The organism is Streptomyces scabichelini (genome assembly GCF_011045015.1).
GTDB classification, from domain to species: domain Bacteria; phylum Actinomycetota; class Actinomycetes; order Streptomycetales; family Streptomycetaceae; genus Streptomyces; species Streptomyces scabichelini.
On the sequence record NZ_JAAKZY010000007.1, the window covers coordinates 56982 to 107959 of the forward strand.

Annotated in this window: 52 protein-coding genes and 2 pseudogenes; 27 read left to right on the forward strand and 27 right to left on the reverse strand. The window is 70.4% G+C overall.

Annotated features, from left to right (window positions below; translation table 11 throughout):
* Window positions 1-32 precede the first annotated feature (32 nt).
* Window positions 33-983 (forward strand): NADP-dependent oxidoreductase, encoded by a 951-nt coding sequence (locus G5C60_RS03865; RefSeq protein ID WP_165254741.1) that lies wholly within the window; start codon window positions 33-35, stop codon window positions 981-983.
* 83 nt (window positions 984-1066) lie between these two features.
* Here the strand turns inward: G5C60_RS03865 and G5C60_RS03870 are convergent, their stop codons facing one another.
* Window positions 1067-2179 (reverse strand): alcohol dehydrogenase catalytic domain-containing protein, encoded by a 1113-nt coding sequence (locus G5C60_RS03870; RefSeq protein ID WP_165254795.1) that lies wholly within the window; start codon window positions 2177-2179, stop codon window positions 1067-1069.
* 22 nt (window positions 2180-2201) lie between these two features.
* On the reverse strand, window positions 2202-3659 hold the full coding sequence (locus G5C60_RS03875) for an aldehyde dehydrogenase family protein (RefSeq protein ID WP_165254742.1): 1458 nt from the start codon (window positions 3657-3659) through the stop codon (window positions 2202-2204).
* 106 nt (window positions 3660-3765) lie between these two features.
* Between G5C60_RS03875 and G5C60_RS03880 the strand changes: the two genes are divergently transcribed.
* Entirely contained in the window at window positions 3766-4194 is a 429-nt protein-coding gene (locus G5C60_RS03880; RefSeq protein ID WP_165254743.1) for a MarR family winged helix-turn-helix transcriptional regulator, read from the forward strand.
* 211 nt (window positions 4195-4405) lie between these two features.
* Window positions 4406-4786 carry an anti-sigma factor antagonist gene (locus G5C60_RS03885; RefSeq protein ID WP_165254744.1) on the forward strand — a complete coding sequence of 127 codons (381 nt, stop codon included), beginning with the start codon at window positions 4406-4408 and terminating at the stop codon, window positions 4784-4786.
* A 48-nt stretch (window positions 4787-4834) separates the two neighbouring features.
* Here G5C60_RS03885 and tuf read toward each other — a convergent pair whose 3' ends face one another.
* A complete protein-coding gene (tuf, locus tag G5C60_RS03890) occupies window positions 4835-6028 on the reverse strand; it encodes an elongation factor Tu (RefSeq protein WP_165254745.1) in 1194 nt (397 codons plus the stop codon).
* Between the two features lie 275 nt (window positions 6029-6303).
* On the opposite strand from tuf, the pseudogene G5C60_RS51515 reads away from it, so the two are divergent.
* Window positions 6304-6536: pseudogene (locus G5C60_RS51515) on the forward strand (GTP-binding protein); the annotation flags it as partial.
* Between the two features lie 11 nt (window positions 6537-6547).
* Here the strand turns inward: G5C60_RS51515 and G5C60_RS03895 are convergent.
* On the reverse strand, window positions 6548-7741 hold the full coding sequence (locus G5C60_RS03895; RefSeq protein ID WP_165254746.1) for a cytochrome P450: 1194 nt from the start codon (window positions 7739-7741) through the stop codon (window positions 6548-6550).
* 140 nt (window positions 7742-7881) lie between these two features.
* Here G5C60_RS03895 and G5C60_RS03900 point away from each other — a divergent pair, with 140 nt between their 5' ends.
* Window positions 7882-8532 (forward strand): DUF4230 domain-containing protein, encoded by a 651-nt coding sequence (locus tag G5C60_RS03900; RefSeq protein WP_165254747.1) that lies wholly within the window; start codon window positions 7882-7884, stop codon window positions 8530-8532.
* Between the two features lie 18 nt (window positions 8533-8550).
* Here G5C60_RS03900 and G5C60_RS03905 read toward each other — a convergent pair whose 3' ends face one another.
* From G5C60_RS03905 to G5C60_RS03930, 6 genes are read right to left on the reverse strand one after another with little or no spacing between them, the layout of a single operon-like run.
* A complete protein-coding gene (locus tag G5C60_RS03905; protein WP_165254748.1) occupies window positions 8551-10320 on the reverse strand; it encodes a complex I subunit 5 family protein in 1770 nt (589 codons plus the stop codon).
* The gene (locus G5C60_RS03910; RefSeq protein ID WP_165254796.1) at window positions 10320-10667 is read right to left on the reverse strand and encodes an NADH-quinone oxidoreductase subunit K; all 348 of its coding nucleotides are present in this window, start codon (window positions 10665-10667) and stop codon (window positions 10320-10322) included. The genes G5C60_RS03905 and G5C60_RS03910 overlap by 1 nt, the downstream gene beginning before the upstream one ends.
* A 10-nt stretch (window positions 10668-10677) precedes the next feature.
* A complete protein-coding gene (gene mbhE / locus G5C60_RS03915; RefSeq protein WP_165254749.1) occupies window positions 10678-11442 on the reverse strand; it encodes a hydrogen gas-evolving membrane-bound hydrogenase subunit E in 765 nt (254 codons plus the stop codon).
* Window positions 11439-11699 (reverse strand): Na(+)/H(+) antiporter subunit B, encoded by a 261-nt coding sequence (locus G5C60_RS03920; protein WP_165254750.1) that lies wholly within the window; start codon window positions 11697-11699, stop codon window positions 11439-11441. The genes mbhE and G5C60_RS03920 overlap by 4 nt, the downstream gene beginning before the upstream one ends.
* On the reverse strand, window positions 11692-12150 hold the full coding sequence (locus G5C60_RS03925; RefSeq protein WP_165254751.1) for an MrpF/PhaF family protein: 459 nt from the start codon (window positions 12148-12150) through the stop codon (window positions 11692-11694). Before G5C60_RS03925 ends, G5C60_RS03920 begins: the two co-directional genes overlap by 8 nt.
* The gene (locus tag G5C60_RS03930; protein WP_165254752.1) at window positions 12147-12332 is read right to left on the reverse strand and encodes a hypothetical protein; all 186 of its coding nucleotides are present in this window, start codon (window positions 12330-12332) and stop codon (window positions 12147-12149) included. The genes G5C60_RS03925 and G5C60_RS03930 overlap by 4 nt, the downstream gene beginning before the upstream one ends.
* A gap of 224 nt (window positions 12333-12556) precedes the next feature.
* On the opposite strand from G5C60_RS03930, the gene G5C60_RS03935 reads away from it, so the two are divergent.
* Entirely contained in the window at window positions 12557-13150 is a 594-nt protein-coding gene (locus G5C60_RS03935; protein ID WP_165254753.1) for a VanZ family protein, read from the forward strand.
* 77 nt (window positions 13151-13227) lie between these two features.
* On the opposite strand, the gene G5C60_RS03940 is transcribed toward G5C60_RS03935, so the two are convergent.
* On the reverse strand, window positions 13228-13464 hold the full coding sequence (locus tag G5C60_RS03940; protein WP_165254754.1) for a hypothetical protein: 237 nt from the start codon (window positions 13462-13464) through the stop codon (window positions 13228-13230).
* Window positions 13465-13644: 180 nt separating this feature from the next.
* Between G5C60_RS03940 and G5C60_RS03945 the strand changes: the two genes are divergently transcribed.
* The 3 genes from G5C60_RS03945 to G5C60_RS03955 all read left to right on the forward strand — a co-directional run bounded on the left by G5C60_RS03945 (window position 13645) and on the right by G5C60_RS03955 (window position 17145).
* Window positions 13645-14673: a PHP domain-containing protein gene (locus tag G5C60_RS03945; protein WP_165254755.1), complete on the forward strand. Its 1029-nt coding sequence runs from the start codon at window positions 13645-13647 to the stop codon at window positions 14671-14673.
* 105 nt (window positions 14674-14778) lie between these two features.
* Window positions 14779-15957, forward strand: coding sequence for an FUSC family protein (locus G5C60_RS03950; protein WP_165254756.1), 1179 nt, complete (start codon window positions 14779-14781; stop codon window positions 15955-15957).
* Between the two features lie 228 nt (window positions 15958-16185).
* Window positions 16186-17145 (forward strand): SDR family NAD(P)-dependent oxidoreductase, encoded by a 960-nt coding sequence (locus G5C60_RS03955; RefSeq protein WP_165254757.1) that lies wholly within the window; start codon window positions 16186-16188, stop codon window positions 17143-17145.
* Between the two features lie 68 nt (window positions 17146-17213).
* Here the strand turns inward: G5C60_RS03955 and G5C60_RS03960 are convergent, their stop codons facing one another.
* Complete coding sequence (locus G5C60_RS03960; protein WP_338145680.1) at window positions 17214-18197, reverse strand: phosphotransferase family protein; 984 nt, start codon at window positions 18195-18197, stop codon at window positions 17214-17216.
* Window positions 18198-18371: 174 nt separating this feature from the next.
* On the opposite strand from G5C60_RS03960, the gene G5C60_RS03965 reads away from it, so the two are divergent.
* Window positions 18372-18731: a hypothetical protein gene (locus tag G5C60_RS03965; protein ID WP_165254759.1), complete on the forward strand. Its 360-nt coding sequence runs from the start codon at window positions 18372-18374 to the stop codon at window positions 18729-18731.
* Window positions 18732-18755: 24 nt separating this feature from the next.
* Here the strand turns inward: G5C60_RS03965 and G5C60_RS03970 are convergent, their stop codons facing one another.
* Window positions 18756-19634, reverse strand: a complete 879-nt coding sequence (locus G5C60_RS03970; protein WP_165254760.1) for a DUF3626 domain-containing protein — start codon at window positions 19632-19634, stop codon at window positions 18756-18758.
* Between the two features lie 77 nt (window positions 19635-19711).
* On the opposite strand from G5C60_RS03970, the pseudogene G5C60_RS03975 reads away from it, so the two are divergent.
* From G5C60_RS03975 to G5C60_RS03990, 4 genes and pseudogenes are all read left to right on the forward strand, one after another.
* Window positions 19712-19801 (forward strand): annotated as a pseudogene (locus tag G5C60_RS03975) (FBP domain-containing protein); the annotation flags it as partial.
* Window positions 19802-19991: 190 nt separating this feature from the next.
* Window positions 19992-21239, forward strand: coding sequence for an FUSC family protein (locus tag G5C60_RS03980; protein WP_165254761.1), 1248 nt, complete (start codon window positions 19992-19994; stop codon window positions 21237-21239).
* A gap of 40 nt (window positions 21240-21279) precedes the next feature.
* Window positions 21280-22338 carry a hypothetical protein gene (locus tag G5C60_RS03985; RefSeq protein WP_165254762.1) on the forward strand — a complete coding sequence of 353 codons (1059 nt, stop codon included), beginning with the start codon at window positions 21280-21282 and terminating at the stop codon, window positions 22336-22338.
* A 126-nt stretch (window positions 22339-22464) separates the two neighbouring features.
* Window positions 22465-23688 carry a lactonase family protein gene (locus G5C60_RS03990; RefSeq protein WP_165254763.1) on the forward strand — a complete coding sequence of 408 codons (1224 nt, stop codon included), beginning with the start codon at window positions 22465-22467 and terminating at the stop codon, window positions 23686-23688.
* Here G5C60_RS03990 and G5C60_RS03995 read toward each other — a convergent pair.
* Window positions 23656-24381: a DUF2470 domain-containing protein gene (locus G5C60_RS03995; RefSeq protein ID WP_165254764.1), complete on the reverse strand. Its 726-nt coding sequence runs from the start codon at window positions 24379-24381 to the stop codon at window positions 23656-23658. The genes G5C60_RS03990 and G5C60_RS03995 overlap by 33 nt on opposite strands.
* 89 nt (window positions 24382-24470) lie before the next feature.
* The gene (locus G5C60_RS52980) at window positions 24471-25328 is read right to left on the reverse strand and encodes a pentapeptide repeat-containing protein (protein WP_165254765.1); all 858 of its coding nucleotides are present in this window, start codon (window positions 25326-25328) and stop codon (window positions 24471-24473) included.
* A 195-nt stretch (window positions 25329-25523) separates the two neighbouring features.
* On the opposite strand from G5C60_RS52980, the gene G5C60_RS04005 reads away from it, so the two are divergent.
* The gene (locus G5C60_RS04005; protein ID WP_165254766.1) at window positions 25524-25724 is read left to right on the forward strand and encodes a DUF5999 family protein; all 201 of its coding nucleotides are present in this window, start codon (window positions 25524-25526) and stop codon (window positions 25722-25724) included.
* A gap of 7 nt (window positions 25725-25731) precedes the next feature.
* Here G5C60_RS04005 and sigJ read toward each other — a convergent pair whose 3' ends face one another.
* The 10 genes from sigJ to G5C60_RS04055 form a co-directional block, all read right to left on the reverse strand.
* A complete protein-coding gene (gene sigJ / locus G5C60_RS04010; protein ID WP_165254767.1) occupies window positions 25732-26640 on the reverse strand; it encodes an RNA polymerase sigma factor SigJ in 909 nt (302 codons plus the stop codon).
* A 43-nt stretch (window positions 26641-26683) separates the two neighbouring features.
* Window positions 26684-27427 carry a PIG-L deacetylase family protein gene (locus G5C60_RS04015; RefSeq protein WP_165254768.1) on the reverse strand — a complete coding sequence of 248 codons (744 nt, stop codon included), beginning with the start codon at window positions 27425-27427 and terminating at the stop codon, window positions 26684-26686.
* Between the two features lie 16 nt (window positions 27428-27443).
* On the reverse strand, window positions 27444-28754 hold the full coding sequence (locus G5C60_RS04020; RefSeq protein ID WP_165254769.1) for an alpha/beta fold hydrolase: 1311 nt from the start codon (window positions 28752-28754) through the stop codon (window positions 27444-27446).
* A 52-nt stretch (window positions 28755-28806) separates the two neighbouring features.
* Window positions 28807-29832, reverse strand: coding sequence for a LacI family DNA-binding transcriptional regulator (locus tag G5C60_RS04025; protein ID WP_165254770.1), 1026 nt, complete (start codon window positions 29830-29832; stop codon window positions 28807-28809).
* 79 nt (window positions 29833-29911) lie between these two features.
* Complete coding sequence (locus G5C60_RS04030) at window positions 29912-31345, reverse strand: BNR repeat-containing protein (RefSeq protein WP_165254771.1); 1434 nt, start codon at window positions 31343-31345, stop codon at window positions 29912-29914.
* A 56-nt stretch (window positions 31346-31401) separates the two neighbouring features.
* Window positions 31402-31722, reverse strand: a complete 321-nt coding sequence (locus tag G5C60_RS04035) for an L-rhamnose mutarotase (protein WP_165254772.1) — start codon at window positions 31720-31722, stop codon at window positions 31402-31404.
* Between the two features lie 16 nt (window positions 31723-31738).
* Complete coding sequence (rhaS, locus tag G5C60_RS04040) at window positions 31739-32824, reverse strand: rhamnose ABC transporter substrate-binding protein (RefSeq protein ID WP_165254773.1); 1086 nt, start codon at window positions 32822-32824, stop codon at window positions 31739-31741.
* 100 nt (window positions 32825-32924) lie between these two features.
* Window positions 32925-33911, reverse strand: a complete 987-nt coding sequence (locus G5C60_RS04045; protein WP_165254774.1) for an ABC transporter permease — start codon at window positions 33909-33911, stop codon at window positions 32925-32927.
* Window positions 33904-34941 carry an ABC transporter permease gene (locus G5C60_RS04050; RefSeq protein ID WP_165254775.1) on the reverse strand — a complete coding sequence of 346 codons (1038 nt, stop codon included), beginning with the start codon at window positions 34939-34941 and terminating at the stop codon, window positions 33904-33906. Before G5C60_RS04050 ends, G5C60_RS04045 begins: the two co-directional genes overlap by 8 nt.
* Entirely contained in the window at window positions 34938-36455 is a 1518-nt protein-coding gene (locus tag G5C60_RS04055) for a sugar ABC transporter ATP-binding protein (protein ID WP_165254776.1), read from the reverse strand. The genes G5C60_RS04050 and G5C60_RS04055 overlap by 4 nt, the downstream gene beginning before the upstream one ends.
* A 274-nt stretch (window positions 36456-36729) precedes the next feature.
* Here G5C60_RS04055 and rhaI point away from each other — a divergent pair, with 274 nt between their 5' ends.
* From rhaI to ppk2, 9 genes are all read left to right on the forward strand, one after another.
* Window positions 36730-37890: an L-rhamnose isomerase gene (rhaI, locus tag G5C60_RS04060; protein WP_165254777.1), complete on the forward strand. Its 1161-nt coding sequence runs from the start codon at window positions 36730-36732 to the stop codon at window positions 37888-37890.
* Window positions 37891-38051: 161 nt separating this feature from the next.
* Window positions 38052-40091, forward strand: coding sequence for a bifunctional aldolase/short-chain dehydrogenase (locus tag G5C60_RS04065; protein ID WP_165254778.1), 2040 nt, complete (start codon window positions 38052-38054; stop codon window positions 40089-40091).
* 32 nt (window positions 40092-40123) lie between these two features.
* Entirely contained in the window at window positions 40124-41563 is a 1440-nt protein-coding gene (locus G5C60_RS04070; RefSeq protein ID WP_165254797.1) for a rhamnulokinase, read from the forward strand.
* A 196-nt stretch (window positions 41564-41759) separates the two neighbouring features.
* Window positions 41760-42515, forward strand: coding sequence for a (Fe-S)-binding protein (locus G5C60_RS04075; protein ID WP_165254779.1), 756 nt, complete (start codon window positions 41760-41762; stop codon window positions 42513-42515).
* A 40-nt stretch (window positions 42516-42555) separates the two neighbouring features.
* Window positions 42556-44043 (forward strand): LutB/LldF family L-lactate oxidation iron-sulfur protein, encoded by a 1488-nt coding sequence (locus G5C60_RS04080; protein ID WP_165254780.1) that lies wholly within the window; start codon window positions 42556-42558, stop codon window positions 44041-44043.
* Window positions 44040-44726: an LUD domain-containing protein gene (locus G5C60_RS04085; RefSeq protein WP_165254781.1), complete on the forward strand. Its 687-nt coding sequence runs from the start codon at window positions 44040-44042 to the stop codon at window positions 44724-44726. Before G5C60_RS04080 ends, G5C60_RS04085 begins: the two co-directional genes overlap by 4 nt.
* Window positions 44727-44843: 117 nt before the next feature.
* Window positions 44844-45776, forward strand: coding sequence for a lytic polysaccharide monooxygenase auxiliary activity family 9 protein (locus G5C60_RS04090; protein ID WP_165254782.1), 933 nt, complete (start codon window positions 44844-44846; stop codon window positions 45774-45776).
* 133 nt (window positions 45777-45909) lie between these two features.
* Window positions 45910-46737 (forward strand): SAM-dependent methyltransferase, encoded by an 828-nt coding sequence (locus G5C60_RS04095; protein WP_165254783.1) that lies wholly within the window; start codon window positions 45910-45912, stop codon window positions 46735-46737.
* Window positions 46738-46908: 171 nt separating this feature from the next.
* Window positions 46909-47835: a polyphosphate kinase 2 gene (gene ppk2 / locus G5C60_RS04100; RefSeq protein ID WP_165254784.1), complete on the forward strand. Its 927-nt coding sequence runs from the start codon at window positions 46909-46911 to the stop codon at window positions 47833-47835.
* Window positions 47836-47887: 52 nt separating this feature from the next.
* Here ppk2 and G5C60_RS04105 read toward each other — a convergent pair whose 3' ends face one another.
* Entirely contained in the window at window positions 47888-48853 is a 966-nt protein-coding gene (locus G5C60_RS04105) for a pirin family protein (protein WP_165254785.1), read from the reverse strand.
* A gap of 112 nt (window positions 48854-48965) precedes the next feature.
* Here G5C60_RS04105 and G5C60_RS04110 point away from each other — a divergent pair, with 112 nt between their 5' ends.
* Genes G5C60_RS04110 through G5C60_RS04120 form a run of 3 tightly spaced genes read left to right on the forward strand, consistent with a single transcriptional unit; the run spans window position 48966 to window position 50297 of the window.
* Entirely contained in the window at window positions 48966-49457 is a 492-nt protein-coding gene (locus G5C60_RS04110; protein WP_165254786.1) for a MarR family winged helix-turn-helix transcriptional regulator, read from the forward strand.
* Window positions 49454-49900 (forward strand): winged helix DNA-binding protein, encoded by a 447-nt coding sequence (locus G5C60_RS04115; protein WP_165254787.1) that lies wholly within the window; start codon window positions 49454-49456, stop codon window positions 49898-49900. The genes G5C60_RS04110 and G5C60_RS04115 overlap by 4 nt, the downstream gene beginning before the upstream one ends.
* Window positions 49901-49949: 49 nt before the next feature.
* Entirely contained in the window at window positions 49950-50297 is a 348-nt protein-coding gene (locus G5C60_RS04120; RefSeq protein WP_165254788.1) for a tetratricopeptide repeat protein, read from the forward strand.
* A 32-nt stretch (window positions 50298-50329) separates the two neighbouring features.
* Here G5C60_RS04120 and G5C60_RS04125 read toward each other — a convergent pair.
* On the reverse strand, window positions 50330-50978 hold a 649-nt coding region (locus G5C60_RS04125), incomplete at its 5' end, for an MFS transporter (RefSeq protein WP_165254789.1).

Consider the following 50978-nt stretch of genomic DNA (forward strand, 5'->3'; position numbering starts at 1 on the left):
TCCTGACGTCCGAATCCCGGCAAGCTGGCTTCATGAGCAGTGAGAACACGATGCGTGCCATCAGTCAGGACGTCCTCGGTGGTCCCGAGGTCCTCAAGGAGATCGAGCTGGAGCGCCCGGACCCGCGGCCGAACGAGGTGCTGGTCCGCGTGCGCGCCGCCGGCGTCAACCCGACCGACTGGAAGCACCGTGCCACCGGCGGCTTCCTGGGCGAGCCGCCCTTCGTCCTCGGCTGGGACGTCTCCGGCGTGGTCGAGGCGGCGGGGATCGGCGTCGCCCATTTCAGGCCCGGGGACGAGGTCTTCGGGATGCTGTCCTACCCGTTCGGCCACGGCTCGCACGCCGAGTACGTCACCGCCCCGGCCCGCGCCTTCACGCACAAGCCGTCCGGGATCGACCACACGGAGGCGGGCGCGCTGCCGCTTGTGTCTCTGACCGCGTGGCAGGCCCTGGTCGAGACGGCGGATCTGCGGCCGGGGCAACGGGTGCTGATTCACGCGGCGGGCGGCGGGGTCGGGCATGTGGCCGTTCAGATCGCCAAGGCGCGGGGCGCCCACGTGATCGGCACCGCGAGCGCGGGCAAGCACGACTTTCTGCGCGGCCTTGGCGCGGATGAGCTGATCGACTACCGGGAGACCGATTTCGCCGAGGCCGTCCGTGACGTCGACGTCGTCCTGGACGCGATCGGCGGCGAGTACTCCTTCCGCTCGCTGCGGGTGCTGCGCGAGGGCGGGCTGCTGGTCTCGATCCTGCCGTTGGGGTCGCCGGACCTGTTCAAGGAGGCCGAGGGGCTCGGGGTGCGGGCCGTCAGGATGCTGGTCGACGCCGACCGCAGCGGTATGCGGGCGATCGCCGGCCTCGTCGATTCGGGCAAGCTGCGCGCCACGATCGCCGAGACCTTCCCGTTGGCCGATGCGGCGAAGGCGCATGCGCTGGGCGAGAGCGGGCGGACCATGGGGAAGATCGTTCTTCGGGTGAGCTGAAGGTGAGCTGAAGGGGTCCGCGGGGAACTGCGGTTCGTAAGCTGCGGGCCGTCCGTGGCTGAGCGCGCAGTTCCCCGCGCCCCTTACGGGGCGAACGTGAGCACGGGCTTGATCGTCTTGCCCGCGCTCATGTCCTGTACCGCCTGGCCGATGTCGTCGAACGCGTACTTGGTGATCAGTCTGTCCAGCGGCAAGCGGCCCTCGCGGACGAGCTTGACCAGGGCCGGGATCGCGGTCTGGGTGTCGTGGTCGCCGAGGGTCAGGCCCACGACGCGCTTGCCGCCGAGCATTCCGTTGACGTCCAGGGCGACCTCGGAGCCGAACGGCGGTGCGCCGACGATGACCGCCGTGCCGCGCGCGGCGAGTGCGTCCACGCCCATGCGCAGGACGGCGACGTTGCCGGTGGTCTCCACGACGCCGTCGGCGCCGGCGCCGTCCGTGATCAGCCGGATGGCCTCGAGGGTGTCTCCGTCACCGGCGTTCACGGTGTGCGTGGCACCCAACTCGCGGGCCAGTTCCAGCCGTTCGGCCACCTTGTCGACGGCGATCACCGTGGTCGCGGGCGTCATCGCCGCGGCCATCACCGCCGACAGACCGACCGCGCCGGCGCCGAGGATCACCAGCGTGTCCCCCGTCCGGGGCTCCAGTACGTTCCACACGGCGCCCACGCCGGTCTGCACCCCGCAGCCCAGCGGCGCGATGGACTCCAGCGGTATGTCCCGGTCGACCTTGATCAGGCTCCGCTGGTCCACCAGCGCCCGCTCGGCGAACGAGGACTGGCCGAAGAAGTGACCGCCGAGCGGTTCACCGTCGCGGCTGATGGGGCTGGTGCCGTCGGGCCTGCGCCCGCCGATCAGGTTCAGCGGCAGCCAGGCGGCGCAGTAGGCAGGGTGGCCGTCGCGGCAGTTCTTGCAGCTGCCGCAGGAGGTGAAGGACAGGACGACGTGGTCGCCGGGCTCGATCCCGGTGACGTCCGAGCCGACGGCCTCGACTACGCCCGCGCCCTCGTGCCCGAGGACTCCGGGCAGCGGGAACGGCAGACCGCCGCTCGCCACACCGAGGTCGGTGTGGCACAGCCCGGCGGCGACCATCCGGACGAGCGCCTCGCCTGGACGCGGTTCGTCGAGCTCGACGGCGGACAGCGTGAACGGCGCTCCCCCGGACTCGACCACGGCTGCACGAGTGGTGGACATGATGCGAACTCCTCTGGAGGTGCGCTCAGTCGAGCGAGATGACGACGGACTTGACCTTGGTGTAACCGGCGAGCGCCTCGGGCCCGTACTCACGGCCGAAGCCGGAGTCCTTCACCCCGCCGAACGGAACGGCGGGGTCGAGCATCGCCCAGTCGTTGACCCACACGATCCCGGCCTGGAGGCGGTCGGCGACCCGGTGCGCGCGGGCGAGGCTGGTGGTCTGGATGCCCGAAGCCAGCCCGTACGGCGTGGAGTTGGCCATCTCGACGGCCTCGTCCTCGGAGTCGAAGGGCTGCACGGTGAGGACCGGTCCGAAGACCTCCTCCTGGACGACGCGGGAGTCGTTGCTCAGATCCGCGATGACCGTGGGCTTGTAGTAGAAGCCGCCGTTCAGGTCGAGGCGTTCGCCGCCGCAGACGACGCGGCCGCCCTCCTTGCGGGCCAGTTCGACGTACTCCTCGACCTTCTTCAGGTGCCTCTCCCCCGCCATCGGTCCGACGACGGTCTCGGGCTGCCGGGGGTCGCCGACCGGGACGCCGGGCACGGCGTCGGCGAGGATGCCGACCACGGTGTCGTACAGCGGGCGGGCGACCAGCAGGCGCGGGCCGCCCATGCAGAACTGACCCGTGTTGAAGACGAAGCCCTTGATGACGGCGCCGATGGCCTTCTCGACGTCGGCGTCGTCGAAGACGATGTGGGCCGCGTTGCCGCCGAGCTCCATCGTGACCGGCTTGAGGGCCTCGCCGGCGACGCTCGCCGCGTGCCGGCCGACCGCGGTCGACCCGGTGAAGGCCACCTTGTCGATGCCGGGGTTGCGCAGCAGCGCCTCACCGGCGACCGGTCCTGTGCCGGTGACGACGTTGTAGACGCCGTCCGGGACGCCGGCCTTCTTGAGCAGGCCGGCCATGTAGAGGGCGCTGAGCGGGGTCTCGTCGGCGGGCTTGTGCACCACCGTATTGCCGGCCGCGAGCGCCGGGGCGATCTTCGAACCGGCCAGGATCAGCGGGAAGTTGAAGGGCGTGATCGCGGCGACCACGCCGAGCGGACCGCGCCGGGTGTAGGCGTGGGCGTTGAGCGGGGTGTCACGGGTCGCGCCGTCCAGGGTCCAGGCGAGGGAGCCGTAGTACTCGTAGTCGTTGGCCGCGTTCGTCACGTCGACGGCGTGGCACAGCGAGATCGGCTTGCCGACGTCGAGGCTCTCCAGGGCCGCGATCTCGTCGGCGTTCTCCCGGATCAGCTCGGCGACCCGGTGCAGCACGCGGCCGCGTTCACGGCCGCTCAAGCCGGCCCAGCCGCTGTTGTCGAAGGCGTCGCGCGCGGCCCGTACGGCGGCGTCGACATCGGCGGCACCCGCCTCCGCGACCGTGGTGACCACCTGACCCGTGGACGGGTCGATCACGTCCGTACGCGCCCCGTCCGCGGCCTCGCGCCACTGCCCACCGATGAACAGCCGCCCGGGCTCGCTCTCGAAGGTGGTCGTCATTGCCCACTCCCCAGCCTTGATCGCTAAGATTTCAACCAACAGGATTCCTGTTGGTTCGCAGTCTCATTACAGACAGGTTTCCTGTCAATGCCTTACGCTGACGTTCATGGTCGCCACCAAGACGTCCCCGTCACTCCTGTACATGGTCAAGCAGGTGGAACTCGTCGTCCGCTCCCATCTCGACGAACTGCTGAGACCGACGGGGATCACGGCGCTTCAGTACACCTCGCTCACCGTCCTGGAGCGGCACGACGGTCTGTCCGCGGCGCAGCTCGCGCGCGACTCGTTCGTCACCGCGCAGTCCGTGGCCGACGTGGTCCGGGCCCTGGAGAACCGAGGTCTTGTACGCCGCGAGCGCAACCCTCGCAATCGCCGGGAACTGCTGATTCTCCTCACCGAGTCTGGCCGCGATCTGCTCGCGCGGCACGCCGAACCCGTGAGGGAACTCGAGGAGCGCATGGTCCGGGATCTCACCGCGCACCAGACCGAGCAGTTCCGGCTGGCACTGTCGAAGGCGTGGCAGGCGCTGTCGTAGCGGCGCGGCGGTAGCCGTGCGCCCGCACCCTTCAGTCCGTACCCGTTCAGTCCGTACCCGTTCAGCCTGCAACCATTGAGTTCGTAACCATTGAGCCTGTAACCATTGAGTGCCGAACCCCGCAAATCCAAGACATATGTCAAGCGAACATGCTGGAATTCACCCCATCGCGGGTAACTTTCAGAGTGGGGAACGGTGAGGTGATGTCGTCGTGCACAACGAACCCGCGCCCCTCACTCCGCATCTGCGTGTCCACCGGGACCGCGAGCCCACCGTGCTGGAGCTTCACGGCGAGATCGACATCGTCGCGGCCCTGGAGATCTTCCCCTTCCTGGACGCGGCGACAGGGCGCACCGGCGCACAGGTCGTGCTCGATCTGCGGCACATCGAGTTCTTCGACGGCTCGGGCCTGCGCCTGCTGTACCGGGCCCGGCGCCGGGTCCTCGCCCAGGGCGGGCAGCTGCACCTGGTCTGCACCCACCCGCAGACCCTGCGCATCCTCCAGGTGACCGGGCTCGACGGACTCCTGCCTCCGCTGCCGACTCTGGACGAGGCACTGGGGCAGTCCGAGACCACCTCCGGCTCCGTATGACTTCTCTCTGTCCTGCCCCGGGGGCTGCTTCCTGTCCTGCCCCGGGGGCTACTTCTCGATCTTGGTGACCTGACCGGCGCCGACGGTCCGCCCGCCCTCGCGGATGGCGAACTTCAGCCCTTCCTCCATCGCGACGGGCTGGATCAGCTGGACATGCATGGTGGTGTTGTCACCCGGCATGACCATCTCGGTGCCCTGGGGCAGGGTCACCACACCCGTCACATCCGTCGTACGGAAGTAGAACTGCGGACGGTAGTTGTTGAAGAACGGCGTGTGCCGGCCGCCCTCGTCCTTGGACAGGATGTACGACCGCGCCTCGAACTCGGTGTGCGGGGTCACCGAGCCCGGCTTGATGATGACCTGGCCGCGCTCCACGTCCTCACGCTTCACCCCGCGCAGCAGCAGGCCGCAGTTCTCACCGGCCCGGCCCTCGTCGAGCAGCTTGCGGAACATCTCGATGCCGGTGACCGTGGTGGTGGTCTTCTCCGGCTTGATGCCGATGATGTCGACGGTCTCGTTGACCTTCAGCACGCCGCGCTCGATACGGCCGGTGACGACCGTACCGCGACCGGTGATGGTGAAGACGTCCTCGACCGGCATCAGGAAGGGCTGGTCGACATCGCGTACGGGCTCGGGTACGAACTCGTCGACGGCCGCGAGGAGTTCGATGACCGACTGGCCCCACCGCTCGTCGCCCTCGAGGGCCTTGAGCGCGGAGACCCGGACGACCGGGACGTCGTCGCCGGGGAACTCGTACTCGGTGAGCAGCTCGCGCACCTCCAGTTCGACGAGCTCCAGGATCTCCTCGTCGTCCACCATGTCGGCCTTGTTCAGCGCGACGACGATGTACGGGACGCCGACCTGCCGCGCGAGCAGGACGTGCTCCTTGGTCTGCGGCATCGGGCCGTCGGTCGCGGCGACCACGAGGATCGCCCCGTCCATCTGCGCCGCGCCCGTGATCATGTTCTTGATGTAGTCGGCGTGCCCCGGACAGTCGACGTGCGCGTAGTGCCGGTGCTCCGTCTGGTACTCGACATGCGCGATCGAGATCGTGATGCCGCGCTGCCGTTCCTCGGGCGCCTTGTCGATCTGCTCGAACGGCGTGTACGGGTTCAGGTCGGGGAACCTGTCGTGCAGCACCTTCGTCATGGCTGCCGTGAGGGTCGTCTTACCGTGGTCGATATGACCGATGGTCCCGACGTTCACATGCGGTTTGGTCCGCTCGAACTTCGCCTTGGACACTGCAAGCCCTCCTGATCACCTGGGTGACGCCGAGCGCGCTTCGCTTGGTCCTGCCTCCGCGTTCTTTTGGTGTTGTCTTCAGAATTCTCTTCGGAACTGTTGTTGTCCATTCGGTATGCCCTGTCCAGGGCCGGGAAATTCGGTTGCGGCCACCCGCCGCGGGCGCGCCATGATGACCACGCCCCACACCCCGATATTCAGGAGACCGGAATGCGCCGATTTCCTCGAAACCCATCGCCCCCACCGGACGACAGTTCTCGAGGATTCGACCACGCATGAACATCCAGAACACCCCGCACACGGCGCACATCCCGCACACCCTGAACATCGGCATCCTGGCGCACGCCGACGCCGGTAAGACCAGCCTCACCGAGCGGCTGCTATCGCGGAGGTCGAGTGCGCCCTGGAGGTCCTCGACGGCGCGGTGCTGCTGTCCGCCGTGGAGGGCGTGCAGGCCCAGACGCGGATGCTGATGAAGACCCTGCGGCGGCTGCGCCTGCCCACGCTCGTCAGGGCCGCTCACCAGGTCACGGGCAGCCGCAGCGGGCTGCGCGTCATCTGGCCCTCCCGCCAGCTGATCGTCTCCGGTGTGAACGCGGCGGTCAGCTGGGGGAAGCGGGCGGCGAGGTGGTGGAGGGCGAGTTCGAGTTCGAGGCGGGCGAGCCAGGCGCCCAGGCAGTGGTGGGGTCCGGCGCCGAAGGCCACGCTGGGGGTCGGGAGCGGGGCGGTGAGGTCGGGCGGACCCGGCGGGTAGACGTGGGGGTCGCGGTTGGCGACGTTCGTCTGGAGGGCGACCACGCTGCCGGCCGGGATCGTCACGCCGCCGATCTCCGCGTCCTCGACGGCCCGCCGGATCAGGCCGGGCAGGACGCGTCCCTCGGTGAGCGGGATGGTGCGCAGGAGCTGTTCGGCCGCGGTGGCCGCCGCCTCCTCGTCCTTCGCGAGGCCGGGCCAGGCGGCGCGGCCGTCGGTGAGGAGGTAGACGACCGCGTTGCCGAGCGCGGTCATGGTGGTCTCGTGCCCCGCCACGACCAACCCGCAGACCATACGCACCAGTTGCCGGTCGTCAACGCCCGGACTGGCGTCCGCGGCCGCCACCAGCTCGCTGACCAGGTCCTCCCCCGGCGCGGCCCGCCGCTCGGCGATCAGCCGCGCCGAGAACTCGCCGAATTCCCGCAGCGCGCGCTCGACTTCCTCGGCGGTGTGCGCGCCGCCGGAGAGCGCGTGGTCGGCCCAGTGGCGCAGTCGCTCGCTGTCCAGATGCTCGAGACCCATGAGGCGGCAGATCACCGACACCGGCAGCGGCCGGGTGAACCCCTCGATGATGTCGGCGGGCCGGTGCTGCTCGGCGAACCGGTCGAGCAGTGTCTCCACCGCGCCGGTCACCCAGGGCCGCCAGCGCGCGATCGCCCGCGGGGTGAACGCCCGCTGCACGGTGCGGCGCAGCCGCTGGTGGGCCGGGCCGTCCTGGTTGAGCATCCCGTCGGGACTGTCGAGCAGGTTCGGCACGGCAAAAAGACGTGGCGGATCGTCGCCGTACAGCGAACTGCGGTTGAAGCGGGCGTCCATGAGCACGTGGCGTACGTCCGCGTGCCGGCTGATCAGCCAGACGGGTGTGCCGGTGGCGAGTGTGCCGCGGCGGGGCGGCCCGGGCTCGGGAAGAGGTAAGTCGTGCATGGGGACGAGGGGCCGGGAGGTGCTGTGTGGGGTCATTCGGTTCTCCTGGCACGCCGGGGGGACACCTTCCACGCTAGTGCGCCCTCAATGCCCCCGTCGCGGCGTCATTCGGCCAACGGTTCGGCCTGTCAAGGGATTTGGAGGGTATTCAACAAACGGGAAGGAGGACGGTCGATATGACGACGTCCCTGAAACGCCTGCCCGGATGGGCGAAAATCCTGACCGCGATGCTCCTGATACTGGTGGTGTTCTTCACCGGACTGCGGCTGAGTCTGCTGCCCGGGCTCGGCGACGTGTTCCGCGAGGACACCCACGACCGGTCGGGGCCCACACTCCTCAAGTCCATCCAGGACATCAGCCGTTACGACGCCGCCTCGGGCAATTTCCAGGTGGTGGTGGATCTGGAGAAGGACGCCCGGTTCCTGCCCGACGCGCTCCGCGGCACCCGCACCCTGTACGTGGGCGCCGGCACCGTGGACGCCTTTGTGGATCTCGGAAAGATCGGCGAGAAGGACGTGAAGGTCGACGAGGACCGCACGTCCGCCACGCTCAGGCTCCCGCACGCCGCGCTGGGCAAGCCCGCGCTCGACCCCGACCATTCGTACGCCGTGTCCAAGCAGCGCGGCCTTCTCGACCGGCTCGGCGACATCTTCTCGGACAACCCGAACGACGAACGGGCCGTCCAGCGGCTCGCGGCCCGGCACATCGGCGACGCGGCGAAGGACAGCCAACTCACCGCCCGCGCCGAGGAGAACACCACCGGCATGCTCAAAGGACTGCTGGGCTCACTGGGATTCAAGGAGGTGAACGTGACGTACGGGGCGTGAGCCCCGTGCCCCTGGCCCTCAGCCGGTGAGGATGCCGGGCAGGGCAAGCCCGCCGAGGAGCGCAGCGCCCATCAGCAGCCAGGCCACGTAGTCGCCGATGTGCCCGGACTGCAGGCGGCGCAGCGGTCCGCTCCAGGTCTCGCCGGGCAGGCCCTTGCCGCGGGTGACGGCGAGCCCGGCGAGAGCCACGGCCAGGAGGGTCGAGGCGAGGCCGAGGAGCACTCCGGCCGGAGTCCAGTGGGGTGAGGTGAACGCTCCGGCGGAGCCGGCCTCGTTCACGGCGTGGTCCACGACGGTGGCGAAGCCCGGCACCACGCCGACGGCGAGCGAGGCGGCGAGCAGCACCGCCGGGACGGTCGTCATGGTGTCCGGTACGCGCCTGAGCCGCCGCCGGGTCTCGGGCCGCTCACCGGCGCCGGTCGTCTCGTACGAGGCGTGTTCCTCGGGTTTCGGGCCGAGCCCGAGGAACACCCGCGCGGCGACCCGCAGCACGGCGGCCGCGGTCACCGTCGACACGGCCACGAAGACCACCGTCAGCGCCGGTCCCGCCGCCTCCTCGGTCAGCGATTTGCCCAGCGCGGTGCCGAACGGCGGCAGCCCGGCCAGGCCCAGCGCCCCGACGAGGAACAGCACCGCGACCCCGCGCAGCTCCCGGGCGCGCCCGTGCAGCGCGTGCTCGTCGACGCTGCCGTACCGGTCGAGGACGATTCCCGTGGCGGCGAAGAGGGCGGCCTTCACTCCGGCGTGGCCGAGGATGTAGAGCGCGACTCCGCCGTCCGACGCCGGGGTGAGTACGCCGATGCCGGTGAGGAAGAGCCCTATGTGGGCGACCGTCGAGTACGCCAGCAGGCGTTTGACGTGCCGCTGGTACCAGCACATCACCGCGCCGACCACCCCCGTCAGCACACCCAGCACCAGCAGCACACGCTGAAGGTCCGCCGCCGGGATGCCGCCCGGGCCGGCGAAGACGTCTCCGTACACGCGCCACACCCCGAACACGCCGAGCTCGACCATCACGCCGGACAGCAGCATGCACACCGGTGTCGGCGCGACCGCGTGCGCGTCCGGCAGCCAGAAGTGGAAGGGCACGGCCGCGGCCTTGACGAGGAGCCCGGTCAGGACGAGGACGAAGGCCGCGAGGACCAGCGCGTCGGGCGGGCCCTGTGCGTCGAGCCGCCGCCCGATCTGCGCCATGGCGAGCTCGCCGGTACGCGCGTACAGCAGCCCGATGCCCATCAACATGGCATATGCGCCAAGGGAGTTGATCACCCCGAAGGTCAGCGCGCCCTGCACGGCCCGGGCCTCCTCCACCCGGTGGCCTGTCAGGGCGTACGCCACGACGCTCATCAGCTCGAAGAAGACGAAGGCGTTGAACAGGTCCCCCGCGACCGCGAAGCCGCACATGCCGCCCTGGAAGAGCAGCATGAGCGCCGGGAAGGAGCCGGCGTGGCGGCGCGGCGGTTCGTCGAAGTAGTGCCAGGAGTACACCAGTGCCGCCAGGGTCAGCAGGGAGGCGAGCGCGGCCATGCCGAGCCCCGGCCCGTCCCCGACGAGCATGATGCCGACGCTCTCGCCGTCGCGGGGCACCCAGTCGCCGGCCCATTCCACTATGGGCGGCGAGGACTGCAGGGCGAGGTAGATCGCGAGGCCCGCCGTGGCCGCCGATGCGGCACAGCCCACCGACTCGGCCACGGCGCGCGGCAGTCGGCGGCCGCCCGCGACGAGGAGCGCGGCGCCGAGCAGCGGTACGGCGACGAGCAGCGGCAGCAGATGGTTCGGGTGGTTCATCAGCCGCGCAGCTCGGAGAGTTCGTCCGGGTCGAGCGTGCCGTGGCGCTTGGCGATCTGCAGCACGAGGGCGAGCAGCAGGGCGGTGACGGTGGCGCCCACGACCACGTCGGTAAGGGCCAGGGACTGCACGACCGGGTCCACCACGGGCCGCGAGCCGGGCTCGATGTCGGAGTAGACGGGGGCGGTGGCGTCGTCGCGGTAGCCGACGGCGAGCAGCAGGACGTACGTGGCCGCCTGGCAGACCGACAGGCAGCCGACGGCGTGGATCAGGTTGCGGCTGGTGGCGAGGCCGTAGCAGCCGACGAGGAAGATCCACGCGGCGACCAGGTACGGCAGGACGGACATCACGATCGGCTCACTCCCCTTTTTCATCGAGCCCCTCGGCCTCGTCGGGCCCTTCGATCTCGACGGCCTGGTCCAGGAAGCGGGCGAGCAGGACGACCACCGCACAGGCGACCTCCATGCCGATGGCCGCGTTCAGCAACGGGACGGCGCCGCCGGAGGACAGCGTGTTGAACGTGCCGTACGGGAGCAGCGTGTTGGCGAGGAACGCCGTGCCGGCCAGTACCCCCGCGATGCCGAGGACCAGGTACGCGGAGGCCCCGAGCGCGTCGCCGACCTCGTACAGGCCGACGGGCCGGATCCGTTCCAGGGCGCGGTAGTCGGCGCCGAGGTACAGCAGGTGCAGAGCGGTCGCGGCGACCACGCCGCCCTGAAAGCCGCCGCCGGGGCTGAGCTGTCCGTGGGCGATGACGTACAGGCCGGTGAGGAGGGCCACCGGGAGCGTGATGAGCGCGTATCGGCGTACGGGAAGGGCGACCTGGGCGGGCGCCGGGCGGGCGCGGTGTTCCTCGCGGGTCTGGCGCAGCAGCACGACGGTGCCCAGGACCGCCGAGAAGAGGATGGTCATCTCGCCCATCGTGTCGAAGGCGCGCTGGTCGAAGATGACGGACGACACCGTGTTGGCGGTGCGCCGGGCCAGCGACTCGCGCACCGCACGGTCCCCGTAGGGGTGTTGGTCGCCGCCGAAGCCGGGCAGTTCCAGACAGGCGGCGACGAGGAGCACCGCGAGTCCCGCGCCGCCGACGGCGAGGATCCACAGCCGTACGCGCCTGGTCATTCCGTACGCCCCTTCCGCTGCCGTCGGCGCCGCACCTTGCGTACCGAGAGCAGCAGCAACAGCGGGGTCAGGGCCGATCCGACGGCGAGCTGGGACAGGGCCACGTCTGGGGCATGGAGCACCGTGAACAGCAGGGCCAGCGCGCTGCCGAGGACGGCGAGGACCAGGGCCTGGTGCACGGGATCGCGGGCCGTGACGGCGGCGGTCGCCGTGGCGGCGACCAGCAGCAGGGCGACGACGATCACCGCGTCATCCATGGCGGTCCTCACCCTTGGGCATGCCATGGGCCAGCGCCCGGGAGGCGACGAGGGCGCCGCCGATCAGCAGTGCTCCGGTCACCAGGAGTTTCACCATGGCCCGCCCCGGCCCGGTGGCCACGCACACCGCCAGCACGACCGCCGCGCCGAAGCCCGCCGCCACCCAGGTGAGGGCCCGGGCGCGTGGCGGATCCTCGTCGAGGTCCTCGGCGAGCAGGCGGGCGAAGACGAGAGTGCCGACGGGGCCCAGGAGGGCGAGGACCAGGGCGACATCGACGTACGAGGGCCTGCCGTAGCCCTGGGCGAGCAGGAGCAGACCGGGGCAGAACAGAGTGGTGGACAGGTTCTGCGCCACGACCCGGCGCCGCAGCGGGCCTGTGGCCACGCCCCACACCGCCGCCCCGCCGCCCGCGGCGAGAGCGGCCGTCGCCGTGGCGGTCCAGCCGTTCATCCCGCGCTCACCGCCCGCCGCGCGGCACGCGCCGCGACGGCCCCGACGAGTGCGGCGGCCGCACCCACCACCCATTCGAGGGTGTCCACGGCGGTGATGAACATCAGCCAGAGAACGGCCAAGGCGGCCCACCACACGAGGACTTCGGACGCCGCGCGGAGAAGGTTCGTACGTCGCGTCATCCGCACCGCCTCCGAACCTCTGACCCTTTTCGACCTACATGTCCGACACGTCATCCAAACACCGCCGGAAGGCCGTCCGGCGGCGGCGCGCGACACGTTTCTGCCCGGAGTGCCCCGGTGACACGGAGGAAAACCGGGGCAGGTCACGGGCCCGTGACGGCATCGACGACCGTTTCGGGGGTAACTGTCTTTGTTGAAGCGTCAGTTGAACGCTGGAGGCTTGGATGGCCCGCGCTCCGAAGTCACGCTCCGGTACCTCGAAGCCGCGATCCGGCGCCTCGAAGCCACGCTCCCGTACGGCAAAACCGGGCCGTCGGCCGACGCCGGCACCGGCACCAGCACCGAGTGGCCGGCGGCCCCTTCCCTTTCTCGTGCGCCTGCTGGTGCTGGTGGTCGCCGTCGCGGCCATGGTGGCGTTCGCCGTCGCGCTGGCCCGGCTCACGCTGCAGCCGTCTCCGGCCTCCGAGGCTCTGACGCACAGCAATCTGCGCCCGGGACGGTCCCTGCGGGCCTACCTGGACCAGCCCGAACTCCGCGACGCGGTCAGGCAGATCGGCGGCAATCTCGTCCTCGGCGTCCCCTTCGGGGTCCTGCTTCCAGTGGTACTCCCCGGGGCCCGCGGAATTCTGCGCGTGATCGCGCTGACCGCGACGGTGATGCTGCTGGTCGAGCTGGTGCAGGGGGCTCTGGTCACCGGGCGCGCCTTCGACATCGACGACGTGCTGCTCAACATCACCGGGGCGATGGCCGGTTACCTCATCCTGGGCAGGCGAATGGGCCGGGCCGTGCATCCACGCAAGCGCAAGGGCCCGGCTTGAACCGCGGGGGGCCCGCCGGTCGCTGCCCCGCGCCCCTACCGGCCCGCAGGGTCATCACCGCTCTTCCAGCGGAGCGCTCAGTGGCGCGTCCACGTGTGCTTGTCGCCGCCGACCCAGCGGACGACTTCCGGGTCGTCGGCGTCGTGCACCGGGATGCCGTACGCCGCGGCCGCCATCAGGACGTCGGTGATGGACTTGGCTTCGCCGATGACGTCACCGTCGATCTCCACGATGCGGAAGGGCGGATCCCCGGGCTGAACGCCCAGCACGATGATCCGCGGGTGCGAGATGTGGGGGCTTGCGATTTCGGTCATGATCCCACCGGTTCCACACACATGCCGCCGGTAAGCCTGCCGAGGCGGCGATGTCAGTCGTCGTGGCACTCGGCTGCGCCGATGTGGCCAGCGTCCGAACGAGGGTCGCACTTCATGGTGGCACAGGCAGGCCACGGTGGCCGCTGTGCGTACCGGTCCGGGTCGCGCGACTCTGGAGGCATGGACCCGGCCGAGGCCCTGGACCGGATCGCCTTCCTGCTGGAACGGTCCCAGGCCCCCACCTATCGCGTACGGGCCTTCCGCACGGCGGCGGGCGTGCTCGCGGCGCTGCCCGCCGAAGAGGTGGTCCGGCGGGCGGCCACCGGATCGCTGGAGTCACTGAAGGGCGTCGGGCCGAAGACCGCGCAGGTGGTGCGGGAGGCGCTGGCCGGGCAGGTACCGGGCTATCTGGAGCGGCTGGAGGGCGAGGCTCCGGATCCGCTCGCCCAGGGCGGTGAGCGGTTGCGGGCGCTGCTGCGCGGCGACTGCCATCTGCATTCGGACTGGTCGGACGGCGGGAGTCCGATCCAGGAGATGGGGCGGACGGCGGCCCGGCTCAGGCACGAGTGGGCGGTGCTCACCGATCACTCGCCGCATCTCACGATCGCACGCGGCCTGTCCCCGGAGCGGCTGCGGGACCAGCTCGCTGTGGTGGCGGAACTCAACGCGCAGTGGGCTCCTTTCCGGCTGCTCACCGGCATCGAGTGCGACATCCTCGAGGACGGTTCGCTGGACCAGGAGCCGGAGTTGCTGGACGGGCTCGACATCGTGGTCGTGTCGGTGCACTCGAAGCTGCGTATGCCCGCGGCGGCGATGACCCGCCGCATGGTCGCGGCCGTACGCAATCCGCTGTCCGACGTGCTCGGGCACTGCACCGGCCGGCTCGTCGGCGGGCGCGGGCGGCCGGAGTCGGAGTTCGACGCGGACGCGGTCTTCTCAGCGTGTGCCGAGTCGGGGACGGCGGTTGAGATCAACTGCCGTCCCGAACGGCTCGATCCGCCGAGGCGACTGCTGCGCCGAGCCGTCGACGCGGGCGTGCTGTTCTCCGTGGACACCGACGCCCACGCACCCGGCCAGCTCGACTGGCAGGGGTACGGGTGCACGCGGGCCGAGGAGTGCGGGGTGCCCGCCGAGCGCGTGATCACGACCTGGTCGGCGGAGGAGCTGTTGACCTGGGCCCGGCACAGGGAGATGCCGGCCACCCGCTGAGGTGACGGGGCCTGGCCTGCCCGGACCGGCGCACATGCCGTCTGCCCGTGTGACGGAAGCGTGCCGGGATGCATGAGTGTCCCGTTTCTCCGTTACTCGCCCGGCATGATCCGTGTGACCGAGGCCGAGGACCGGGTGCGGGACGAGATACGGACCGGGGTCGATGCCACGCGGCGCGCCTGGCGTGGTCCCGGCAGGGAGCGCGACCTCGTCGTGCAGTCCCTCAAGGCCGCCGCGGCGGCGCTGCTCGCATGGATCGTGGCGGATGAGTGGCTGGGCGACCCGATGGCGCTGATGGCGCCCTGGGTGGCCGTCGTCCTGGTGCAGGCCACGGTCTACAGCTCGCTGCGGCAGGCCACACAGCAGTTCGCGGCGATCTGCGTCGGCACGCTGCTTGCGTCGGCGGCGCAGGTCCTCACGGGCAACACGCTGGCCGCCCTCGCCCTGTCCGTACCGGTGCTGATGCTGCTCGCCAACTGGCCACGCTTCGGCGACCAGGGCATCTACGCCACGACCACCGCCCTGTTCACGCTCGCCTCGGACACCGTGACGACCTCCGCGATCAGCCATCGCCTCGCCCAGGCCGCCCTCGGGGCCGCCATCGGGGTCGCCGTCAACGCCCTGGTCCTGCCGCCGGTCCACCTGCGTGACGTACGCGAGAACCTGGCGGCGCTCGCCCGGGAGACGGGAGACGTGCTGGCCGACCTCGCCGACGACCTGCGGCAGGGCGACTGGGACGCGTCGACCACCGCGAACCGGTCGCGCGCGTCGGCCCGTCTGGTGCGCCGGCTCGACGATCTGCGGGCGGCCAGGAGGTGGAGCCAGGAGAGCCTGCGGCTCACCGCGGACTGGCTGAGGGCGTTCCACCGGGTGCCGCTGGATGTGCCGACGGCGGACGAGGACGAGCGGTGGAGCAGGATCACCGGGCATGTCGCCGCACTGATCCGGGCGCTGGCGGTCGCGGCCGACAGCGAGCGGACCGCCGACCCGCCGGACGGCACGGCGCTGCACAGCTACGCCCGGCTGCTCGCCCTGCTCGGGGAGTCGTGCCACCGCGAGAGCCGGAGGCTGCGGGGTTCGTACGGTCTCGCGGACGACGAGGCGTACGCGCACGGCATGGACCACCGTGCGGAGGCGACGATGCTGGACCTGCACGAGGCGCTGCAGACGAGCCTGCGCGACCACGCCGGTCTGGACGCCTCCCGCACGGCCGTCCTGGGGACCCTGCTGCTGCAGGCCGAGAACATCTGGGCCGAGACCGAGCAGTCGAGGCCGACGTACTAGCCGTGCCACACATCCGTGACGCATGTCCGTGACACATATCACGGTTGACCTGCACGGACCTGGGAACACCCGTCAGTAGTTTCCCGTTGAATGAGTCGTGGGACCCCGACCGTGATTCCCCCGTCCGGTCGGGGTCTCTTCTATGTCTACGCGCTGTATGTCTGCTCGCTGTATGTCTGCTCGGCCACCCTTGACTTCGAGCGCGCTCCAATCCGTAGCGTGCACAGCATGACCACTGCACAGCACAAGATCGGTTCGGGATTCGGCTATCGGAGCACCGCGGACGAGGTGCTTGCCGGCATCGACCTTTCGGGGCGGCTCGCGATCGTCACCGGCGGCTACTCGGGGCTCGGCCTGGAGACGACCCGCGCCCTCGCCAAGGGGGGCGCCCGCGTCGTCGTCCCGGCGCGACGGCGCGCGGCCGCCGAGGAGGCGGTCGCCGGCATCGACGGCGTGGAGGTGGACGAACTCGACCTCGGCGACCTGGAGAGCGTCCGCGCGTTCGCCGAGCGCTTCCTCGCCTCGGGCCGCACCATCGACATCCTGATCAACAACGCCGGGATCATGGCCTGCCCGGAGACCCGCGTCGGCCCCGGCTGGGAGGCCCAGTTCGCGACCAACCACCTGGGCCACTTCGCGCTCGTCAACCGGCTGTGGCCGGCGCTCGCACCCGGCGGCGCCCGCGTCGTCTCCGTCTCCTCGGGCGGCCATCACCGCTCGGACATCCGCTGGGACGACCCGCACTGGCGGCACGGCTACGACAAATGGGAGGCGTACGGGCAGGCGAAGACCGCCAACGTCCTGTTCGCCGTGCACCTCGACGCCCTCGGCAAGGACTCCGGCGTACGGGCGTTCTCGCTGCACCCAGGCGGCATCCTCACTCCCCTCCAGCGTCACCTCGCCAAGGAGGAGATGGTCGAGCGCGGCTGGATCGACGAGAACGGTACCGTCCTGCACCCCGAGGCCTTCAAGACCCCCGAGCAGGGTGCGGCCACCCAGGTCTGGGCGGCGACCTCCCCGCAACTGTCCGGCATGGGCGGCGTGTACTGCGAGGACTGCGACATCGCCGAGCCCGCCCCGGCCGACGGCGAGATGACCGGCGTACGCGACTACGCGATCGACCCGGCGTCCGCGGCCCGCCTGTGGACCCTCTCCGCGAAGCTCACAGGGGTCGACGCCTTCGCCTAGCCCCCCGGTAGCCCCGGGTCGGCCCAGGCCGCGAAGCCCACACGGCAACGTCCGCCTGCGTCACAGGCTCACGTGTCGAGTTCGTCCAGGGCGGCTGTCAGTTCCGGAGAGACGACTTCGCGCCGCCAGGACACATCCTCGGCACCCATGGCCCGGGGGACCGCCTCGATGAGCATGATCAGGTAGAGGTAGCTGCGGTAGAGGGCGAGACGTCGGCGGGCCGCCGGGGTGAACGCGGCGTTTCCGCCCGCCTCTTGATAGCCGGCCAGGAAGGCCTCGTCCTGCCTGATGTCGCCGAGCAGCGCCAGCGAGACGAAGTCCGCGAGCGGATCACCCCAGAACATGCGCTCGCCGTCGATCAGTCCGCCGATCCCGGGCCTGCCGGTGCCCTCCGGGCGCTCGACCAGGATGTTCCCCGGCCAGAGATCGAAGTGCACGAGGCACGGTGTCGCGACGTCGTCCAGGGCGTCGTACGCGGACTTGGCCATCCGGGCGACCTCCTCCACCGGGAGAGGCAGCCACGCGCGGTAGCGGCGGGCATCGTCCAGGACGGCGTCGTACATCCCGGTGAAGGCCGTACGCCAGTCGGCGGCCAACGGGCCGAGGGCACCGGAGGGATACCCGAAGCCGGGCCCGGTCACGCGGTGCAGACGGGCCACCTGGCGCCCCAACTCCCTGCGGAGATCAGCCTGTTCACCCTCCGTGAAGGAGGAGCCCCACGGATCGCCCGGACAGGCCGTCATCAGGAGATGGGCGCCGGTGGGCGCAGACGCGTCGAGACAGACGGCCAGGACACGGGGCGCGGGCACGTCGACCGTGGCGGCCGCGCGGTAGAACTCCGCCTCGGATGCGAGAAGTTCACGCTCGTGACTCATGCCGGGGTCGCTGGGCGGGGGCGGGATCTTCAGTACGTAACGGCTGCCGTCGTCGAGGAGAAGTTCCTCGACGACGTTGTACGTTCCGCCGTCCAACGACCGGCAGCGAGCAAGACGTTCGGCCGGCAACCCGGCCGCCTCAAGGATCCGCCGGGCCCGCTCCTCCGACACCTGCACCCACCCCTGTCGTTGTCCGCTGTCCGGTTCCGTACAGCGTACGGGTCGGGTGCGCCCCGTCAGGGGCGCGGGGAACTGCGCGACAAGCCACAGACAACCCGCACTCGCCCGCAAACCCCACTCACCACCCCCGTAGGCGCCCCGGCCCCAAGCGGAGCGCATACGCTCGGGCCCATGGAACAGAGCGAGATCATCCTGCGCGCCATCGGCGTCCTGACCGAGACCCAGGAAATGGTGCGCCGGCTCAACGAGGAGGCGGACGTCGACGCGGACGTCGGCGACGCCCAGCTCGGCAGGCTGGTCTCGGAGGTGTTCCCGCCGGTCGAGGTGCCGGCCGACGCGAGTCCCGCCGAGGCGGGCCAGGTCGTCATCGACGCGCTGATGCCCGCCGCGATCTCGTTGGTGGGCGCCTTCGCGTTCCTCTTCTCCGAACTCGCCGAGCTGCACGACACGGGCCGCTCCGACATCACGAGCACCGAACTCCTGCAGACGCTCGCGCTGCGCCTGTCGAACAGGGACGGCAGCGACCAGTAGCCGTGCCGTACGCCTTCGGCGCCCTCACGCCCGGCGCGAGGCCGCCGACCGTGGCTCCCCTCTGCCGGAGGGAGCCCCGAAGCGGGCAAGGCAGTGCCACACCTTCTTCAGGTCCTGGAGCTCGTAGCGGCCCGTGCGGGCGGCGTCGCCGATGATCCGCGGGTCGAGGCGGCCGTCCTCGGCGATCCGCGCGCCCAGCTCGACGTACCGCGGACCACGGAAGTCCGGGTGGCGCCGCAGCTCCTCGACGGAGAGCCGGTATCCGGGGTGCCACTCGACCGGGCACGGCAGCCGCCGGGCCGCGGCCTCGACGGGAGTGTCGCGATAGCAGGGGTCGAGGACCAGCGCTTCCATGTCCTCGTCCAGTACGACCCCTCCGTGCACCTGGGCCTCGATGTAGTCGTCGAGGGCGTCCCGGTCGTCCGCCTCGGCCAGGCGGATGAGGGGCATGCTGTCGGCGACGCCGAACGCCGTCGGGTCGACGGAGCTGTCGGGGTAGCAGAAGGTGGCGCGCCGCAGCGCGTCTCCGGTCAGCCGGAAGTGCGAGGAGCCGAACCTCGGTGCGGCGCCGACGACTTGGCGGCGGAAGTTCAGCGCGCCGTACACCGGGCGCTCGTGTGCGGGCGCGGTGTCGTACGCGCCGGCGAAGATCCGGCTCTCCCAGCGCCAGCGGTCGCCGCCGGGGTGCGCGGTCAGTCCGCCGTTGCTCGTGCCGGTGACGAACTGCGAGTGGTACGTGCCGTCCTCGGCCAGCGCCTCCAGGATCGGCTGCCCGCGCGCCAGGCGGTCCGGGTGGAGGTTCAGGGTCACCCGCAGGGCCGGGTCCACGGCGGGACCGCGCGACAGCGTCGCCACATGGCGCAGGGCTCGCGCCCGCGGTGAACGCGGGTTCCCGAAATCCATTCGATCTCCCTCGGTGCGGCTAGGTAGCGTAGGCAGAAACCTAATAATCCCAGGTTTGCCCGGCCCGACCGGCTTGCTGGCGAGATCCCGGGGCGCCCGATCGCAGCTGTCTCGTCGTGACCGAGCGGTCCGACGGCCTCGTGGGCGTGACCTTGCGCTTTCCGTCGACGACGGGCCGTCTCTCCGCCTTCCTGGACAAGCTGTACGCCTGAGCCGGCCCGCAGCCCGGCCGCACGCAACCGTGTGTTCCGGCCATGTCAGACTGGCCGCTCGGCCTGTGCGTCCCTGCCGTCGATTCGGGTGAGCCGCGCCGTAAGGACACGTTCGGTGCGGCGGCGGAACGGGAAGTGGCCAAGGATGCGGGATGTACGTGAGGCCTGGGCCGCCGGTGCGGCCCAGGTTGTGAAGTGGCGCCAGGAGCCCGTGGTCGTCCAGACGGTACGGTCGGCGGCGGCCGCGACGATCGCCTATGTGGTCGCGCTGCAGTTCAGCCCCGAGGTCGCACCGCTCACCGCCCCGCTGACCGCGCTCCTCGTCGTACAGGTGACCCTCTACTCCACCATCACCACGGGCGTACGCCGAGTGAACTCCGTGGTGTCCGGAGTCCTCCTCGCCATCGCGTTCAGCGCCATCGTCGGACTCACCTGGTGGAGCCTGGGCCTGCTGATCCTCGCCTCACTGGCCGTCGGCCATCTGGTGCGGGTCAGCGAGTTCGTGCCCGAGGTGGCGATCAGCGCGATGCTGGTCCTCGGCGTCACCAAGGTCGGCGACACGGCGTGGGCGCGGGTGCTGGAGACCGTCATCGGAGCCGTGGTCGGGCTCGGCTGCAATCTGCTCTTCGCTCCCCCGGTGTGGGTCGGCGCGGCCGGTGAGTCCATCGAGGACCTGGCGCGCCGGATACGCCAGCTGATGCTGCTGGTCGGCGAGGAGGCGGGCGGCCGCACACCCGTGGCGTACGCGGCGGAACGGCTTTACGAGGCCCGCCGTCTCGACCACGACATCGTCGAGGTGGACGCGGCCCTCAAGCAGGCCGAGGACAGCCTGAAGCTCAACCCGCGTGTACGCGAGGGGCTGTTGCACCGGGTGGTCCTGCGTACCGGCCTCGACACGCTGGAGATCTGCGCGGTGGTCCTGCGGGTGCTCGCCCGCAGTCTCACCGACCTCGCCAAGCAGCGTGATCCCGAGCCGCTGTTCGAGCGGGAGACCGGTGCGACGGTGGAGAAGCTGCTGGCCGAGGTCGGCGACGCCGTGGTCAGCTTCGCCGTCCTGGTCACCACCGACGTCAGCCGCAGCGCGGAGTCCGCGGAGGCCCGGCTCGCCTCGGAACTGGCCGCGGCGACCGCCACTCGCGACAAGCTGGCCCAACTGCTCCTCGACGAGGTCCAGCGGGACGCGCGCCAGTGGCAGCTGCACGGTGCGGTGCTCACCGAGGTCACCCGGATCCTCGACGAGCTCGACATGGAGCACCGCTCCGACCGGCTCCTGGAGGAACTGGACCGCTGCACGCGCGAAGAGCGCGAACGCATGCCCAGCCTGACCCGCCTGCGCCGCCGACTGCGCGACCGCAGACGGAACCGGCGTACCGCCTCGGATCGTGTTGGGTGACGAACCGGGCGAGACCTGAGCGAGGACCGAGGGAGTGCGCATGGCCGACGGCACCGTACGGATCGACGGAAACACCCTGCGGTTGCCGGGCGGCGTACTGGTCCGCTTCATACGGACTTTGCGCCTGCCCGAGAAGGGGACGCATCCGCTGCCGCCGGGGCTCGGCGAGTTCCCCGTACGGCGTGTGGCGGACCACCCGGACACGGTGCCCGCCGAGTGGCTGGCGCGCGGCGGTGTGATGCTGCCGGTGTACCTGCGCGAGGCGATGTGGCTGAGCTTCGCCGGTACGTGGCAGCCGGCCGCCCTTCAGGTGGGCGTCGGCAAGGTGTGCGCGGTCTCCGGCAAGCCGTGGAGCTCACGGCTTGCGCGGAAGCCGCAGAACTATGTGGTGCTGCCGCGGCAGCCGTGGCTCGATGGCATCAACTCGGGGAAGGGCACGGTCCGCCAGTTCGTGGCGGTCCCGCTCGGCCTGGGCGCCACCGTCGAGGGCCAGGTCACCGGCGAGGAGGTCTGGGGCGGCGTACAACTCCAGTCGTTCCCGCTGAACGACGCCGCGCTGGCCGAGTGGCGCGAGGAGCAGCGGCGGCAGGCGGAGCGGGAGCGGAACGTCGGTTCTACGGGCGGTTATGGCGCCGCGTTTCCGATGGCCGCGCCCGGTTCACCGACCCTGACAGGTGGCCCGATGCCGGCCCCGGCACGCGGCGCGCCACGGGCCCCGGCGGCGATGGGCCTGGGCGTCGGCGGCTCGATGCGTCAGGAGGTCTACCGCGACGACCGGCCCCTCTCGGACTGGGCCGAGTCGGCGGCGGGGCGCGTGTTCGTGCATCTCGTGACGCCTCCCGAGTGGCGGCGCATCACGGGCGAGGCGCCCCCGCCGTCGCCCGTCGACCGCGCGGCCTACACCCGGGCCGGGCTGCCGTGGTTCGACTACTTCGACCAGGACGCCGACGACCTCTCCCCCACGGACACGCTCGGCGGGGTCCAGCCGGTCGGCGACTGGCTCGGCGACGACCACACGCCCTGGGAGCCGCCGTCGCCCGGCCAGGTGAAGCCGCTCGGGGACGCGCCGGGGAAGCCGGTGGGGGACGGCGACTGGTAGGCCCCCGGGGACAACCCGGGCAGGTCATTGCACTCCGCGCAACACCCGATGCCGCATTTGCCTGCGCTACGGCAAACCGCCAAGGTGGCTGTCACGGCTGAGGCGATCGACACCAGAGGTGCGGGCATGAGCAAGGGTGCGGAACCGGCGCGAGGCGTGCTGAGCAGGCGCCGTTTCGTCGGGGCGCTCGCGGCAGCCGCGGTGACCGCGCCGGTCGCCTGCGGCACCGAGGACCAGCCCGAGCCCGAGGCGGCCACCTCGGCGCCTATGGAATCCCCGAAGCCCACCGCGTCCGCAAAGCCCCGCCCCACGGGCCCTCGTCCCCTCTTCCTCGGCACGTACACCTCGGCCGAGGGCAGCGGCACCGGCATCGGCCTCGCGACGTACGACAGCACGACGGGCCGGATCACCGGCAGGGGAACGCTCACCGGCATCGGCGACCCGTCCTATCTCGCGGCGCATCCGGACGGCCGCACCCTCTATGCCGTCAACGAGCGCGCGGACGGCGGCGTGACGGCGGTCCGGCTGTCGACGAGCAGGCGCCACAAGGTACTTGGCACGCGCGGTACGGGCGGCAGCGCTCCCACCCACCTTTCCGTGCACCCCGGCGGGCGCTGGCTGCTGAGTGCCAACTACGGGTCCGGCAGCGTGGCCGTGCACCCCATCGACGCCTCGGGTGCGCTCGGCGAGCGTACGGATCTCGTCACGCACTCCAGCCCGCCGCCAGGACCCGGCCAGGAAGGGCCGCACGCGCACCAGTTCATCACCAGCCCGGACGGCGGCCATGTGCTCGCGGTCGATCTGGGCACGGACACGGTCTACACGTATCGCCTGAACGAGTCGGCGGGCACGCTCACCCCGGTCTCCCAGGCGCACACGCGCCCCGGCGCGGGCCCGCGCCATCTCACCTTCCACCCCGGTGGCCGCTTCGCCTATCTGGCGAACGAGATCGACAACACGGTGGTCGTGTGCGCCTACGACCCGGCCACGGGGCGTCTCACACCGGGTGATCCGCAGCCCACGGGCACCGGCGAGGGCACGAACTACCCGGCGCAGCTGCTCGTCACGCAGAAGGGCTCGTACGCGTATCTCGCCAACCGTGGCCACAACAGCCTGACCCGGTACGCCGTCGAGGCGGACGGGGCCCGGCTGCGCCTGCTGGACACCGTGCCGGTGCGCGGCGACTTCCCGCGCCACATCGCCTTCTCGCCGGACGGGAGGCTGCTGTTCGCGGCGAACCAGAAGTCGAGCACGGTCAGCGTCTTCCACGTCGACGAGAAGTCCGGCGAACTCCGGCTCGCGGGCGAGCCGTTCGCGTCACCCGTCGCCGTCTGTGCGCTGCCGCTGTAGGGCACGGGGGCAGGTCCCGGCGCTCGCCTGGGCGATGAGGATGTGCATACGTTCCGTCAGCTGGCCGAGGTCGTCGGCGGGCCGGTGGAAGGGCAGCCGTACGTCGCCGTGGCCGCGCGAGCGCTCGATGCGCAGCGTCAGTCCGTGCCGGTCGACGGCGAGCGGCTGGACGCGCACCGCGCCGTGCAGGTTGTCGGGCTCGACGAGGCGGGTGAGCCGCTCGACGGCGTCCGGGTGGCAGTCGGCGAGGTGGGTCAGCAGCCGGGCCTCGGCCGTGGCCAGCGGGTCGGGTTCGGCGCGGGCGTACTCGTCGAGGTCGACCACGACCGCCCCGCCGGGATCGCGCAGCACGATGCGGGTCGGGCTGAACGCCAGGTGTCCGTCCTCGGGCGCGAACCAGCCGGCCAGCCAGAGCCGGGCGCGGATGCGGTTTCGTACGGGGACGGGCGCGACGTCGGCGAACTCGAGCACGGCGGACGGCTCTCCGCGTGGCGCGCAGATCGCGGCCGCGGCGAGCATGCTGTCGTCCGGCAGACGCAGCAGCACGCGGCCGTCCTCGGCGACGGTGTGGACGCCGATGAACTCTTCGCGGCCGCCCTCCGCGGTCACCGCGCAGGACCATGCCGTGGCCAGCACGGTGCGGGCACGCTGCGCCGTTGCCGGCACGGCGGTCCAGGTGTGACGGTCACCCATCCGAACCTCCTTAGGTAAGCCTTGCCTAACCTACCGAAGATCGAGGCCGACGCCAACCACATCCAGCCCTTTTCCCTGCGGACGTGCCGTCAGGGCTGTGCTGTCCAGTGCACGGGTCGGGTGACTGAACCCGGAAGTCTCGTACCGGCGCTGCCCCTGGCCGCGTTGAGCTGGGGCTGGGTCAGGAAGAAGGCGCCGGTCAGGTCGGCGTCCGTGAGGTCGGCGTCGCGGAGATCCGCGCCGATGAGGTCCGCGCCCCGAAGATCGGCGCCGGTCAGGTCGGCGGCGATGAGGTAGGCACCGCGCAGGTCGGCGCCACTGAGATCGGCGCCCTTGAGACGGGCGCCCATGAGGTCGGCGCCCCGGCGGTCCTTCTTGCGGCCACGCGCCCCTGCCCGCACCCGTTCACCAGCCGGCCCGGCCCGCACCAGCTCGCTCGTCCGCAGCAGGAGCACATTGACCTTCTGCCGGTGCGCTCCCACGTCCAGCTCTCCGAGTTCCTCCGGGGTTTGAAGGGTGAGCCGCTCGGTTTCGCGCAGCAGCCGGCGGAGGTCGGCGTGGACCGGCCGGGCGGCGGACAGGGTCAGCGCCTCCGTCAGGTACCAGAGCAGTTCATGGAGTTGCCGTACGACGGGAAAGACGTCGAACATCCGCCGGGCGTGCTCCCCGGTCCCCGCCCGCCAGTCCTCCCCGCCGAAGGTGACCTGCGAGACCTTCTGCCCGGCGCCGAAGCAGTCGTAGACGGTGCAACCCGGGAAGCCGCGCTGCCGCAGCTCGGTGTGGATGCCGCAGCCGAAGTCGGTTCGCAGGTGGGAGCACGGCCGCCCCGCCTCCTTGTCGACCGCGAAGTCCGCCGAGGCCGAGAAGGGCAGCGCGACACAGCAAAGGCCGAAGCACCGGGTGCAGTCCGCGCGCAGATCCTGGAGGTCGAGGTGGTTGTCCTGCATGACGATCAGCCTACGTCGGGCTCAACTCGACCCATCCGACTCGCCTCCGTCGAACGAATCCTCACCGATGAATTTTCTGCGCTGTGGGGGTCTCCACATACAGAAGAAAACAAGCTCCGCTACTACGGAGATACGAGCCCAACTCAGGTACGAGCCATACGAACCAAACGAAGCAAACGAACCGAGGAGAGCGTCATGTGCACCCACCAGCCCCCGTGCCCGACCGCCGAGAGCCCCGACCACCACGCCGCCGTGATCGTGTCCGCACACCCCGAGCAGGGCTGGTACCGGCTGTGCAACGGCACCATCGTCTTCGACGACACCGGCGAACTCCTCCCGGACGGCCGGATCGTGAACCCGCTGCGCGCCCTCCGCACCTTGACCGTGGCGGCCTGAGCCGGCCTCAGTGACCGAGATCCAGCCGTTCCAGCCGCTCCGGGTCGGCCAGAATGCAGATGTCGACGATCCTTCCGTCCACGACGGTGACCCCCATGACTCCCATCGGCTGCCCCTCCACCACGATGACGACACCCACCGCGCCATTGACCAGTACGAGCCGCGAGGACTCCGCCATCTGCCGGAACATGAGCGCCTGTCCGGCCACCGCCGCGGCACCGCGGACCAGTTTGGACGCCGCGGCGCCCCGTACGACCGTCCCGGAGTCCGCGCGCAGCACCACATCGGGGTCGAGGACGGTGAGGAGCGCCTCGAAGTCGCCGTCGCGCGCGGCGGCGAGGAAGGCGTCGAGGACCTCGCGCTGCCGGCCGAGGTCCGGATCGGGCGCCGGGGTGGCACCCTGAACCCGGCGACGTGCCCGGCTGGCCAGCTGACGGGTCGCGGCCGGAGAGCGGTCCACGATGGACGCGATGTCGCCGAAGGGCACGGCGAACATGTCGTGCAGCACGAACGCGAGCCGCTCGCCCGGCTCCAGCGTCTCCAGCACCACCAGCAGGGCGAGCCCGACCGAATCGGCCAGCAGCACCTCCTGCTCGGGGTCGATCCGCTCCAGCGGGCTGACGACCGGGTCGGGTACGTATGTGTCGAGCCTGTCGATGGACTCCTCGCGCCGTGCGGTGCGCGAGCGCAGCATGTCCAGGCAGACGCGGCCGACGACGGTGGTCAGCCAGGCGGCGAGGTTCTCGATCGCGTCGGAGTCGGAGCGGCTCAGCCGCAGCCAGGCCTCCTGGACGGCGTCCTCCGCCTCACTCAGTGAGCCGAGCATCCGGTAGGCGACCGCCCTCAGGCGGTCGCGGTGGTCCTCGAACCGCCGTGCCAGATCCGTCTGGCGCGCGTACTCGTCCCTCGCCGTCACTGTCTTCCCCCGTGTCCTGTCGGAACAACTGCCGTCCGAGTCACTACCGGCTGAAGAGCTCGAAAGCCACGGCCGGCTTCCCGCCGAAGCGTTCGCCCATCGTCTGCGCGTGGCCGGTCAGGAAGCCACGGACGTACGTCTCCGGGTCCTCACGCGTCAACACCTCGATATAGGTGCGGTGTTCGAGCAGAGACCGCACCCCGCGCTCCAGTCCCGGCGTGGCGTCCACCGCGTGCGTGGGGCTCGCCGAACCGGCGACGGCGACCCAGCGGACCCCGTCCCAGGGTTCGAGGCCCTGGTCGGCGAGTTCGGGAAAGATCCACCGGTTCCCCGCGTCCCCGGCCGCGTCGAGCGTGGCCCGCCCCACGGCGACATGGTCCGGCGTGTTCCAGGCGACCCCGCCCCAGGTGTCCCGGTGGTTGAGCGTGATCACCAGCTCGGGCCGGTGCTTGCGGATCGCCGCCGCGATGTCCCGCCGCAGCGCGATGCCGTACTCGACGACCCCGTCCTGGTGATCGAGGAACTCCACCTCACTCACCCCGACGACGGCCGCACTGGCCCGCTGCTCCCGCTCCCGCAGCGGGCCGCACTCGGCCGGCTCCAGTGTGTCGATGCCGGCCTCGCCGCGGGTCGCCAGTACGTACGCGATCTCCCGGCCCGCGTCCGTCCACGCGGCGATCGCCGCCGAGCAGCCGTACTCGAGGTCGTCCGGGTGCGCCACCACGGCGAGAGCCCGCTGCCAGTCGTCGGGCATGGGCTTGAGCTGGTCGTTGGTCGGCTCCGTCATGGTTCGCAGGTTACGTTCAGACCTCGTCCCGTGACAGGGCGATCAGCCGGTCCAGTACGCGCGGACCGCCCGCCCGTACTCCGTCGTGCTCGAACTCGTTCGTCACCCACGCACGCAGCCCCCGGATGCTCCGCGCCGTCCGCAGCGAGTGATCGGTGTCGACGTACATGTCGTCGTGGTAGACGGCCGCGGCGACGGGGACCTCGTTGGCGGCGAGGCGGGCGGGGTCGTACAGCGGGGGCCAGTCCGTGCGTTCGGCGAGGAGGTCCGCCGTCGCGCGCAGCGGACGCAGGGACGGGTCGCAGTCGAAGGTCCACGGGTGCACGGACTCACCGGTGAACAGCACGGGGCCGTCGCCCGCGAGGGTCTTGGCCGCGTCGAACTGCGGGAACTCCGAGCGGACCCGCTCGGCGGACCAGGCGGTGGGCCGCTCGCCCTGGCCGTAGCAGGCCTCGTGCACCAGCGCGTACAGCGGGTGGCCCGCGAACGAGAGGGCGGACTGGACGTCCTCCTGGAAGGCGTCGGAGAGGGCCTGGCCCTGGGCGGTGCGGACGAAGGCGTGTTCCAGGAGGTAGTGCAGCCGGTGGCTGCCCTCGCTGCCGCCCAGGAGGATGCCGAGGGACTGGAAGGCCTCGACGGTGAGGCGGTAGCCGCCGTTCAGGACCGGCTCGTGCCGCAGCAGGTACTCGGCGATCTGCCGCGCCCGCTCGACGTCCTGCGGGTAACGCGCGTAGTGCGCGGCGACCTTGCGCTCGATACGCGGGTACGCGGCCCGGTAGACGTCGTCCGCGTGCCCGTCCAGGGTCGGCAGGCCGCCGGTGATCAGGGCGGCGCGCAGGCCTTCGGGCGCGGTCGACAGGTAGGTCACCGTGCAGAAGCCGCCGAAGCTCTGGCCGAGAACCGTCCAGGGGACGCCGCCGGTGACCGTGGGGCGGATGGCCTCGCAGTCGCGGACGATGGAGTCGGCGCGGAAGTGCGCGAGGTAGTCGGCCTGTTCGCTCGGGCCGCCGCGCAGCGGAAGGGTCTGGCGGTTGGCGGGGGTGGAGTGGCCCGTGCCGCGCTGGTCGAGCAGCAGTACCCGGTACTCCTTGAGGGCGCGGCCGAGCCAGGCCTGCTTCCCGATGAAGCGGTTGGCGCCGAAGCCGGGGCCGCCCTGAAGGTAGACCAGCCAGGGCAGGTCCTGGACAGCCTTGTCGCTCTTGTCGCTCGCGACTACTTCACGGGCGTACAGCTCGATCGTCTCCCCGTTCGGGTCGTCGTGGTCGAGGGGCACCGTGAAGCGGCGGTCGGCGAGGACCACGCCGGGCTGACGGTAACTGACGCTCAATGCGGCTCCCGAGGACGTACGGACCTTTCAGGGCCAGTTCAGCACATGGTCCTCAGCGGGGCGGCAGGCTGGAGCGGCGTACGACGAGTTCCGGCTGGAGTACGACGCTCCGGTGCTCGTGCGGGACCGGTGCCGTCTCGGCCTCGGTCTCCTCCAGGAGGAGTTCGGCGGCGAGCGCGCCCATGGTCACGGCGGGCTGCCGTACGGAGGTGAGGGGGACGGCGGCTGCCGCCGCGAACTCGATGTCGTCGTAGCCGACGATCGCGAGGTCGTCGGGCACGGACACCCCGGCCGCGAACATCGCCTGCAGAACGCCGAGCGCGAGCAGGTCGTTGGCGCAGAAGACGGCGGTCGGGCGCTCGGCGAGGCCGAGGAGCCGCGCACCGGCGTCGCGCCCCGCGGCCACGTCGAGCCGCTCGGTGGGCAGTTCACGCAGACACTCGGCACCGAGGCCGGCCTCGGCCAGCGCGTTCAGCGCACCCGTCCGCCGGTCCCTGACCTGGTTGAGGCCGGGCGGTCCGCTCACATACGCGATGGAGCGGTGGCCCGCGTCGACCAGATGGCGTACGGCGAGCGCTCCGCCCGCCACGTCGTCGACCGAGACCGAGCACTCGGTGGTGCCCTCGGCGACCCGGTCGACGAGCACGAACGGGATGCCGTGGCGCCGGAACGCCGCGATGTTCCGCCCGGTCGCGTCGGCGGGCGTGAACAGCACGCCCCGCACCCGCTGCTCGGCGAAGAGCGACAGGTAGTCGGCCTCCTCGCCCGGGCTCTGTGCGCTGTTGCAGACCATCACGCCGAGCCCGGCGTCACGGGCGGCGCGCTCGGCGCCGCGGGCCACGTCCACGAAGAACGGGTTGCCCATGTCGAGGACGAGCAGGCCCATGATCCGGCTGCGCCCGGCCCGCAGCTGACGCGCCGACTCGCTGCGGACATAGCCGAGCCGGTCTATCGCGGACAGCACACGGGCACGGGTCTCGGAGGCGACCGTGTCCGGCCGGTTGATGACGTTCGAGACCGTGCCCACGGAGACTCCGGCGACGCGGGCGACATCCTTGATACCCACCGACTGGGCCATCAGGCAGAGACCTCCAGGGTGACGAGGGGCGGCGGGCAGGCCTTCACATTACCGGCGCGCCCGCCGCTGTGAGCAGCGGTCACGCGGGCAGCCGGAAGTCGATGACGTGGAGCGCCGAGGGCGTCGTACCGCTGGACTTCTCCTGGTACATGAACGACAGGACTCCGTCCTGCGCGATGCGCGTCTCGTCGGTCACGACCTCGCCGAAGGCGTTGAGCCCGGCGCCGTCGAACAGCAGCCTCCAGTCCGTGTGTCCGGAGGCCGCGGAAGCTCCGGCGATCCGGCCGAACGGGAAGATCGCGTACGCGTTGTTGTACTTGTCCATGACCAGCTTGGTGCGCTGACTGGAGTTCAGCGGGACCGGTATCTCGGTCTTCTGCCAGGGGCCGGAGGAGCTCTTGCGGACGAGGAAGGCACGTCCGTTGGCGGTGCGGTCGGCGACGTAGTTCGTCGTGCACTGACCGAAGCGGCCGGGTACGTAGCTGATGATGGCGTGCGGGCGGCCGGCCGAGTCGGTGAACTGGCTTTCCTGGTTCATCAGCGAGTGGTCGGGATTGAGCGGGTCCACGACGAGCCCTGCGTCGGTGACGGAAACCCTGTCGGCGCTGCCGGAGCTTCCGGTGGTGCCGACGACGGCGCCCGCGTTGTTGCGCCAGGTGCGGCCCCGGTCGTCCGAGTAGACATAGCCGGTGTCGTGGTTGGTGATGCCGCCGCCGTTGCACATCACGGCGGCGTTCTGCTCACGCCAAGTGAACATGGCGTGCAGGCGCCCGTTGCGGTCGTAGTCGATGCCGTGCAGGTACATGTTGCGGGCCGTGCTGGAGCCGTGCTCGCTGGTGTAGGTGCCGGTGGAGCTGGTCCACTCGCCGAGGTTGGTCCACCTGGTGCCGTCGTACTCGGCGAGTGCGTTGCGGCCGTTGCCGGAGACCGCCACGCGGTAGCTGAGCTGGAGCCGGCCCTCGGGCGTCGAGATGAACTGCGGGTACGTGAACTGCGAGGTGAGCGCGAGCCCGTCGAGGGTGGACTGCGGTGCGCCGAAGCGGCTCGTGGTCCAGCTCAGCCCGGCGGGGTTGTCGAGGAGCCCGGCCACGGACTTCACGTAGGTGAAGCCGTCGCTGTGAGAGTCCATGTTGAGGTGCAGCCGGCCGTCGATCTTGGAGACGCCCATGGAGATGACGTTGTGGGAGTCGTTGTACCGGAGCGTGTGGCCGACCTTGACGGTGGACCAGGTGCTCGCGCCGAGCGCACGGCGGCCGACGACGGCGTTGCGGTCGGCGGTGTACCAGACGGCGTACTGGTAGCCCTTGTAGGTCAGCAGCCCGTTCTTCTGGAACGCGTTGTTGTTGACCAGGCCGTCGTACGACACGAAGAAGATGGCCTGGCTGTCCAGCGTGGAGCTGCCGATGCGCGTGACCGAGGGACCGGGGTCGGCAGCCCGTGCGGCACCGGCGCCGATGACCGGGCCGGCCACGGCACTGAGGATGGTGCCGGCCAGCAACGTGCGTCTTCTCATCTCGGGGGACTCCTTTGTCGGGCGAGATCGAGCACTTCAGTGGGAACGGTGTTCTGTCAGGCGAGGTGGAACACCTCGGTGAGCGGCTTCATCGCCTCGTCGGGCCGGGCGCCGTCCAGCGACTCGAAGAACGGCGCCATCTCCGCCTGCCAACGGGCGTTGACCTCCGCGGCCTCCATGCCGGCCTGGGCCGCCGCGAAGTCCTCGGTCTCCAGATAGCCGACGAGCAGGCCGTCGTCGCGCAGGAAGAGCGAGTAGTTGTGCCAGCCGGTGGCCGAGAGCGCTTCGAGCATCTCCGGCCACACGGCGGCGTGCCGCTCGCGGTACTCGGCGATCCGGTCCTCGCGGACCTTCAGCAGAAAGCACACGCGCTGCATCAAGGACCCTCCGGGTCTAGAAGTTGAAGTCGTCGATGTTCTTCGCGTCGAACACGGTCGGCTTGCCGAGGTTGATCACGCCGTCCTTGCCGATGGTGTACTCGCCCATGTCACCGGCGGTGAACTTCTCGCCCTCCTTGCCGGTGATCTGGCCCGAGGCCAGCGCCACGGACGTACGCGCGGCCAGCTCGCCGAGCTCCGCCGGGTTCCACAGCTCGAACGCGTCGACGGTGCCGTTCTTGACGTACTTGCGCATGTCGTTCGGGGTGCCGAGGCCCGTCAGCTTGACCTTGCCCTTGTACTTGGAGCCGGACAGGTACTGGGCGGCAGCCTTGATGCCGACGGTGGTCGGGGAGATGATCCCCTTCAGGTTCGGGTACTCCTGGAGCAGGCCCTGGGTCTGCTGGAAGGACTTCTGGGCGTCGTCGTCACCGTAGGCGACCTTGACGAGCTTCATGTCCTTGTACTTGGGATCCTTGAGCTCGTCCTCCATGAAGTCGATCCAGACGTTCTGGTTCGTCGCCGTCTGCGCGGCGGACAGGATCGCGATCTCACCCTTGTAGCCGATCTGTTCGGCGAGCAGCTGCACCTCGGTACGGCCCAGGTCCTCGGCGCTGGCCTGCGAGACGAAGGCGTTGCGGCAGTCGGGCTTGGTGTCGGAGTCGTAGGTGACGACCTTGATGTCGTTGCTCATGGCCTGCTTGAGCGCGGTGCACAGGGCACCCGGGTCCTGCGCGGACACGGCCATCGCGTCGACCTGCTGCTGGGTGAGCGTGTTCACGTAACTCACCTGTCCCGCGGTGTCGGTGGCGCTGGACGGGCCGACCTCCTTGTACTTCGAGCCCAGCTCCTTGAGGGCCGCCTCGCCGCCCTTGTCGGCGGTGGTGAAGTACGGGTTGTTGACCTGCTTGGGCAGGAACCCGACGGTCAGGCCCTTCTTCAGTGCAGCGTTCGGGTCGGCCTTGCCGGCCGTGGCGGCGGCGCCGCCCTCCTTGCTGACGTCTTCCTTGGTGGTACCGCCGCCGCAGGCGGTGGCGGCGAGAGCGAGCGAGGTGACGGCGGCGAGCGCGACGGCGCTGCGGCGGAGAGATGACTTGCGCATGAGGGGATCCTTTTGCGGAGTGGAGTGGGGTTGCGCCCCGTAGGGGCGCGGGGAACTGCGCGACCAGCCACAGACGGCCCGCAGCTTTCGAACGGCCCTTTCAGCGGAGCGCTACCGCTTTTCGGCCCGCCCTCGCGATGGAGATCTGCCGTGCGACCCGGGGGCCGAGCACGGAGACGACGAGCAGTACGCCGGTGACGACGATCTGCGACTGGGCGGAGACGTCCTGGATGCTCATCACGTTCTGCAGCGCGCCGAGCAGGAAGACTCCCGCGATCGCGCCGCCGAGCGTGCCCTTGCCTCCGTCGAAGTCGATGCCGCCGAGCAACACGGCGGCCACGACGGAGAGTTCGAGACCCGTGGCGTTGTCGAAGCGGGCGCTGGCGTAGTGCAGCGCCCAGAAGATGCCGGTGAGCGAGGCCATCAGGCCGGTCAGGGTGAACAGGATCAGCTTCTGCCGCTTCACCCGGAGGCCGGCGAACCGTGCGGCCTCCTCGCTCGCGCCGATCGCGAAGAGCGAGCGCCCGAACGGGGTGGCGTGCAGCGCGACCACGGCGATCGCGAGCAGCACGAGGAAGGGGAAGAAGGCGTACGGGATGAAGGTGTCCCCGATGCGTCCGGACGCGAAGTCCAGGTACTGGGCGGGGAAGTCGGTCACCGCGTCCGAGCCGAGCACGATCTGTGCGATGCCCCGGTAGGCGGCGAGGGTGCCGATGGTGACGGCGAGGGAGGGCAGCCCGAGCCGGGTCACCAGCAGGCCGTTGATCAGCCCGCAGACCACGCCGAGCAGCAGGCAGATCGGGATGATCGTCTCGATGGTCATGCCCTGGTTCCACAGCGCGCCCATCACGGCACCGGACAGTCCGGCCGTGGAGGCGACCGAGAGGTCGATCTCGCCGGCCACGACGAGCAGCGTCATCGGCAGGGCGATCAGCGCGATCGGCAGGGTGTTGCCGATCAGGAACGACAGGTTGAGGGCGTTGCCGAAGCCGTCGACGGTGGTGAAGGACAGCAGCAGGACGACGATGAGGAGGGCGCCGACAACCGTGTCCCAGCGGACGGCGCGCCCGAGCAGCGAGTCAGCCATGGCGGGCGTTCCTCTTCTTCAGGGCGGACGCCACGCGCAGGGCGACGATGCGGTCGACCGCGATGGCGAGGATGAGCAGGATGCCGTTGATGGCGAGCACCCAGACCGAGCTGACGCCGAGGGCGGGCAGCACGCTGTTGATGGAGGTCAGCAGCAGGGCGCCGAGTGCGGCGCCGTAGACGCTGCCGGAGCCGCCGGTGAAGACGACGCCACCGACCACGACCGCGCTGACGACGGTGAGTTCGTAGCCGTTGCCGGTGCCGGAGTCGACGTTGCCGAACCGGGCCAGGTACAGCGCGCCGGCCAGACCCGTGAGGGCTCCGCAGAAGGTGTACGCGACCAGGATCCGCTTGCGTACCTGGATGCCGGCGAGCCGGGCGGCCTCGGGGTTGGAGCCGAGGGCGTACAGCTCGCGTCCGCTGCCGAAGTGCTTGAGGTAGTAGGCGGTGGCGATCAGTACGGCCAGCGCGATCAGGGCGAGATAGGGCACCGCCCAGATGCCGCCGGAGCCGAAGTCCGCGAATCCGTCGGGGAGATCGGCCGCCGTGATCTGCCGTGAGCCGACCCAGATGGAGTCGATGCCTCGGATGATGTAGAGCGTGCCGAGGGTGACGACGAGGGCGGGCACCTGGCCGAGGCTGACGAGCAGTCCGTTCAGCAGCCCGATGCCGACACCGAGCAGGACGGCCAGGGCGATGGCCACGACGGAGTTGCCGCCGCCCTGGAGGTACGTACCGGCGGCGAAGGCGCTGATGCCGAGGGTCGAACCGACCGACAGGTCGACGTTCCGGGTGATCACGACCAGCGACTGGCCGGTGGCGACCAGCATCAGGATCGTCGCGTTCAGCAGCAGGTCCTTGATGCCCTGTTCGGACAGGAACTCGCTGTTGCCCGCCTGGGTGACGGCGATCATCACCAGGAAGACGACCAGGATGGCGAGTTCGCGCATCTTGAAGACCCGGTCGACAAGTCGCGTACCGCTCGACTTCTCCACTTCGGCGGGGGGCGCCGGGGGTGCGGTGACCGTCATGCGGCGGCCCTCCCCGTGGCAGCGGCCATCACGGTTTCCTCGGTGGCTTCGGTGCGGGGGATCTCGGCGGTGAGCCGGCCCTCGTGCATCACGAGCACGCGGTCGGCCATGCCGAGGATCTCGGGCAGGTCGGAGGAGATCATCAGGACGGCGACCCCGTCGGCGGCCAACTCGCTGAGCAGCCGGTGCACTTCGGCCTTGGTACCGACGTCGATGCCGCGTGTGGGCTCGTCGACGATCAGTACCTTCGGGCCGGTGGCGAGCCACTTGGCGAGGACGACCTTCTGCTGGTTGCCGCCGGACAGGGTGTTCACCGTGTCGGCGATCCGGGCGTACTTGACCTGGAGCTTGACGGCCCAGTCCAGGGAGCGGCTGCGCTCGGCGCCGCGGTCCATGAGGCCCGCCTTCACGGTCGTACGCAGCCCGGTCAGACCGATGTTGCGCTCGATGGACATGTCCATCACCAGGCCCTGGGCCCGCCGGTCCTCGGGGACGAGGGCGAGCCCGGCGGCCATGGCCATGGACGGCGCGCCGTTCGCCAGCGTCCGCCCGTCCACCTCGACCTCGCCGGCGTCCCAGCGGTCGATGCCGAAGACGGCTCGCGCCACCTCCGTACGACCGGCTCCGACGAGTCCGGCGAGACCGACGATCTCGCCGCGCCGGACGTCGAAGGAGACGTCGGTGAAGACGCCCTCGCGGGTCAGCCGGCGCACGCTCAGGGCCACCTCGCCCGCCCGTACGTCCTGCTTGGGGTACAGCTCCTCGAGATCGCGGCCGACCATGCGGCGTACGAGGTCGTCCTCGGTCATGCCGTCCAGCGGCTCGCTGGAGATCAGGGCGCCGTCGCGCAGGGTCGTGACCCGCCGGCAGATCTTGAAGATCTCTTCCAGCCGGTGAGAGATGAACAGCACCGCGGCGCCCTGCTCGCGCAGAGTACGGACGACTCCGAAGAGACGCGCCACCTCACTGCCGGTCAGAGCGGCCGTCGGCTCGTCCATGATCAGGACGCGGGCGTCGAAGGAGAGCGCCTTGGCGATCTCGACGATCTGCTGGTCGGCGATGGACAGGCCGCGTGCGGGGCGGTCGGGGTCGAGTTCGACGCCGAGGCGCTGCATCAGGGCCAGCGTCGCCGCGTGCGTGGCCTTGTGGTCGATGCGGCCGAGAGCGCGCCGGGGCTGGCGGCCCATGAAGATGTTCTCGGCGATCGACAGGTCGGGGAAGAGGGTGGGTTCCTGGTAGATCACGGCGATGCCCGCGTCGCGGGCGTCGGCGGGACCGTGGAAGACGGTGGGCTCGCCGTCCAGCAGCACCTGGCCGGCGTCCGGTCGGTGCACCCCGGCGAGCGTCTTGATGAGGGTCGACTTGCCCGCGCCGTTCTCTCCGGCGAGTGCGTGCACCTCGCCGGGGAACAGTTCCAGGGACACGTCCCGCAGGGCGCGTACGGCACCGAAGGACTTCGAAATGTCCTTGAGTGCCAGCACGGGGGCCGGACCCGTGTCGGACGGGTGGGTCATTAGGGCTCCTCAGCGACGCGGGGCGGGCGGCCTCACGACGTCGTGAAAGGTTTCAACTGGATTGCCGGGACGTTAGGCAGGTCACCCAGGTCACGTCAATGGGTCCCGGGCGAAAATTTCGATAGCCAGAGGTCACAACCGAGTCACGGAGCGAAGTCCTTGCCGTAGGGGTTGACAGTCCTACGGGTGGCTCATAGCTTCCCGTTCTGAATCGTTTCAGACTGATGCTCTTCACACCCATGTCATCCACACCCGAAGTCACAGGAGTCCCGAAGTGACCGAGCTCGCAGCGGTGAAGGCCGCCCTCAAGACCCAGGCCGTAGAGACGCCGTCATGGGCGTACGGGAATTCGGGGACCCGCTTCAAGGTGTTCGCGCAGGCCGGAGTCCCGCGCAATCCTTTCGAAAAGCTGGACGACGCGGCGAAGGTGCACGAGTTCACCGGGGCGGCGCCGAGCGTCGCGCTGCACATCCCCTGGGACAAGGTCGACGACTACGCGGCGCTGGCCAAGTACGCGCAGGACCGTGGCGTGAAGCTCGGCACCATCAACTCCAACACTTTCCAGGACGACGACTACAAGCTCGGCAGCGTCTGCCACGCCGACGCGGTGGTGCGCCGCAAGGCTCTTGATCACTTGCTCGAGTGCGTGGACATCATGGACGCGACGGGTTCCAAGGACCTGAAGCTGTGGTTCGCGGACGGCACGAACTATCCCGGCCAGGACGACATCCGTGAGCGCCAGGACCGGCTCGCCGAGGCGCTGGCCGCTGTCTACGAGCGGCTCGGCGACGACCAGCGGATGCTCCTGGAGTACAAGTTCTTCGAGCCCGCCTTCTACACGACGGATGTCCCGGACTGGGGTACCGCGTACGCCCACTGCCTCAAGCTCGGGCCGAAGGCCCAGGTCGTGGTGGACACCGGGCACCACGCGCCCGGCACCAACATCGAGTTCATCGTCGCGACGCTGCTGCGTGAGGGGAAGCTCGGCGGGTTCGACTTCAACTCGCGCTTCTACGCCGACGACGACCTCATGGTCGGGGCTGCGGATCCGTTCCAGTTGTTCCGGATCATGTACGAGGTGATCCGCGGCGGTGGGTTCTCGCCCGATGTCGCGTTCATGCTCGACCAGTGCCACAACATCGAGGCGAAGATCCCGGCGATCATCCGGTCGGTGATGAACGTGCAGGAGGCTACGGCCAAGGCGCTTCTCGTTGACCGAGATGCGCTGGGCGTCGCCCAGAGGGGCGGTGACGTTCTTGAGGCGAACGCCGTGCTCATGGATGCGTATAACACTGACGTGCGGCCGTTGCTTCGTGAGGTGCGCGAGGAGATGGGGCTCGCCCCTGACCCGGTCGCCGCGTATCGCGCCTCCGGGTGGGCCGCGAAGATCGCTGAGGAGCGGGTTGGTGGAGAGCAGGCGGGTTGGGGTGCCTGATCGCTGCGTTTCGTCTGCCGAGTCAGGCCCGTTGCAGGCTGCGGGCCGGATGTGGCTGGTCGCGCAGTTCCCCGCGCCCCTTAAGGGGCGCCCCCCGGCACCCACGCTCCACAGGACCCCGAATACACGTACACACACATCCTGAAGGACTGATCACACCCATGGCAGCCCACCCCGAAGCCGATGCCCTTCTCTCCCGTTCTCACCGGCTCGGCGCCGATCCCCGTAACACCAATTACGCCGGTGGCAACGCCTCCGCGAAAGGTATCGACACCGACCCCGTGACCGGCGGTGATGTCGAGCTGATGTGGGTCAAGGGATCCGGTGGCGATCTCGGGACCCTCAAGGAGTCGGGGCTGGCCGTGCTGCGCCTGGACCGGCTGCGGGCGCTCACCGATGTCTACCCCGGTGTCGAGCGCGAGGACGAGATGGTCGCCGCGTTCGACTACTGCCTGCACGGCAAGGGCGGGGCGGCGCCGTCCATCGACACCGCGATGCACGGTCTGGTGGACGCGGCGCACGTGGACCACCTGCACCCCGACTCCGGTATCGCGCTCGCCTGTGCGGCCGACGGGGAGAAGCTGACCGCCGAGTGCTTCGGCGACACTGTGGTGTGGGTGCCGTGGCGCCGGCCCGGCTTCCAGCTCGGGCTTGACATCGCGGCCGTCAAGGAGGCCAACCCGCAGGCCATCGGGTGTGTCCTGGGCGGGCACGGGATCACCGCGTGGGGTGACACGTCCGAGGAGTGCGAGCGCAACTCGCTGCACATCATCCGGACCGCCGAGGCCTTCCTCGCCGAGCGGGGGAAGCCGGAGCCCTTCGGGCCGGTGATCGAGGGGTACGCGGCTCTCGGCGCCGTCGAGCGGCGGGAGCGGGCGGCGGCGCTGGCGCCGGTCATCCGTGGCATCGCCTCGCAGGACCGCCCGCAGGTCGGCCACTTCACCGACTCCGGGGTCGTCCTCGACTTCCTCGCGAGCGCCGAGCACCCGCGCCTCGCGGCCCTCGGCACCTCCTGCCCCGACCACTTCCTGCGGACGAAGGTCAGGCCGCTGGTCCTCGATCTGCCGCCGACCGCTTCCGTCGACGAGGCGATCGCCCGCCTCACGGAGCTGCACGCCGAGTACCGCGAGGAGTACGCCGCCTACTACCAGCGCCACGCTTTCCCCGACTCCCCCGCCATGCGCGGCGCCGACCCGGCGATCGTGCTCGTGCCCGGTGTCGGCATGTTCAGCTTCGGCAAGGACAAGCAGACCGCTCGGGTGGCCGGCGAGTTCTACGTCAACGCGATCAATGTGATGCGCGGGGCCGAGGCGGTCTCGACGTACGCGCCGATCGAGGAGTCGGAGAAGTTCCGTATCGAGTACTGGGCCCTCGAGGAGGCCAAGCTCCAGCGGATGCCGAAGCCCAAGCCGCTCGCCACGCGGGTGGCGCTGGTGACGGGTGCGGGCAGCGGCATCGGGAAGGCCATCGCCCACCGGCTTGCCGCCGAGGGCGCGTGTGTCGTGGTCGCCGACCTGAACGCGGAGGGCGCCGCCCAGGTCGCCGAGGAACTCGGCGGTCCCGACAAGGCCGTCGCCGTCACCGTGGACGTCACGTCCGAGGAGCAGATCGCCGAGGCCCTCAAGGCGGCGGCGCTCGCCTTCGGCGGGGTCGACCTCGTGGTCAACAACGCCGGTATCTCCATCTCCAAGCCCCTGCTGGAGACGACGGCGAAGGACTGGGACCTCCAGCACGACATCATGGCCCGCGGTTCGTTCCTCGTCTCGCGTGAGGCGGCCCGGGTGATGGTCCAGCAGGGTCTGGGCGGCGACATCGTCTACATCGCGTCGAAGAACGCCGTCTTCGCCGGCCCGAACAACATCGCGTACTCCGCGACCAAGGCCGACCAGGCGCATCAAGTCCGGCTGCTGGCCGCCGAGCTGGGCGAGCACGGCATCCGTGTCAACGGCGTCAACCCGGACGGTGTGGTGCGCGGTTCGGGGATCTTCGCGGGCGGCTGGGGCGCGCAGCGCGCCGCCACCTACGGGATCGAGGAGGAGAAGCTCGGCGAGTTCTACGCCCAGCGGACCATCCTCAAGCGCGAGGTGCTGCCGGAGCACGTCGCGAACGCCGTCTTCGCCCTGACCGGTGGGGACCTGACACACACCACCGGACTGCACGTCCCGGTCGACGCCGGCGTCGCCGCCGCCTTCCTGCGATGACCGCTCCGATGACGGCACCGATGACGGCACCGATCAAGTCGTACGCCGCGGTCGACCTCGGCGCGTCCAGCGGGCGCGTCATGGTCGGCCGCGTGGGACCGGAGTCGCTCGACCTCACCGAGGCGCACCGCTTCCCGAACCGGCCGGTGCGGACCCCCGAGGGGCTGCGCTGGGACATCCTCGCCCTGTACGCCGGGGTCCTCGACGGGCTGCGTGCGGCGGGGCAGGTCGACTCGGTCGGCATCGACAGCTGGGCCGTGGACTACGGGCTGCTGGACGCGGACGGCGCGCTGCTCGGCAACCCGGTGCACTATCGGGACGCGCGAACCGAGGGCGTCGCGGAGAAGGTGTGGGCGACGGTTCCGGCGGCCGAGCTGTATGCGGCGACCGGGCTTCAGTACGCGCCCTTCAACACGCTGTATCAGTTGGCGGCGGCTCGCTCTTCGGCCCAACTGGCGCACGCTCAGCGCCTGTTGCTGATCCCTGACCTGCTGACGTACTGGCTCACGGGTGAGGCGGGCACGGAGCTCACCAACGCCTCGACGACCCAGCTGATCGACCCGCGCACCCGCGACTGGGCGCACGATGTCGCATCCCGCCTCGGTATCGATCTGAGGCTGTTCGCACCGCTGCGGCGGCCCGGGGATCCCGCGGGCCTGCTGCGCCCGGAGGTCCTGGAGGAGACCGGGCTGACCGGTCCGGTCCCGGTGACCACGGTCGGGTCGCACGACACGGCGTCCGCGGTCGCGGCCGTCCCGGCCACCGGCGGCGAGCGTTTCGCGTACATCTGCACCGGCACCTGGTCGCTCGCGGGCCTGGAGCTGGACGCGCCCGTCCTGACCGAGGCGAGCCGGGCGGCGAACTTCACCAATGAACTGGGGCTTGACGGCACGGTCCGTTATCTCCGGAACATCATGGGGCTGTGGCTGCTGCAGGAGTGCGTACGGGCCTGGGGGGACCCGGATCTGCCGACGCTGCTGAGCGAGGCGGCCGAGGTGCCCCCGCTGCGGTCCGTCGTGGACGCCGGGGACGCGGCGTTCCTGGCCCCCGGCCGGATGCCGTCCCGCATCGCCGACGCGTGCCGGGACTCGGGCCAGCCGGTGCCAGGGTCCCCCGCCGAGGTCACCCGCTGCATCCTCGACTCGCTCGCCCTCGCCCACCGCCGGGCGATCGCCGAGGCCCAGGCACTCGCCGACCATCCGGTCGACGTCGTCCACATCGTCGGCGGCGGCACCCGCAACGCCCTGCTGTGCCAGCTCACGGCCGACGCCTGCGGACTCCCGGTCGTGGCGGGCCCGGCGGAGGCCGCCGCCCTCGGCAACGTCCTCGTCCAGGCCCGCGCCGACGGCCTGGTCGGCGACCGCACGGCGATGCGCGCACTGCTGTCCCGTACGCAGCCGTTGACGCGGTACGAGCCGCGGGGGTCCACTGCGGTGTGGCGGTCGGCCGAAGACCGACTCGCCCAGCGGTGAAACAGGGGTTGCCATCCCGCGCCCCTCAGGGGCGCGGGGAACTGCGCGAGCAACCACAGGCGGCCCGCAGCCCTGGACGGCGAGTCCAACAACGGCGGGTCAGAATCGGCGCCCCGAGCGAACGGCACCCTCATTCCCGCAGAGCTAAGCGCAGCGTAATGTGCACACATCCGATGATCGACCTCGAGGAGCCGCGATGCGTGTCGCCCTGTTCCTGACCTGTGTCAACGACACGCTGTATCCGGAAACCGGCCGTGCCGTGGTGAAACTGCTGACCAGGCTGGGCGTCGACGTCGACTTCCCGATGGGCCAGACCTGTTGCGGGCAGGCGCACTACAACACCGGCTATCGCCATGAGGCCGAGCCGCTGGCCGAGCATTTCTCCGATGTCTTCGGAGGGTACGAGGCAATCGTGACACCGTCCGGATCGTGTGGCGCGATGGTGCGGGAGCTGTATCCGCGGATGGGCGAGCGGGCCCGCGCGGAGGGCCGCGGGGACACCCTCGCGCGCACGCTCGCTCCGGTCGTGCCCAAGACGTACGAGCTCACGGAGTTCCTGGTGGACGTTGTGGGCGTGACGGACGTCGGCGCGTACTACCCGCACACCGTCACGTATCACCCGACCTGCCACGGCCTGCGCAGTCTGGGCCTCGGCGACCGTCCGCGCCGACTCCTCCAGGCGGTCAGGGGACTCGAGCTCCGGGAGCTGCCCGGGGCCGACGAGTGCTGCGGCTTCGGCGGCACGTTCGCCGTGAAGAACTCCGATGTCTCGGCGGCGATGGGCGCCGACAAGGTCCGTAACGCCGAGTCGACGGGCGCGGAGGCGCTGTGTGCCGCGGACAACTCCTGTCTGATGCACATCGGCGGCACGATGGCCCGCCTCAGAACGGAGATGCGGCCGGTGCACATCGCGGAGATCCTGGCGAGCACGGAAGAGGAGCCCCTGACATGACTCTTGGCATGAACGGGCGCACCGTAGAGGAGTCGAGCGCATGAGCGGCACCTTCGTCGGCATGCCGGCCTTCCCGAAGGCCGCGCACGAAGCCGTCTACGACCAGACCCTGCGCGGCAATCTGCGGCACGCCACGCACACGATCCGCGCCAAGCGCGCCAAGGCGGTCGCGGAGGTGTCCGACTGGGCGGCGCTGCGCGAGGCGGGCAAGCAGATCAAGGACCACACGCTGCGTCATCTCGACCGGTACCTGGTGCAGTTGGAGGAGTCGGTCACGGCGGCCGGCGGCATCGTCCACTGGGCCGCCGACGCGGACGAGGCCAACCGGATCGTCGCCGATCTGGTGAAGATGACCGGCGAGACCGAGGTCGTGAAGGTCAAGTCCATGGCCACGCAGGAGATCGGGCTCAACGAAGCGCTGGAGGCCGAGGGCATCCACGCGTACGAGACCGACCTCGCCGAGCTCATCGTGCAGTTGGGCAAGGACCGGCCCTCGCACATCCTCGTCCCCGCGATCCACCGCAACCGCGGCGAGATCCGCGACATCTTCGCCCGCGAGATGAGCGAATGGGGCCGCCCGGCCCCGGAGGGGCTCACGGACACGCCCGCCGAACTGGCCGAGGCCGCCCGTCTGCATCTCCGCGAGAAGTTCCTGCGCGCCAAGGTCGGCATCTCCGGTGCCAATTTCATGGTCGCCGAGACCGGCACGATGGTGGTCGTCGAGTCCGAGGGCAACGGCCGTATGTGCCTGACCCTGCCCGAGACGCTGATCTCGGTCGTCGGCATCGAGAAGATCGTGCCCACCTGGCGGGACCTGGAGGTCTTCCTCCAGACGCTCCCGCGTTCCTCGACGGCCGAGCGCATGAACCCGTACACCTCGATGTGGACGGGCACGACGGACTCCGGGACGGCGGACGGCCCACAGACCTTCCATCTGGTCCTCATCGACAACGGCCGCACCGACACGCTCGCCGACGAGGTCGGCCGTCAGGCCCTGCGCTGCATCCGCTGCTCGGCGTGTCTCAATGTCTGCCCGGTGTACGAGCGGGCGGGCGGCCATGCGTACGGCTCGGTCTACCCGGGCCCGATCGGCGCCATCCTCAGTCCTCAACTCCGGGGCACCGCAAGCGAGATCGACGCCTCGCTGCCGTACGCCTCCTCGTTGTGCGGCGCCTGCTACGAGGTGTGCCCGGTGGCGATCGACATCCCCGAGGTGCTGGTGCATCTGCGGGAGCGGGTCGTGGAGGGGGGGCCGGTGACCCGGGAGGGCAACAAGGTCGTACTCAAGCCCGCGAAGGGACACGCCGCCGAGCGGGCCGCGATGCGTGCGGCACGCTGGGCGTTCAGCCACCCGGGCGCCCTGCGCACCGGCCAGCGGCTCGCATCGCGCAGCCGCCGGTTCCATCCCCGTACGCTGCCCGGCCCCGGCAAGGCGTGGAGCGCGACCCGCGATCTGCCACCGGTGCCCGCGGAGCCGTTCCGCGACTGGTGGCAGCGCACGCACGGCGGGAAGGAGACGGGCAAGTGAGCACCAGGGATGTGATCCTCGGCCGGGTGCGGCGCGCGCTCGCGGACGTGCCACGCGGCGAAACGCCGTACGACCAGGCCGTTGACCGGAGTTATCTGCACGAGCACGGAGACCGGAGTGTCGAGCAGACGGTGGATCTGCTCGCCGAGAACCTGGCCGACTACCGGGCGATCGTGCACCGCTGCGCGGGCGACGGGCTGGCGGCCCTGATCGCCGGGCTGCTCGCCGAGCGGGGCTCGAAGTCGGTGGTCGTGCCGCCCGGCCTGGAGCAGGAGTGGCTGGCGGCGACCGACGTCACACGTGTGCCCGACCGTTCCGACAGCACACCGCACGATCTCGACCAGGTCGACAGCGTGATCACCGCGTGTGCGGTGGCGATCGCCGAGACCGGCACCATCGTGCTGGACGGCGGCCCGGACCAGGGCCGCCGCCGCATCACACTCGTCCCGGATCACCACATCTGTGTCGTACGGGTCCCGGACCAGGTCGTCTCCTCCGTCCCCCAGGCCCTCGTACGCCTCGACCCGACACGCCCGCTGACCTGGATCTCCGGCCCGTCCGCAACGAGCGACATCGAGCTGGACCGGGTCGAGGGGGTGCACGGTCCGCGCACCCTGGAGGTGGTGCTGGTGAGCGGCGAGCCCGGCAGAGAGTCCGATGACAGTCCGTCCGGGGGGCGTTGAACGGATCTCGCGCGGGCCTCGTACTTCACGGGAACAACGGGGCGGCCGACGGCTGTGGCTCATGGCCACGGAACAGTCGGCCGACCCCGTTTGACGTGTCAAGGAGGAACCCGACGGATGACCGCACACCGCCGCACCGCCGCCCTCGTCGGACTGGCTCCGCTGCTGCTCGCGGTGTGGGCCGCCGGGCCCGCTGTCGCACACGGGGCGCCGACGGACCCGGTCAGCCGGGTGGTGGCCTGCTCGCCCGATGGCGGGCAGCAGGCGAAATCCGCGGCCTGCGAGGCGGCCGTCGCCTCGGGAGTCGCCGCCTTCGACAATCTGCGCCTCGCCGGAGTCGGCGGCCGGGACCGGCAGGTCGTGCCCGACGGCGAGTTGTGCAGCGGGGGCCTCGACGCCTACCGCGGCCTCGACCTGGCTCGCGCCGACTGGCCCTCGACACGGCTGTCCGCCGGGGCGGACATGACGCTGACGTACCGGTCGACGATTCCGCACACGGGCACCTTCAAGCTGTTCCTGACGAAGAACGGCTACGACGCGACGAAGCCGCTGAAGTGGTCCGACCTGCCCTCCGAGCCCTTCGCGAGCGTCACGGACCCGTCGTTGGTGAACGGCTCCTACCGCATCGAGGCGAAGTTGCCGTCCGACCGGACCGGCCGCCATCTGCTCTACACGATCTGGCAGAACACGAGTACGTCGGACACGTACTACTCCTGCTCCGACGTCGTCTTCCCGGGTGGGAAGGACGAAGCCGCGTCCGAGGAAAAGTCCGGTGCCGAGGACAAGGCGAGTGCCGGCGCCGCGACGGACAAGCCCACGCAGCCCCCGGCGGATGACGCCGGCGTCCCCGGGACGTCGTCGACGGACATCACCAGCGCACCCGCGAAGTCCCCGGCCGACGACGTCACCAGCGCACCCGGTGACGCGGTGTCCTCCGACAGCTCCGCCGACGACGACCGTACGAACACGGCCCTGCCCCTCGTCGCGGGCGGCGCGGCGGGGCTTCTCATCACGGCGGGCGCGGCCTTCACCCTGCGGCGACGCCGCTGAACACGGGACCGCCGCTGAGCACGGAACCACTTCGGCGGACCGAACGTTTTCGGGAAGATCACGCAACCGACGACGTACGCCGCCCGACGGCTCTATCTTGGGCGGTAACTTCAGGCCAACTCGGAGCTGCCCCATGCCTCATGACATGCCGTTGATCAACAGCAGCGTGCCGCACTCCGCGCGCATCTGGAACTACTGGCTGGGGGGCAAGGACTGCTACGAGATCGACCGCGAGGTCGGGGACCAGATCCGCGAGGTGAACCCGGAGATCGTCCACATCGCCCGCGCCCAGCGGGCGTTCCTCAAGCGTGCCGTCACGTATCTGGCCGGTGAGGTCGGTATCCGCCAGTTCCTCGACGTCGGTACGGGACTGCCCACGTTCGACAACACCCACGAGGTCGCCCAGCGGATCAACCCCGGGGCGAGGATCGTGTACGTCGACCACGACCCGATCGTGCTGGCCCACGCCACGGCGTTGCTGACCAGCACCCCCCAAGGCGCCACCGACTACATCGACGCCGACCTGCGGAACCCGGACGCCATCCTGGAAGGTGCCGCCCGGACGCTGGACTTCGACCAGCCGGTCGCACTGATGCTGCTGGGCATCGCCGCCCACGTGCCCGACGACAGCGCCTTCGGGATCGTCGAGCGCCTGCTGGACGCCCTGCCGTCCGGCAGTCACCTCGTGTTCTGCGACAGCACCGAGGTGTTCCATCCGGAGGAGATGCGCGCCATGGTCGAGCAGTGGAACCAGGCGAGCGACAATCCCCGCACCAACCGCAGCCCCGACCAACTCGTCCGCTTCTTCGCCGGCCTCGAACTCCTCGATCCCGGCCTGGTGTCCGTCGCCCAGTGGCGCCCCGGGGCGTCCGTGCCCGCCGCCGCTCCGGAGGACGAGCCCCAGGCGGCGGACGAGCCCCAGGAAGTGGACAGCTTCGGCGGGGTGGCTCGCAAGCCGTAGCGGTGGCCTGTGTTCGACAGGCCTCTTAAAGTGACCGGGGCGGAATCATGCGCTCCCTTTGCCTGCGCTTGGTCTCCTGTACGCCTCCGCTTGCTTGCATGGAGGAATGGGCCACATCACGTTCCTCGAAGGGACGCCCGCCCGTTCCACCGAGGCCGGAGAAAAGGACGTATGACACCACCGCTGACGAATCTCACGGACCTGGCGGACCTCACGGACCTCAGGGGTCTGAAGGTCGACTACACCGATCATGACGAGCCGGTGCTCATCCAGCCGGACGGCAGCCCGATCGAGACCTGGCGGGAGAACTACCCGTACGCGCACCGCATGGAGCGCAAGGAGTACGAGTGGCACAAGCGGCTCCAGCAGATAGAGCTGCTGAAGCTGCAGAGCTGGATCAAGGAGACCGGCCGCCGGCTCGTCATCGTCTTCGAGGGGCGGGACGCGGCGGGCAAGGGCGGCACCATCAAGCGTTTCACCGAGCATCTCAATCCGCGGGGCGCACGGGTGGTGGCGCTGGAGAAGCCGACCGAACGCGAGCGCGGCCAATGGTACTTCCAGCGGTACGTGGAGCATCTGCCGACCGAGGGCGAGATCGTGATGTTCGACCGCTCCTGGTACAACCGCGCCGGTGTGGAACGCGTCATGGGCTTCTGCACGGAGGACGAGTACCGGCGCTTCATGCGCCAGGCGCCGGCCTTCGAGCGGATGCTCGTGGACGACGGCATCGACCTGATCAAGTTCTGGTTCTCGGTCTCGCAGGGCGAACAGCGCACCCGTTTCACGATCCGTCAGGTGGATCCCGTACGGCAGTGGAAGCTCAGCCCCATGGACCTGGCGTCCCTGGACCGCTGGGGCGACTACACGGCCGCCAAGGTCGCCATGTTCCGCGAGACGGACACGGAGCAGGCGCCCTGGACGGTGGTGAAGAGCAACGACAAGAAGCGGGCGCGCGTGGAGGCGATGCGCAGCGTTCTGGCCCGCTTCGACTACGCGGGCAAGGACGAAGAGGTGGTCGGCAGCCCCGACCCGAGCATCGTGGGGGCCGCGGCGAACCTGCTGGAGGCGGGCGAGGACGACGACGGACAGGGCGTGTAGCGCCTCGTCGTGCCGGTGAGGCCGACGGGGCTGGTGGGGGACGACGCCGAGGTCAGCGCGCCCTCCCCCGCGCCTTCAGCGGCACCGGCGGCAGTTCGGGAGCGGCCAGGGGATCGCCGTCGTACCCCTTCACCTCACCGAAGCGCGAACCCGCCATCCAGTCCGAGCGGGCCTGCTCGATGTCGGCAGACGTACGCCCGATGAAGTTCCACCACATGATCAGCTCCTCCTCGAACGGCTCGCCGCCGAGGAGCATCAGACCCGCGTCCGACTCGGCGCGCAGGGGCAGTTCGGCACGGCCGCAGCCGAGGTAGAGCATGGAGCCGGGCAGCAGCGGTACGCCGTCCACGCGGGCCTCCCCGGACATGGACAGCACGGCGTACTCGAAGTCCGGCTCCAGCGGCAGGCGTACATCGGCACCCTGGTCGAGGGCGAGGTCGGCGCCGACGATCGGGGTGTACGTCGTGCCGGGCGAGGCGGCACCGTCGACGTCACCCAGGATCAGCGTGGCCCGGAGACCGGGGGCGGTGACCACGGGCAGTTCGCCATGGTGCTCGAAGCGCGGCTCGGTGTGGCGGTGGCCGTCGGGCAGGGCGACCCACAGCTGCGCCCCGTGCAGAAAGCGGGCGTGCGAGCGCGGGCTCTCCTCGGAGTGGCTGATGGCCCGGCCGGAGGTCATCAGGCCCAGCTCGCGCGGGCGGATCGTCTGGAGGCTGCCGGTGGAGTCGCGGTGCAGCACCTCGCCCTCGTGCAGCCAGCTGACGGTCTGCAGGCCCATGTGCGGATGCGGCGGGACCTGCATACCTGGCTCGTCGGCGATGTCGTCGGGGCCGTAGTGATCGACGAAGCACCAGGCGCCGACCATGCGTCGGCCGAGGTTGGGCAGCAGGCGGCGGACTTCACTGGACTCGCCGAGCTTGACCTTGCGGGGGCTGAGGAGTTCGCGCACCGGCTCGGCCACCACGAAACCCCGGCCGCCGCACAGCGCGGGAACTGCCTGGCGATCAAGATTGCTCATGGGCCCAACCTAGCCTCGCCGGGGGCGCCCCGTCAGTCCGTCACTCGGGGCTGTTTCGACGCCGTTCGAGAAATAGTAGCCATGTACTTAGTAGCCATGTACTGTATTTTCCATGAGTACGACATCCGAGGGCGCGACGCCCGGTTTTCTGGTCTGGCGTCTGTCGATGAAGTGGCGGGTCGCCGTCGACCGGGCGGTCGCTCCCCTGGGCCTCACACACGCGCAGTACTCACTGGTGGCGTCGCTGTACGGCATGCACCGGGCCGGGCTCCGTCCCAGCCAGCGGCAACTCGCCGACCAGGTAGGGCTCGAACCGCTGTACGTGTCGAAGCTGGCCCGCTCCCTCGAAGCCGCCGGACTCGTCGAGCGCACCCGGGACCCCGCCGATCCGCGCGCGATGCGACTGTCGCTCACCGAGCAGGGACGTGAGGTCACGGGCCGCGCGATCAAGGTCGTCCAGGGGCTCCTGGAGCAGTTGCTGGCGCCTCTCGGAGGGCTCGACAGTCAGCGCACCAAGGCGTTCAAACACGAGTTGACCACCCTGCTCGACGCACCTCTCGATCCCTTCAGCGAGAACGACGAGACACCTCAGGAGCAGTCATGACGACCACCGCACCCCTCGCCGACCCCCGGGTCATAGCCCTGGCCCACTACGCAGGCCGCGCGATCCTCGAGAACGTGCTGGCCCGCCACGGCGCCACCTTCCAGCAGTCCGTCACCCTCCGGCTCGCCGCCGTCGCCGACGGACCGGTCGAGCGCGACGGACTCGTCGACGGCGTCGCCGGCGCGCTGAAGATCGACGCGGCGGACGTGCACGGCGTGATCGACGAGCTGATCTCCGGAGAGCTGCTGGCCCCGCAAGAGCCGTCCCACGTGCGCGTCACGGACGCCGGACGGCAGTTGTACGAGCAGAGTTCCGCCGAGACCGGCCCCATCACGGCCAGGATCTACGCCGGTATCCCGAAGGAGGACCTGGCCGTCACCGGCCGGGTGCTGACCCTCATCACAGAACGGGCCAATGCCGAACTGGCCGCCCTGGCCAGGTAGTGGAATATTCAACCATCGCGGTCCGTTGTCGGCCTCGAAGGAGGCAGCAGTGGACACGACGTACTACAACCACGGAACACCCGCCGAGCGCTGGGAGCGTGCGCGGATGTTCTTCGACGCCAAGGACTACACCGCGGCGGCCCGGACCCTGGACGGACTGGTCGAGGAGGTGCCGGAGCAGGTCGGACCGCGGCTGCTGCTGGCGCGCGCGTACTATCACTCGGCCCAACTGCGCCGCGCCGAGACCCAGTTGCGGGAGCTCGTCGAGCGCGACCCGGTGGAGCACTACGCCCGGCTGATGCTCGGGCGCACGCTCCAGCGGCAGGGACGGCACGACGAGGCGGAGCCTCACATGCGGCTCGCGTCGGCTCTCGCGGGGGACTTCGAGTCCCTGTGAACTCCTGAGAGTCACTCCGGAGTCGAGTCCGCTCAGAGGCGTGCGCCGCGCAGGGGCGGGGTGAGTGCAGTCGCCGCGGCCAGTACGCAGATCGCGCCGCACCCCGCGAAGAAGGCCGCCGTGCCCCAGGCCGCCGCGACAAGACCGGTGAGCGGGTAGAGAAGAGGGCTGAGCCCCAGAGTGCAGAGGGTCGTCACCGAGGTGACGCGCCCCAGGTACCGGGGCTCAGTCTCTTTTTGCAGGAGGGCGTTGCCGAGCACCATCGCGACACCGCTGACTGCGCCGAGCAGCCCGCCCAGCGCGGTGGCGGTGCCGGAGGTGCCGGTCCGGCCGAGCGCCGCGACCACCACGGCGGTCACGAGCAGCGAACCCGCGAGGACGGCCCCGGCGCGGGGCACACGACGCGCGACCGCCATCGCCACCGCGCTCACGGCTCCCCCGACGCTGAACGCGGCCAGAATCCAGCCGAGCGAGCCGGTGCCCCAGCCCCGCTCGTCGGCGAGCAGCACGAGCCCGGCCATGAGCGGGCCACTGAAGCACATCTCGCCGAGAGCGATGACCCAGACGAGGCGGCGCAGCCGCTGATGGCGGCGCAGCCGCTGATGGCGGCGCAAGTGGCGGAGACCGTCGCGCAGGTCGGCCGACAGGGGCCGGCGGGCATCCGCATCCCGCCCGACCCCC

Bases quoted from the DNA above. Each gene is read 5' to 3' on its own strand.
- G5C60_RS03905 (WP_165254748.1), bottom strand. From the start codon at position 10,320: ATGAACCACCCGAACCATCTGCTGCCGCTGCTCGTCGCCGTACCGCTG.
- G5C60_RS03880 (WP_165254743.1), top strand. From the start codon at position 3,766: ATGGTCGCCACCAAGACGTCCCCGTCACTCCTGTACATGGTCAAGCAG.
- G5C60_RS03950 (WP_165254756.1), top strand. From the start codon at position 14,779: ATGATCCGTGTGACCGAGGCCGAGGACCGGGTGCGGGACGAGATACGG.
- ppk2 (WP_165254784.1), top strand. From the start codon at position 46,909: ATGACACCACCGCTGACGAATCTCACGGACCTGGCGGACCTCACGGAC.
- G5C60_RS04105 (WP_165254785.1), bottom strand. From the start codon at position 48,853: ATGAGCAATCTTGATCGCCAGGCAGTTCCCGCGCTGTGCGGCGGCCGG.
- G5C60_RS04030 (WP_165254771.1), bottom strand. From the start codon at position 31,345: ATGAGAAGACGCACGTTGCTGGCCGGCACCATCCTCAGTGCCGTGGCC.
- G5C60_RS03875 (WP_165254742.1), bottom strand. From the start codon at position 3,659: ATGACGACCACCTTCGAGAGCGAGCCCGGGCGGCTGTTCATCGGTGGG.
- G5C60_RS03965 (WP_165254759.1), top strand. From the start codon at position 18,372: ATGGAACAGAGCGAGATCATCCTGCGCGCCATCGGCGTCCTGACCGAG.
- G5C60_RS04025 (WP_165254770.1), bottom strand. From the start codon at position 29,832: ATGGCCCAGTCGGTGGGTATCAAGGATGTCGCCCGCGTCGCCGGAGTC.
- G5C60_RS03940 (WP_165254754.1), bottom strand. From the start codon at position 13,464: ATGACCGAAATCGCAAGCCCCCACATCTCGCACCCGCGGATCATCGTG.
- G5C60_RS03930 (WP_165254752.1), bottom strand. From the start codon at position 12,332: ATGACGCGACGTACGAACCTTCTCCGCGCGGCGTCCGAAGTCCTCGTG.
- G5C60_RS04045 (WP_165254774.1), bottom strand. From the start codon at position 33,911: ATGGCTGACTCGCTGCTCGGGCGCGCCGTCCGCTGGGACACGGTTGTC.
- G5C60_RS03865 (WP_165254741.1), top strand. From the start codon at position 33: ATGAGCAGTGAGAACACGATGCGTGCCATCAGTCAGGACGTCCTCGGT.
- G5C60_RS04005 (WP_165254766.1), top strand. From the start codon at position 25,524: ATGTGCACCCACCAGCCCCCGTGCCCGACCGCCGAGAGCCCCGACCAC.
- G5C60_RS04035 (WP_165254772.1), bottom strand. From the start codon at position 31,722: ATGCAGCGCGTGTGCTTTCTGCTGAAGGTCCGCGAGGACCGGATCGCC.
- G5C60_RS03895 (WP_165254746.1), bottom strand. From the start codon at position 7,741: ATGACCCCACACAGCACCTCCCGGCCCCTCGTCCCCATGCACGACTTA.
- rhaS (WP_165254773.1), bottom strand. From the start codon at position 32,824: ATGCGCAAGTCATCTCTCCGCCGCAGCGCCGTCGCGCTCGCCGCCGTC.
- mbhE (WP_165254749.1), bottom strand. From the start codon at position 11,442: ATGACCAGGCGCGTACGGCTGTGGATCCTCGCCGTCGGCGGCGCGGGA.
- G5C60_RS04080 (WP_165254780.1), top strand. From the start codon at position 42,556: ATGAGCGGCACCTTCGTCGGCATGCCGGCCTTCCCGAAGGCCGCGCAC.
- G5C60_RS04015 (WP_165254768.1), bottom strand. From the start codon at position 27,427: ATGACGGAGCCGACCAACGACCAGCTCAAGCCCATGCCCGACGACTGG.
- G5C60_RS03945 (WP_165254755.1), top strand. From the start codon at position 13,645: ATGGACCCGGCCGAGGCCCTGGACCGGATCGCCTTCCTGCTGGAACGG.
- G5C60_RS04055 (WP_165254776.1), bottom strand. From the start codon at position 36,455: ATGACCCACCCGTCCGACACGGGTCCGGCCCCCGTGCTGGCACTCAAG.
- G5C60_RS03980 (WP_165254761.1), top strand. From the start codon at position 19,992: ATGCGGGATGTACGTGAGGCCTGGGCCGCCGGTGCGGCCCAGGTTGTG.
- G5C60_RS04050 (WP_165254775.1), bottom strand. From the start codon at position 34,941: ATGACGGTCACCGCACCCCCGGCGCCCCCCGCCGAAGTGGAGAAGTCG.
- G5C60_RS03995 (WP_165254764.1), bottom strand. From the start codon at position 24,381: ATGGGTGACCGTCACACCTGGACCGCCGTGCCGGCAACGGCGCAGCGT.
- G5C60_RS03900 (WP_165254747.1), top strand. From the start codon at position 7,882: ATGACGACGTCCCTGAAACGCCTGCCCGGATGGGCGAAAATCCTGACC.
- G5C60_RS03920 (WP_165254750.1), bottom strand. From the start codon at position 11,699: ATGGATGACGCGGTGATCGTCGTCGCCCTGCTGCTGGTCGCCGCCACG.
- G5C60_RS03985 (WP_165254762.1), top strand. From the start codon at position 21,280: ATGGCCGACGGCACCGTACGGATCGACGGAAACACCCTGCGGTTGCCG.
- G5C60_RS03925 (WP_165254751.1), bottom strand. From the start codon at position 12,150: ATGAACGGCTGGACCGCCACGGCGACGGCCGCTCTCGCCGCGGGCGGC.
- G5C60_RS04090 (WP_165254782.1), top strand. From the start codon at position 44,844: ATGACCGCACACCGCCGCACCGCCGCCCTCGTCGGACTGGCTCCGCTG.
- G5C60_RS04110 (WP_165254786.1), top strand. From the start codon at position 48,966: ATGAGTACGACATCCGAGGGCGCGACGCCCGGTTTTCTGGTCTGGCGT.
- G5C60_RS04065 (WP_165254778.1), top strand. From the start codon at position 38,052: ATGGCAGCCCACCCCGAAGCCGATGCCCTTCTCTCCCGTTCTCACCGG.
- G5C60_RS04075 (WP_165254779.1), top strand. From the start codon at position 41,760: ATGCGTGTCGCCCTGTTCCTGACCTGTGTCAACGACACGCTGTATCCG.
- G5C60_RS52980 (WP_165254765.1), bottom strand. From the start codon at position 25,328: ATGCAGGACAACCACCTCGACCTCCAGGATCTGCGCGCGGACTGCACC.
- G5C60_RS03990 (WP_165254763.1), top strand. From the start codon at position 22,465: ATGAGCAAGGGTGCGGAACCGGCGCGAGGCGTGCTGAGCAGGCGCCGT.
- G5C60_RS03955 (WP_165254757.1), top strand. From the start codon at position 16,186: ATGACCACTGCACAGCACAAGATCGGTTCGGGATTCGGCTATCGGAGC.
- G5C60_RS04095 (WP_165254783.1), top strand. From the start codon at position 45,910: ATGCCTCATGACATGCCGTTGATCAACAGCAGCGTGCCGCACTCCGCG.
- G5C60_RS03970 (WP_165254760.1), bottom strand. From the start codon at position 19,634: ATGGATTTCGGGAACCCGCGTTCACCGCGGGCGCGAGCCCTGCGCCAT.
- G5C60_RS03910 (WP_165254796.1), bottom strand. From the start codon at position 10,667: ATGTCCGTCCTGCCGTACCTGGTCGCCGCGTGGATCTTCCTCGTCGGC.
- G5C60_RS03935 (WP_165254753.1), top strand. From the start codon at position 12,557: ATGGCCCGCGCTCCGAAGTCACGCTCCGGTACCTCGAAGCCGCGATCC.
- G5C60_RS04115 (WP_165254787.1), top strand. From the start codon at position 49,454: ATGACGACCACCGCACCCCTCGCCGACCCCCGGGTCATAGCCCTGGCC.